Raw genomic sequence first — 56,330 nt, forward strand, 5'->3', positions numbered from 1 at the left:
TGGACCTCCAGCGCGCGGTCCGTGTGGTCGCACGCGACGGTCAGCAGCAGGTCCTGCTCCGCTGCGAAGTCGTCCGGCACGACCAGCGCCCACTCGGCCTCGCCGGAGGTCCGGCCGTGCTGCGCGGGAACCGTCGACGTCTGCTGCGCGAGGTACGGCGAGACCGGGTAGAGGCTCGGCGTCACCGATGGCGCCGGCACGCCCAGCTCGGCGAGTTCGCGCACGTGGGCGGCCACGTCGTCCTGGCTGCGACCGGCGTAACCGCCGTTGAGCACCGTGGTCGGGGTGACGGTCGAGACAGTGCCGTCCGGGAGGGCGAACTGCAGCGTGCAGTCGGTAGACATGCGGTACTCCTTGCGCATACGAGTTGTATACAGGCAGTATTACCGCATGCCCCCAGATGCATCAAGGACAGGCTCGGCGCCCACGCCGCCGGCCGTGCCCCGTTCGGCGCTCGTCAGGGCGTTCGTGGCCTCGCTCTCCGGTACCGCTCTCGAGTGGTACGACTTCGCGATCTACAACGTCGCCGCGGCCGTCGTGCTCGGCCCGCTGTTCTTCCCGAGCTCCGAACCGCTCACCGCGACGCTGCTGGCGTTCTCGACCTACGCCGTCGGCTACCTGTCGCGGCCGCTCGGCGGGTTCCTGTTCGGCCGGCTCGGCGACAAGATCGGCCGCAAACGCGTGCTCGTCACGACGCTGCTGATCACGGGCATCGCAACGCTGCTCATCGGTCTGCTGCCGACGTACGCCGCGATCGGCCCCGCGGCCGGTGTGCTGCTCGTGGTGCTGCGGTTCGCGCAGGGCGTCGGTCTCGGCGGCGAGTGGGGCGGCGCGGTGCTGCTGTCCAGCGAGTACGGCGACCCGAGGCAGCGCGGTTTCTGGGCCTCGGCCGCCCAGATCGGCCCGCCCGCCGGCAACCTGATGGCGAACGGCGTGCTCGCGCTCCTCGGCGTGGCGCTGTCCGACGCCGCCTTCATGTCGTGGGGCTGGCGCGTCGCGTTCCTGCTGTCCGCGGTGCTCGTGATCTTCGGCCTCTGGATCCGGGTGAAGCTCGAGGAAACCCCGGTCTTCAAGGCGATCGAGGCGCGCGGCGACCGCCCGTCCGCGCCGATCAGCGAGGTGTTCCGCACGCAGACCCGGCCGCTGGTCGCCGCCGTGCTGTCCCGCGTCGGCCCGGACGTGCTCTACGCGCTGCACACCGTCTTCGTGCTGACCTACCTCACGACCCAGTTGAAGCTGCCGCGCAACGTCGGCCTCGTCGCCGTGCTCATCGCCTCGGGGTTCCAGCTGTTCCTGATGCCGCTCGCCGGCTGGCTCTCCGACCGCGTGAACCGGCGCGGCCTCTACGCGGTGGCCGCGGTGGGCGGCGCGGTGTGGCCGTTCGTGCTCTTCCCGCTGATCGACACCAAGTCGTGGCCGCTCATCGTGCTGGGTGTCGTCGTGGGGCTGGGCTTCCACGCGTTCATGTACGGGCCGCAGGCCGCGTTCATCGCGGAGCAGTTCACCGAACGCCTGCGCTACACCGGGAGCTCGCTCGCCTACACCCTCGCCGGCGTGATCGGCGGCGCCGTGGCACCGTTGCTGTTCACCGCCCTGCTCGCCGGCTTCGGCACGTGGGTGGTCGTCGGCCTCTACGTCAGCGTGGCGTGCGTGGTGACGCTGGTGGGCCTCAGGCTGGGGCGCGACCCACGGCCTGAAGAAGAGATTCAGCCGTTGAGCAGCACCTTCAGCGTGGTGTCCAAGTGAGCGGTGATCGCCGCGGTGGCCGCGCCGACGTCCCCGGACTCAAGCGCGGCCACGATCGCGTTGTGCTCGTCGATCACGGCCTGCTGCCTGCCGTGCGCCCGGTACAACGCGACCACACCTGCGCGCACCTGCCGTGCGCGCAGCCCTTCGTAGGTCTTCGTCAGCAGCTCGTTGCCCGTAGCGGCGACCAGCAACGCGTGGAACTGCCTGTCGACGTCGATGAACTGCCGCGGGTCCTCCACGAGCCACCGCTGCTGCTCGATGAGCTCCTGCATCTTCCGCAGCGGAACCGTGCCCTCGCCCATCGTGCGCTCGGCCGCATACCGCTCGACGACACCACGCAGCTCCATCAACTCCGTGATCTGCCGCGAGGACAACGGCGCGACGTACGCACCCTTCTTCGGCACGAGCTGCACGAGGTCTTCGGCCGCGAGCAGGAGCAACGCCTCGCGGATCGGCGTGCGGGAGACGCCGATCTGGTTGGCGATGTCCTGCTCGCTGATGAACCGCCCCTGCATCTCGGGATCGGCGAGGATCGTGTCCTTGAGGAACTCGTAGGCCTTCTCCCGGCCGGACAAGCCGTCGTTCGCTCTGGCGACACCCTGCATACAACATGTATACCAGAGGAGGATCATGCGCATCGCGTTGTGCCAGATCAGTTCCACCACTGATCCGCGGGAGAACCTGGCCACCGTCCGCACCCACGTCGCCGCCGCGGCGGAGCAGGGCGCGCGCGTCGTGCACTTCCCGGAAGCCACCCAGTGCCGCTTCGGCGTGCCGCTCGCCCCGGTCGCCGAACCGCTGGACGGCCCCTGGGCCACCGAGGTCCGCTCGATCGCCGACGCCCACGACGTCGTGGTGGTCGCCGGCATGTTCACCCCCGGCAGCGAGGGCCGCGTGGCCAACACGACCCTCGTCACCGGCGCGGGCCTGCACCTCGGCTACGACAAGATCCACCTGTTCGACGCCTTCGGCTTCCGCGAGTCCGACACCGTGACCCCCGGCGAGAAGCCCGTGACCTTCGAGGTCGACGGCACCACCCTGGGCCTGGCCACCTGCTACGACGTGCGGTTCCCCGAACTGTTCCGCGCCCTCGCCGCCACCGCGCCGGTGATCCTGCTCGGCGCCTCCTGGGGAGCGGGCCCGGGCAAGGCCGACCAGTGGGACCTGCTCGTCCGCGCCCGAGCCCTGGACGCGACCTCGTGGGTCCTCGCCTGCGGCCAGGCCGACCCGGCCGCCGACCACGGATCCGCCCCCACGGGCATCGGCCGCAGCGCCGTGGCCGACCCGTTCGGCACCGTGCGCGCCCGCCTCGGGGGTGAACCGGGCGTGCTCCTGTCCGATGTGGACCTCCCGCTCGTCGAACAGGCCCGCGCCACGCTGCCGGTGCTCGCGAACCGGAGGCTGTGATGCGCGAGGAACACGAGTTCTTCCCCGTGGACGCCCTCACCTGGCGCCCGGCGGCCCCCGGCGTCACCGAGCGCGTGCTGAGCCGCGATCCGGACTCCGCGACCCTGACCAGGATCGCGCGCTGGGAGCCAGGCCTGCGGACCTCCGGCGTGATCCGCCACGACTACCACGAGGAGGTCTACCTGCTGGAGGGCGACCTGACCGACCTGACCCTCGGCGCGACGTTCCTGGCCGGCCACTTCGCGAGCCGCCGGCCCGGGATGCCGCACGGTCCGTACCGGACGGACACCGGCTGCGTCATGCTGGAGATCCGTACCGCACCCGGTAGCGGAGGTGCGTGACCCCGACCCCCTCGACGACCGACAACGGACCCTCGAGCACGTACCCCTTGCCCGGCGCGAAGAACGGCGTGCCGCCGCCGAGCAGCACGGGCACCAGGTCCAGGCAGATCTCCTCCAGCAGCCCGGCGTCGAGCGCCTGCCGGGCCATCTGCCCGCTGTTGACCGCGACGTCCCTGTCCCCGGCGTGCTCGCGGGCGATCTCCACCGCCCGCTCGATGCCCTCGGTGCAGAAGGTGAAGTGCTCGTTGTCCTCCAACGGCCGATGCGTCAGCACCACCGTGTGCGACCCGACCGGCGAGGTCCCGCCCCAACCGTTCGTGTGGTCGTACAGCGTGCGCCCCACGACCGCGGCCCCGGTGTTGGCCAGCATCGCGCCGTAGTAGTCGGCGCTGGCCTGCGACGTCTTCAGGCCGGCCACCTCGACCTCGCCCGAGGTGAACCACCTGAACAGGTGCTCGAACCCGGAGAAGTCCGGGCCGGACACGTATCCGTCGACCGAGGTGCTGGCTCCCGCGTAGACCCTGCCCATCGCGCTGCCTCCTGTGGTTCGCCGCTGGCGCTCACCTCTGCGTCGAACACGGTCGCGGCTTTTCGACAGGCGGCCTGGGTTGGCGGCGGCGCGGGTTGGCGGCGGGCGGGACTGGCGACGGCCGGACTCGCCACGGCCCGGACTCGCCACGGCCCGGACTCGCCACGGCCCGGACTCGCCAAAGCCCGGACTCGCCAAAGCCCGGAACCTGACATCCGCGGTCCGCGACATTCCCGACATCGCGCGACACCCCCGGTCCGCGACACCCCCGGTCCGCGACACCCCCGGTCCGCGACACCCCCGGTCCGCGACACCCCCGGTCCGCGACACCTCGGTCCGCGACACCTCGGTCCGCGACACCTCGGTCCGCGACATTTCCGACGCCGCGCGACACCCCCGGTCCGCGACACCCCAGTCCGCAACATCCCGGACCCAAGACATCCCAAATCCAACATCCCGCCTCGCTGCCCCCCGCGCGCTTCCTCGTATAGCGAGGGATCGGTAACAGCGTTTCAGGACACCTCGATCGGGTGAACCTTCCAGCCCACCCACCCCAACCACCCAAAACCGCAGCTCAGCCTACCCGAGCAGCCCCAAGCCAGCGGAAGTTGTCCACAGCCGCGAGCTAGACCCACCGAACGTGGGTGCCGTCGCGCACGGTGCCGACGTACTCCTCCAGCAGGTCCTCCAGAGCCACGACACCCAGCACCGCGCCATCAGCGGCCACCGCGCGGGCGAGGTGCGACTGCGCCCGGCGCAGCGCGGTCAGGGCCTCGTCCAGGTGGGCGTCGACGGGTACCTCCGGCAAGCCGCGCACCCGCGAGCGCGGCACCGAGGTGGTGGCGCCCTCCAGGTCCAGCACGTCCTTGACGTGCAGGTAGCCGACCAGGCCCGCGTCGGACAGCACCGGGAACCGGGAGAAGCCGGTGGCGGTCACCGCGGCCTCGATCTCGCCCACGGTCGGTGCGGCGGACACCGTTGTCAGCCGGTCCAGCGGCACCAGGACGTCCGCCACCGTGCGCTCGGCCGACGACAGGGTCTGCGCGAGCCGCCGGTGTTCGGAGTCCTCCAGCAGCCCCTCCGACCGGGACTGGCCGATCAGCACCGCCAGCTCGTCGGGCGTGTAGGCCGACTCCAGCTCGTCGACGGTCTCCACGCCGAAGCGGCGCAGCACCCAGCGGCCCACCGCGGTGAACAGCGCCAGCACCGGCGCGATCATCCGCGAGAAGCCGTAGTGCACCGGCACCAGCCACACCGCGGCGCGTTCCGGGCCGGCGATGGCGAGGTTCTTCGGCACCATCTCGCCGAGGATCGTGTGCAGTGCGACGACGATGATCAACGCCACCGTGAACGCCACGCCGTGCACCACGGCCGAAGGCAGCCCGATGGCGCCGAGGGGGCCCTCGAGTGCTGAAGCCAAGGCCGGCTCGGCGATCGCGCCCAGGCCCAGCGAGCACAGCGTGATGCCGAGCTGGGCGCCGGCGATCAGCAACGGGAGCTGCTGGGACGCCTTGATCGCGGTGCGGGCCCGCGAGGAGCCCCTGTCCGCCAGCGCTTCCAGCCGGTCCCGCCGTGCGGTGATCACCGCGAACTCGGCACCGACGAAGAAGGCGTTGCCCGCCAGCAGGAAGACGACGACGAGGAAGTTCACGACGACACCACCCGCAGCTCGGCCACGCGGTGCCGGTCCATCCGCATCACGGTCACCCGCCACCCGTCCACGCGGATCTCGTCGCCGACGTCGGGGATCCGCCCCAGCCTGGCCAGCACCAGCCCGGCCAGGGTCTCGTAGTCACCGGAGGGCATGTGGAACCCGGTCGCCTCCGCCACCTCGTCGTCGCGCAGCAGCCCGGACACGAGCCAGCTGCCCTTGCCCAGCGACCGCACCGGCGGCGCCTCGCCCCGGTCGTGCTCGTCGCGGACGTCGCCGACGATCTCCTCGACGACGTCCTCCAGCGTCACCATCCCCGCCGTGCCGCCGTACTCGTCCACGACCAGCGCCGTCTGCAGGCCGGAGGCCCGCAGCCGGTCCAGCAGCGCGTCGCCCTCCAGCGTCTCCGGCACCGAGTGCACCGGTCGCGTCACGGCGGACAGCGGAGTCGAACCGCGCAAGGTGGAGGGCACCGCGAACGCCTGCTTCACGTGCACCATGCCGCGCACCTCGTCCAGCGACCCGTCGTGCACGGGGAACCGCGAGAACCCGGTCTGCCTGGCCTTGAGCACCAGGTCCGCGACGGTCGCGTCGGCCCGCAACGCCTCCACCCGCACGCGCGGCGTCATCAGCTCGCCGGCCGTCCGGTCGCCGAAGCGCAGCGACCGGTCCAGCAGCACCGCGGTGCTCTGGTCCAGCGTGCCGTGCTCGGCCGACGTGCGCACCAGCGCGCCCAGCTCCTCGGGTGACCTGGCGGAGGCGAGCTCCTCGACCGGCTCCACGCCCAGGCGCCGGACCAGCCAGTTCGCCGAGCTGTTCATCCAGTGGATCAACCAGCGGAAGACCGTGGAGAACCCCGCCTGCACCCCGACGACCCCCCGCGCGGTCTCCAGGGGCTTCGCGATCGCGAGGTTCTTGGGCACGAGCTCGCCGAAGACCATCGACAGCGACGTGGCGATCGCCAGCGCCAGGGCCAGCGACAACCAGCCGGCCACCGACGCGGGCACGCCCAGCCCCTCCAGGCCCGGCTCGATGAGGTTCGCGATCGCGGGCTCCGCGATGTACCCGGTGATCAGCGTGGTCAGCGTGATGGCGAGCTGGGCGCCGGAGAGCTGGAAGGACAACGTCCGGTGCGCACGGTCGATGGTCCGCGCCTTCGCGTCGCCCACCTCGGCGACGTGGCGCTCGACGGTGCTGCGTTCCAGCGCGGTCAGCGAGAACTCCGCCGCCACCGCGATGAAGGTGCCCGCGGTCAGCGCCACGACGGCGAGCAGACCGAGCACGCTCAACAGGACTCCGGTCACCTACGCGCTCCAGGCCGGGAAGAACGGGTGACCGGGTTGGTATGCCAGCCGGGGCCAGACCCCATGGGGACGGCTCAACTCCTCATGACTAAGTACGTGAACAGCCAAACCAGGCTAAGTGGTGGCCAGAATATTGTGCCCAGTCGAGGCCCGCAGCACCACCTCACCCGCCACGCGGACGGTGCGGGCCTCGTCACCACCGGCGTCCAGCACGAGACCCGCGGCGATCTCGCCCATCTCCTCCAGCGGCAGCCGCACGGTCGACAGCGCCGGCACCGTGTCGCGCAGCGTCGGGATGTCGTCGAACCCGGCGATCGACATGTCCTCCGGCACCCGCACGCCCCGTTCGCGCAGCGCCGCCATCGCGCCCATCGCCATCACGTCGGTGACGGCGAACACGCAGGTCGCGCGCGACTTCGAGGCCAGCAGCTCCAGCGCGGCCTCGTACCCGCCGTCACGGGTGAACGCGCCGTTGACCACGACCGGCGGCGCGATCCCGGCGTCGGCGAGCCCCGCCTTGAACCCGGCGAGCCGGTCGCGGGCCACCACCAGCTCGGCCGGTCCGCCCAGCACGGCGAACCTCCTGTGGCCCAGCTCCGCCAGTGCGCGGGCCAGCGCACGCCCACCCGCGCGGTTGCCGGGAACGACCGTGTCGGTGCCGAGCTTCGCCTGCGACACGCACGCGACCCGCCCGCCCTGCTCGGTGAACGCGTCGATCTCGGCCGCGAGCCGGGCCTGCGACGCGCGGTCCGTCGTGCGCGAGCCGGCCAGCACCACCGCGCGCGCCCGGTGCGCGCGCAGCGTGGACAGCAGCTCCACCTCGCGCTCCGGCCGGCGGCCGGTCGTGCCGAGGACGACGACGAGCCCGGCTTCCTCCGCCACCCGCGTCACCCCCGCCGCGATGCAGGAGAAGTACGGGTCGGTGATGTCGTGCACGACCAGGCCGACGAGGGAGCTCGAGTTGCGGGCCAGCGCCTGCGCGGAGGCGTTCGGCACGTAGCCGAGCTGCTCGGCGGTGCGCAGGACGCGGTCGCTCAGCTCCTCGCTCACCTGCCGCGTGCTGCCGTTGAGCACGCGAGAAGCGGTCGCCAACGACACACCCGCCTGCTTCGCCACCTCGGCGAGCGTCACCTGTCGGGCGGACACGACCACCTCCGTCAACGTGCATGTGAGCGCTGAGACTAACTCGCGCGGAGGTTGACGGCCGTCAAGTGCCGCGGTTAGCGTGGCCGGAAAGCGCTTTCCAGCGCTGCTACCAGGGAGGTGTGATGGCGGCGGTTCGGACCATCGGAGTGGCGGTCAACGGCGTCACGGGGCGGATGGGGTACCGCCAGCACCTGGTCCGGTCCCTGCTGCCGTTGCGCGACGAGGGCGTGCGGCTGCGGGACGGGACCGTGCTGAAGGTGGAGCCGGTCCTCGTGGGCCGCAACGCCGACAAGCTCAAGGAGATCGCCGAGCGGCACGACCTCGCGCGCTGGACCACGGACCTCGGCACCGCGCTCGCCGACCCGTCGGTGGAGGTCTACTTCGACTCCCAGGTCACCTCGCGGCACGTCGAGTCGATCACCAGTGCGCTCGAGGCCGGCAAGCACGTCTACACCGAGAAACCGGTCTCCGGAACCGTCGAGGAGGCGCTGCTGCTCGCGCGCCTGGCCGACGGGAAGGGCCTCCGGCACGGCGTGGTCGCCGACAAGCTCTACCTGCCGGGCATCCGCAAGCTCAAGAGGCTCGTCGACGGTGGCTTCTTCGGCCGGGTCCTCAGCGTGCGCGGCGAGTTCGGCTACTGGGTCTTCGAGGGCGACTGGCAGGCCGCGCAGCGCCCGAGCTGGAACTACCGCGCCGAGGACGGCGGCGGCATCGTCTCGGACATGTTCTGCCACTGGAGCTACCTGCTGCACGACCTCTTCGGCCGGGTCGAGGCCGTCACGGCCAAGGCGGTCACGCACATCCCCACGCGCTGGGACGAGCAGGACAACGCCTACACCGCGACCGCGGACGACGCCGCCTACGGGATCTTCGAGATCGAGAACGGCGTCATCGCCCAGATCAACTCGTCGTGGTGCGTGCGCGTGCGCCGCGACGAGCTCGTCGAGTTCCAAGTGGACGGTACCGCCGGAAGCGCCGTCGCGGGGCTGCGCGAGTGCTTCGTGCAGCCGCGCGCCGTCACGCCGAAGCCCGTCTGGAACCCGGACCTCCCCGTCGCGCACCCGTTCCGCGACCAGTGGCAGCGGGTGCCGGACAACGAGGAGTTCGACAACGGCTTCAAGGTGCAGTGGGCGGAGTTCCTGCGGCACGTCTACGAGGACGCGCCGTTCCCGCACGACTTCCGCGCCGGGGCCAGGGGGGTCGCCCTGGCCGCCGCCGGGCTGCGGTCCTCTTCGGAGGGACGCAGGGTGGAGGTCGGCGATGTCTGACCGGGACCGGTTCGACCGCGTCGTGTTCGCCGCGGCGCACGTGGTCGCCGCGGACGACCGCGCGGTGGACTGGGACGCCACCCTCGCGTTCCGGCACCACCTCTGGTCGCACGGACTGGGCGTCGCGGAGGCGATGGACACCGCGCAGCGCGGCATGGGCCTGGACTGGCCGGCGGCCGCCGAGCTCATCCGCCGCAGTGCCGCCGAGAAGGCCGGGCGGATCTGCGCGGGCGTCGCGACCGACCACCTGCCCGGCGACGCCGGACTGGACGACGTGCTGCAGGCCTACCTGGAACAGCTCGACGTCGTGCAGGAGGCGGGCGCTCAGCCCGTGCTGATGTGCTCGCGCCGGCTCGCCGCCGCCGCACGAGGTCCGGAGGACTACGAGAAGGTCTACGGCACGTTGCTCGACCGGGTGAGCGAGCCGGTGGTCCTGCACTGGCTCGGCACCGCGTTCGACCCCGCGCTGGAGGGCTACTGGGGCGCCGCGGACGTCCCGGGGGCCACGCGGAACTTCCTGGAGATCGTCCACTCGCGGCCGGACAAGGTCGACGGCGTGAAGGTCTCGTTGCTGGACGCGGACCACGAGATCGGCCTGCGGCGCGCGCTGCCGGCGACCGTGCGCTGCTACACCGGCGACGACTTCCACTACCCGGACCTGATCGCGGGTGACGAGGAGGGCCACAGCGACGCGCTGCTCGGCATCTTCGACCCGATCGCGCCGGTGGCGGCCAGGGCTCTCGGCAAGCTCGCCGACGGCGACGTCGAGGAGTTCCACCGGATCATGGCGCCCACGGTCCCGTTGTCCCGTCATCTGTTCAGCGCGCCGACCTACTACTACAAGACCGGTGTGGTGTTCCTGGCGTGGCTGGCCGGGCACCAGGACCGGTTCGTGATGCTCGGCGGCTTGGAATCCGCGCGCGGCGTCGAGCACCTCGCCGAGGCGAAACGGCTGGCGGAGATCGCCGGCGTGATCGATCCCGAGTTCGCGGAGCGGCGGTGGCGGCAGTGGCTCGCCTCTCGCTGAACCAGGCGACGATCAAGCGCGCGACCGTGGCCGAGGTGGTCGAGGGGTGCGTGCGGCACGGCATCGGCTCGATCGGCCTGTGGCGCGAACCGGTCGCGGACCACGGCCTCGAGCGCACCGCGAAGCTCGTCGCGGACGCCGGGCTGCGGGTGTCCTCGCTGTGCCGCGGCGGCTTCCTGACCGCGGTCGACAACTCCGCCGCGCTGGACGACAACCGCAGGGCGATCGACGAGGCCGCCGCGTTGCGCACCGGCGTGCTGGTGATGGTCGTCGGGGGAGTGGCGGGCGACAAGGACCTGGCCGGCGCACGTCACCGCGTCGCGGACGCGATAGCGGAACTGTCCGGGTACGCGGCGCAGGCGGGCGTGGTCCTGGCGCTGGAACCGATGCACCCGGTGTTCTGCGCGGATCGCGGGGTGCTGTCGACGCTGTCCCAGGCACTCGACATCGCCGAACGGCACGACTCCGTCGGTGTCGTCGTCGACGCGTTGCACGTCTGGTGGGACCCCGACCTCGACGCGCAGATCGCGCGCGCGGGGCCGCGCATCGCGTCATACCAGGTGTGCGACTGGCTCACGCCGGTACCGGCGGACGTGCTGCTCGGCCGTGGCTATCCCGGTGACGGCGACATCGATCTCGGCCGCCTGACCAGGCAGGTCGCCGCCACGGGCTACGCGGGGGACGTCGAGGTGGAGATCTTCAACGCCGGCATCTGGGCGGCGGACTTCGACGAGGTCATCGCGGAGGTGGTGCGCAGGTACCACTCCATTGTGGAACCGGCGCTGTAGCGCGACGCGGGAAGCCGGTCGTCGACGGCGGCGACGACCGACCCCGGCGTTGGTACGTGTATATCCGAAACCGGCGCGCTCCGGCGCGGTTTCCGGCAAATCTCGTGAAATCAGCCGCCGTTGAAGAAGCGGTACACCTTCGCGCGGTGCTTCGGCCTCGTGGTCGTGATCTTGATGACCGCGTCGAACATGGACCTGCCGAGCTCCGCGCGGGCCGCGACGGCCGGGTGCGTGGCGCTGAAGTCGGCGTCGTTCACGGCCTTGTCCCCGGCGAAGTCGCCGGAGGCGAACAACGAGTAGACGAGGATCGCCCGGTTGTCCTCGCTGAACATGATCCCGGCCTCGTTGCGCCCGTCCTCGAACCAGCCGGCCTTGGTCGCGACGCGCAGGCGCTCGTTCGTCGTGAGGTTGAGCCGCACGCCGTCGGTGAAGCTCGCGGTCGCGCGCAGGATGTTCAGCAGGTACGCGGTGGACGCGGCGGACAGCAACTGGCCGTCGACCAGCTTCTGCAGCAACGTGTGGGTCTCGCGCGCCGTCGTGGTGCCGAGGAAGAACCGGTTCGGGTTCGTGACCGGCACGACCTGGGTGTGCACGAAGCCCTTGGACCGCAGGATCTCGTTGAGCTCCAGCGCGGGCGCGACCAGGCCGCACAGGCGGACCGCGGTGTTGTCCGAGACGGTGAGCAGGTTCGCGAGCGCGTGGCCCACGGTGACCTCGCTCGGGTACGCGCCGTCGAGCGCGAAGATGCCGTCGGTGTCCTGGATGACGATGTCCGCGGACACCGTGACCCTCTGGTCGAGCCGGATGAGCCCGCGGTCCACCTTGTCCAGCACGGCCACCGCGACGGCGACCTTGTTGACGCTGTAGGCCTCGACGACCTCGTCGGCCTGCTCGTCGACGGCCGCCCTGGTCGTGCCGTCCAGGTCGGCGACCGTGATCAGCGACGACCAGTTGCCCCGCGCCTTGCGGACCTGCCGCCGGTAGACCTGCGCCACGCGCTTGCGCGACCGGTCGGCGGTCGTCGGGAAGCGTTCGACCTCCACCTCCGCCTCTTCCTGTGCCTGCGCTGCACCGGTGGAGCCGAGCACGGCCGTCGCGGCCGCGACGGATCCCAGCCCGAAGACGGACCTGCGGTTCAATGTCATGCGCGGTATCAAAACAGGCGGCACTGACGTTTCCCTGACTAGGGTGGCGGATCATGGAACACGTCTTCGTGGTGACCGGCGCCTCCCGCGGGATCGGGGCGGCGACCGCCTCCCTGGCAGCCGACGCGGGATACCGCGTGGTCAGGGCCTCGCGCTCGGCCGAGGAGTCCGTCGGGGACCGCGGGTGGGACGCCCGCTGCGACGTGTCCTCCTGGGACTCGGTGCAGGACCTCATGGCGCGGGTGGAGTCCCGCTGGGGCCGCATCGACGTGGTCTTCGCGAACGCGGGGATCTCGGTGGACACGTCGTTCGTCTCCTCCGCCGGAGCGACGCCCGCGCAGTGGGGCGACATGGTCCTCACCAACGTGTGCGGGCCCGCCTACACGGCCCGCGCCGCCATGCCCGCGTTGTTGCGCTCCGGCGGCCACCTGGTGATGACCGGGTCCGCGGCCGGGCGCGGCGTCCGGCCGGGAAACCTCTACTCCGCCACGAAGTGGGCCGTCACCGGGCTGGCCCAGGCGATCAGGGCCGAGGCGGTCGGCACCGGCGTCAGGGTGACGGTCGTGCAGCCGGGCCTGGTGGACACCGAGGCGATCCCACCGTCACGTGTGGACGATCCGAAGCTGGCACCGGAGGACGTCGGCAGGGCCGTGCTCTACGCGGTGTCGCAGCCGTCCACAGTGGACGTCAACGAGATCCTGCTGCGTCCCACCGGCCAGGCGGCCCACCGCTGATCAGTCCACCGGTCAGGTGCCTGACGCGGGCCTTGACCGCGACGGCGGGGTCACCCGGCCCCGAGGAACTCGACCAGCAGCCGGTTGACCTCGTCCGGTCGCTCCAGGTACCCGACGTGCCCGCAGCCGGGGATCTCGGCGTAGCGCGCGCCGGGGATCGCGTCCGCCACCTCGCGCGACAGGCGGGGCGGCAGCACGAGGTCGTCCGCGAAGCCGATCACCAGCGACCGCACCGAGATGTCCCGGTACGCGTCCAGCCGGGTGTCGTACTCGCCCAGCGAGAGCTGGACGCGCTCGCCGGCGCTGAACGACGAGCCGGCGAACTCGTACATCTGCAACCAGTCGCGGGCGGCGAGCGGGTCCGCCAGCGTCGTCTGCGAGAGGTTCCGCACCACCGACGCCACCGCGTAGAACTCCGGCGGCACCTGCACACCCTTGTCGTGCAGTTCGCACAGTGCGCGTGACCAGGCCTGCTGCACCGGGTCGGGACGGCCGGCGGTCGCCATCATCACCGCGGAACGCACCAGCGAGGGGTGCGCCAGCGCGAGCTCCTGGGTGATCCGGGCGCCCAGCGACGTGCCGATCACGTGCGCGGGACCGCCCAGGTGGGAGATCAAGGCCGCCGTGTCGGCCACCATGTCGTCGAGCGTGAAGCCCTCGGCGCACTCGGACGACGGCTTGATGCCGCGGTTGTCGAAGTACGCGACCCGGTAGCCGGCCTTGACCAGCGCGGGCACCTGGTAGGAGCGCCAGACGCGGCCGGGACTGCCGGTGCCCATGACGAGCACGACGAGGTCACCCGACCCCTCGGTCTGGACGTTGAGCTCTATGCCGTTGAGCGGGACGAGGGCCATTCCGGAGATCTTAGAAGCGGCACAAGGGCCTGATCATGCCCGCGTGAGACGGATAACGCGCGCACAGGTCGTCGGCGTGCCCGAACGTCACGACGTCGTCGGTGTACGGCGGCACCACCACCGTGCCGACCAACGACCAGTCGCCGGCCGGTGCGCTGCCCTGCCACACGCCCGCCGGCACCACGACCTGCGGGTTCGACGCGCTCAGCACGGGCTCGGTCACCGCGCCGTCCGGGTGCAGGAGCAGCATCCGCAGCGGCGCGCCGGCGTGGAAGCTGTAGATCTCCAGGTGCTCCAGCACGTGCATGCCCGAGAAGTCCGGCGAACGCAGCAGGTACGCGATCGCGGACGCCTCCGCGGACCGGTGGGTCTGCGCGAAGTGGCCGCCCTCGACGGGCAGCTCCCGCATGCCGAGCGAGGTGATCAGATGTTCAGGGGTCATGTCATCTCCGGGAGCGGGGAACCGTGCACGACGACCTTGCCCTTGCCGAGCCGCTTCGCCGCGTACATCGCGGCGTCGGCGTCGCCCAGGACGTCGTCGGCGGTCACGGCCGAGTCGTACGAGAACCGTTGGGCCACACCGATGCTGGCGTGCACGTGGTGCACCCGGCCGCGGACCTCGTGCGGGTGGGCCAGTGCGGACAGCAGGCGCGCGCCGATCTCGTCGGCGTCGCCGCCGTCGACCAGCACGCCGAACTCGTCACCGCCGAGCCGTGCCACCGTGTCCTCCGGCCGGACGTTGTTCTTCAGCCGTGCGGCGACATTGCGCAGGACCATGTCGCCCTCGGCGTGCCCGTTGTTGTCGTTGATGGCCTTGAACCCGTCCACGTCGATGAACAGCAGGACCAACGGCCGCGTGCGGTCGCGGACCGCCAGCGCGCGTTCCAGCCGGTCCTGGAACAACGAACGGTTCGCGACGCCGGTCAACGGGTCGTGCGTCGCCTCGTGCCGTAGTTCTTCACGGGAGACGCGGAGCTGGTCCATCAGACGGATGTTGTCCATCATCGTCAGCAACTGGCGCACGATGACGAAGCACACGACCAGAATCCCGGCGTAGATCTCCACCGGGTTGAGGCGGCCGCCGGTCGCGGTGTTCCAGCCCACGAAGAGCCCGGTGATGGCGAGCGGCAGGTACGGCACGAGCAGGTGCAGCAGGTCGGCCGTGCGCATCCGTCCCGGCGTCGGTTCCACGTCCGACGTGGGCGCCAGGGCGCTGAGGAGGAAGAACGCCGGGCACAGCATGAAGCCGACGTCCGCGGCGGCCGGGATCGCCGTGATGCCCTGCGAGATGTAGAACGCGAACACCCAGCCCGACGACGACTGCGCGATGCCGGCCAGCGCCACGAACAGCATCGGCCACTGCCGCACGGCCTGATGCGTCCACGACATCACGACGATCGTCACGAGCAGCACGAGGTACGCGGCGGGATGCGCGACCACGGTGGCGAAACCGGCGCCTTCGGTGGCCCACGCGCGCGACAGCGACTCCAGCGCCGACACCCAGGTCAGCACGAACAGGGACCCGATCACGATCAGGCCGTCGAGCACGACGACCGCGCGGCTGCGGTAGTTCGGCAGCAGGTCGCCTGCGCGGCGCTGCTGCGCCTTCACGACCACCGCGGCCAGGCACAGGACCGGCACCAGGGTGAACCCGAGCGGCGCGATCGTCGAGGACGGCAGTTGCACGCCCATGACCTGCTGGCCCCAGATCCACGCGGACAGCCCGATGGTCAGGCTCGTCATCGCCGCCGTCATCCAGCGGTCCCGCAGGCGTGCGTACGCGACCAGCGCGGCGACGGCGAACGCGAGCTGCACGACCTTGTCGATCGCGACGCCCGTCTCCCGCGGCGCGGTGAGAGCGGTGGAGATGGCGACCGCCATGAAGGTGCCGACGCACCCCACGACGACCCAGAACCTCTTCACCGCGACTCCCGTGATCGAAACCCGGCCACCGTAGTGACGCCGGTGCGGACTTGTCGAACCGTGTCGGTGCAAGTCGCTCTCCGGTGCACCGGATATGGTTCGAACTGTTGTTCGTTCCGGTCGTGGGGAGCTGTTGTGCGGGTGTTCGGGGTCGACCCCGGTCTGACCAGGTGCGGCTTCGGCGTGGTCGACGGCGGGCCCGGACGGGTTGTGCGCGCCGTGGCGGTCGATGTCCTGCGCACGCCCGTTGACGCACCTTTGTCCGTGCGCTTGCACGAGCTGTACGTCGGTGTCTGCGAGTGGCTCGACCGGTACGAGCCCCAGGTCGTCGCCATCGAACGCGTCTTCGCGCAGCACAACGTCCGCACGGCGATGGGGGTCGCCCAGGCGTCGGGCGTGGTGGCGCTGGCGGCCGCGCAACGCGACCTGCCGGTCGAGTTCCACACGCCGTCCGAGGTGAAGGCCGCGGTCACGGGGTCGGGCCGCGCGGACAAGGCGCAGGTGACCGCCATGGTGACCAAGCTGCTCGGGCTGAAGGTGGCGCCGAAGCCGGCGGACGCGGCGGACGCGCTGGCGCTCGCGATCTGCCACCACTGGCGCGCACCGATGCGGTCGCGGCTGGAGGAGGCGCAGGCCCGCGCCGCGGAGCTCGCCAGGGTGCACAGGGCGAAGCTGGCCGAAGCGGCCAAGCGCGCCCACTAGTCTCGAAGCACGTCACGACCGGAGGAACCAGGTGATCTCGTCACTGCGCGGCCAGGTGCAGCACGTCGGCCTCGACCACGCCGTCGTCGAGGTGGGCGGCGTCGGGTTCGCCGTCCAGATGACCCCGGCCACGCTCGCCACCCTCCGCCGCGGCGAGGAGGCGAGCATCGCCACCACCCTCGTCGTGCGCGAGGACAGCCTCACCCTGTTCGGGTTCGCCGACGCCGAGGCCCGCGAGCTCTTCAGCCTGCTGCAGACGGTCAGCGGCATCGGTCCGCGCATCGCGCTGGCCACCCTCGCCGTCCTCGAACCGGACAAGCTCCGCCACGCGCTCGCCGAAGGCAACATCACGGTCCTCACGCAGGTGCCGGGCATCGGCAAGAAGGGCGCGGAACGGCTCATCATCGAGCTCCGCGACAAGGTCGGCACCCTCCCGACGCCCACGGCGCCCGCCCACAGCCAGACGCGCGACCACGTCGTCGAGGCGCTGCTCGGCCTCGGCTTCCCGGCCAAGTCCGCGGAGACCGTGGTCGACGGCGTGCTCGCCGACAACCCCGACCAGTCCACGCCCGCCGTGCTGCGCCGTGCGCTCGCGACCCTGGGGCGCAAGTGACCGAGGACGAGCTCAGCCCGTTCGCCGCGCCGGCCGAAGGCGACGTCGAGACCACCCTGCGCCCGCGCGACCTGGACGAGTTCGTCGGTCAGCAGCGCGTCCGCGAGCAGCTCGAACTGGTCCTGCACGGCGCCATGCGCCGCGGCAGCGCCCCGGACCACGTCCTGCTCAGCGGCCCGCCAGGGCTGGGCAAGACCAGCCTCGCGATGATCATCGCCAAGGAGCTCGGCAGCGCCATCCGCATCACCAGCGGCCCGGCGCTGGAGCGGGCGGGCGACCTGGCGGCGATGCTGTCGAACCTCGTCGAGGGCGACGTGCTGTTCATCGACGAGATCCACCGCATGGCCCGCCCCGCCGAGGAGATGCTGTACCTCGCGATGGAGGACTTCCGCGTCGACGTCGTCGTCGGCAAGGGCCCGGGGGCGACCAGCATCCCGCTCGACATCGCGCCGTTCACGCTGGTGGGGGCCACGACGAGGTCCGGGGCGCTGACCGGCCCGCTGCGCGACCGCTTCGGCTTCACCGCGCACATGGAGTTCTACAGCACCGACGAGCTCGACCTGATCGTCAAGCGCAGCGCCAAGATCCTCGGCGTCGACCTCGACGACGAGGGGGCCGTCGAGATCGCCGGCCGGTCCAGGGGCACGCCCCGCATCGCGAACCGCCTGCTGCGCCGCGTCCGCGACTTCGCCGAGGTCAGGGCCGACGGCCGGGTCACGGAGGAGATCGCGAAGCAGGCCCTCGAGGTCTACGACGTCGACCTGCTCGGCCTCGACCGGCTCGACCGCGCGGTGCTGACGGCCCTGGTCAAGAGCTTCAACGGCGGTCCGGTCGGGGTGTCCACCCTCGCGGTCGCGGTCGGTGAGGAACCGACCACCGTGGAAGAGGTGTGCGAACCGTATTTGGTGCGGGCTGGCATGCTGGCCAGGACACCGCGCGGCCGAGTGGCGACGCCCGCCGCGTGGCACCACCTGGGGCTCGAACCGCCCGCCGGTGATCAACTGTGGTGACCTGGCACAATCGGTGAAAGCACCTGGACATATCGGACGTGCGTCGAGGCATGTCCACTTGATCGGAGAATGATGGGCAACCTTTCGTCTTTGATGTTCCCGTTGCTGCTGGTGCTGCTGGCCGTGCCGCTGTTCCTCAGCGCGCGCAAGCAGAAGCGGGCGATGGCCGAGCAGCAGCAGCTGCAGAGCTCGCTCCAGCCGGGCGACAAGGTCATGACGACGTCCGGCCTGTACGGCACCGTCGCCGACGCGAGCCACGACACCACCATCGACATCGAGATCTCCGAGGGTGTCGTCACGCGGTGGCTGCGCGCCGCCATCCGGGAGAAGGTCGCCGAGACCGACGACGTCGTGATCGTGGCCGAGGAGGACGAGGCCGAGGTGACCACCCCGAAGGTCGCCGAGCCCTTGGACCACAACGCCAAGAAGTAACCGCATAGGCTCGTCATCCTGGAGTTGGCAACTGTGAAATCCGCCAACTCCAGGTAGTGACGCGCAGCTCACGCGGCGCGCGTTACGCTGCGCGCTCGGAAACCATCGCTACTAGGAGACGGACGGATCGTGGCACCTCCGGCCGGGCAAATTCGCCCCGCGAAGTATCTGGCGAGTTTTGTCCTCATCGTGGTCGCGCTTTACGCCCTGGTGTTCTTCACCGGGAACGGTTCGGCCAAACCCAAGCTCGGCATCGACCTCCAGGGCGGCACCATCGTCACGCTGACCGCGCGTCAGGAAGACGGTGCCCAGCCGAGCGAGGAGGCGCTGAACCGCGCACGTGACCTCATCGAGGTCCGCGTCAACGGTCTCGGTGTCTCCGGTGCCGAGGTCGTGCGCGACGGCAACAACCTGACGATCACCGTGCCCGGCGCCGACAGCGAAGGCGCGAAGGGCCTCGGCCAGACCGCCCGCCTCGCGTTCCGCAAGGTCATCGGCCAGCCGGTCCCGGCGGGCACGCCGACCCAGCAGCAGCCGTCGTCGAGCACCCCGCCGTCGGGCAGCGCGAGCACCCCGCCGTCCGCGCCGCCGAGCCAGAGCGCGGGCACCCCGTCGTCGAGCAGCGCTCCGCAGGGCCGCCCCGCCCCGAACCTGGCCGCGCAGCCGTCCAGCACGCCTCCGTCGAGCAGCACCGCGCCGCCGTCGTCGGCCGCGCCGTCCAGCACGCCGCCCGCGCCCTCCAACATCGACCCGAAGGTCGCGAAGGAGATCCAGGAGGCCAAGGCCACCCGGCAGAGCACGGACCCGCAGGTCCTCCAGCAGGCCGCGATCCTGCTCGACTGCTCGCAGCCCGACCCGCTGCGCGGCAACGACGACCTGGACAAGCCGCTGGTCACCTGCGACGAGAAGGGCGAGTTCAAGTACACGCTCGCCCCGGCCACGCAGCCCAAGGAAGACACCGAGACCAAGGCCGACGACTACACCAACTACACCCGCCTCACGGGTGAGGACATCAACAACGCCGCGGCCAACAACAACCCGAACGGCACCGGCTACGTCGTCAACCTCGACTTCAAGTCCGAGGGCGGCTCCAAGTGGGCCAAGTTCACGTCGGCCAACGTCCAGCAGGCCGTCGCGGTCGTGCTCGACGGCGAGGTCATGTCCGCGCCGACCATCCAGTCGGCGATCGAGGGCGGTTCGACCGAGATCAGCGGCAAGTTCACGCTGAAGGAAGCCCAGAACCTCGCGAACACCCTGAAGTACGGCGCGCTGCCGCTGTCCTTCGACGCCTCCGAGGCGCAGACGATCTCCCCGACGCTCGGCCTGCAGTCGCTCAAGGCGGGCCTGATCGCGGGCGGCATCGGCCTCGCGCTGGTCTTCGTCTACTGCATGTTCTACTACCGCCTGCTGGGCATCCTGACGATCCTGTCGCTCGGCCTGTCCGGTGTGATCGTCTACGGCGTGCTGGTGCTGCTGGGCCGCTGGATCGGGTTCACGCTCGACCTCGCCGGCATCGCCGGTTTCATCGTCGCCATCGGTATCACCGCCGACTCGTTCATCGTCTTCTTCGAACGCCTGAAGGACGAAGTGCGCGAGGGCCGCACGTTCCGCTCGGCCGTGCCGCGCGCGTGGGTCCGCTCGCGCCGCACGATCCTGTCGGCCGACGCGGTCTCCTTCATCGCCGCCGCCGTGCTGTACGTGATCGCGGTCGGCCAGGTGAAGGGCTTCGCGTTCACCCTGGGCATGTCGACGGTCCTCGACCTCGTGGTCGTGTTCCTCGTGACCCACCCGCTGGTCGCGATGGCGTCGAAGTCCAAGTTCCTGTCCAAACCCAACCTGTCCGGCCTGGGCGGGGCCACGCGCGAGGGTGCGGCTCACCGCGCCGCGACGACCGGCAAGACCGCTGCCGTGAAGGAGGCCTGACATGGGCAACGTGTTCACGCGCCTTTACGTGGGCAACGGCGCTTTCGACATCGTCGGCAAGCGCGTCCGCTGGTACATCACGTCCGCCATCATCCTGCTGGTCTGCATCGGCTCGATGGTGTTCAACGGCTTCAACCTGGGCATCGACTTCAAGGGCGGCACGAAGATCTCGCTGCCGTCGGTCTCCCAGTCGGGCCAGGCCATCTCCTCGACCGCCGTCGAGGACTCCTACGCCAAGGCCCTGCCCGGCAAGAAGCCGAACGCCGTGCAGGCCGTGGGCTCCGGCGCCAGCGCGACGATCCAGATCAAGTCGCCCGCGCTGAACGTCCAGGAGGTCGCGAGCCTCAAGGCGGCCCTCGCGCAGGACCTCACCCCGCAGGGCGGTCAGTCGGCGATCTCCGACAGCGCCGTCTCCGCGTCGTGGGGCGGTGAGATCAGCGGCAAGGCCCTGTGGGCGCTGTTCTGGTTCTTCATCGTCGTGACGGCGTTCCTGGCGTTCTACTTCGAATGGCGGATGGCCGTCGGCGCGCTCGTCGCCGTCTTCCACGACGTCATCATCACCGCGGGCGTGTACTCGCTCGTCGGCTTCGAGGTGACGCCGGCGACGGTGATCGGTCTGCTCACCATCCTCGGCTTCTCCCTGTACGACACGGTCGTCGTGTTCGACAAGGTCAAGGAGAACACCCGCGGCCTGCTGGGCCTGACCCGCCGCACCTACGCCGAGGCCGCGAACCTGGCGCTCAACCAGACCCTGATGCGCTCGATCAACACCTCGCTGATCGCGTTGCTGCCGGTCATCGGCCTGCTGGTCGTCGGCGTCGGCATCCTCGGCGTCGGCACGCTGCAGGACCTGGCGCTCGTCCAGCTCGTCGGCATGTTCATCGGCGCCCTGTCGTCGATCTTCATCGCCACCCCGGTGCTGGTCGACCTGAAGATGCGCGACCCGAAGTACATCGCGCAGGCCAAGCGCGTCGCGGCCCGCCGCGCCAAGGCCTCCTCCCCCCAGGCCGCCGGCGGCATCGAGTCGACCGACGACGAGGCGCTCGCCTCGGACCTGCGCAAGGAGGAGGCGCTCGCCGCCGCCGCGTCGGTGCCGCACCGCACCGCCAAGGCGGGCGACGTCCGCCGCCGCCCGACCGGAAAGCGCCACCGTTGAAACTGGATCGTGCTCTGGGGCTGATGCGTGAGGTCCCGGACTTCCCCCGGCAGGGGGTCGTCTTCCGGGACTTCACGCCGGTCCTCGCCGACCCGGACGCCCTGCGCGCCGTGGTCGACGCCCTCCAGGACAAGATCGACGACAGCACCCAGGTGATCGCCGCCATCGAGTCGCGCGGCTTCCTCCTGGGTGCCGCCCTGGGGTACGGCTGGCGCTACGGCGTCGTGCCGCTGCGCAAGCCGGGCAAGCTCCCGGTCGTCGCCGACTCGGAGTCCTACGACCTGGAGTACGGCTCCGCGTCGCTGGAGCTGCCGGCCGATGCCATCCAGCCCGGCCAGCGCGTCGTCGTGGTCGACGACGTCCTGGCCACCGGCGGCACGGCCGAGGCCGCGTGCACGCTGGTGGAGCGCGCCGGCGGCGTCGTGACCGGCGTGTCGGTCGTGATCGAGATCGCCGCGCTGGGCGGCCGCTCCCGCCTGGCCGGCCGGGAGGTCAGCGCGCTGCTCGCGCTCTAACGTTCACCGCACAGTTCACGCTCCACAGGACTTCGCGCCCCCGTGCCTCAGTGTCGAGGCACGGGGGCGCCTCCGTCTCACCGCGAATTCGCCTAGCGGTGCAGTCGTCGTGGTCTCCCTCGCATCCCCTCTGTACCGCAATCGCACCGTCCGGTGTGACGGTTCTGCCGCGCGCATCTCCGTCCACCGGATTCGAAGTGTGTTGTGAGGGGGAAGTCGGTCGTGACGTCCAAGGGAAGCCGGATAGGCCGGGCAGCGCTTTACGCCGCGTCGGGCGGTCTTCTGACGCTGGCGTTCGGTGCCCTGGGTGCGCAGGAGGCGGAGGCCGCGCCGAAGCCGTCGAGCGCCAAGAGCACCCGCGCCGCCGCACCGAAGGCGGCCAAGCCGAAACCGGCCAAGCCGAAACCGGCGGCGAAGAAGCCCGCCGCGAAGAAGCCCGCCGCGAAGGGCAACCCGAAGGCCGCGCCCGCGCCGAAGAAGGCCGCGCCGAAGAAGGCCGCGCCGAAGGCGGCAGGGAAGCCGAAGGCGGCAGGGAAGCCGAAGGCGGCACCGAAGAAGGCGGCACCGAAGAAGCAGGCAGCGGAGCCGAGGGCGGCTCTGAAGAAACCCGCACCGAAGCCCGCGCCCAGGCCACAGGCCGCGCCGAAGTCGGCGCCGAAGCCGAAGCCGGTGCCCAAGGCGGCGTCCAAGCCGACGCCTCCGAAGCAGGGCGTCAAGCAGCCGCCTTCGCGCACGCTGACCCCGAAACCAGGCCAGGCCAAGTCGCTGAAGCCCGCGCCGAAGCCCGTCGAAACGCGGAAGCCGACGCCCAAACCGGTGATGCGCTCCACGGCTCGGGTACCTGAGGCACCTCGCCCGAGGGTGGTGCAGAAGCCGACCGATCCTCGTGTCCGGCAGACGCCGATCAAGGCGCGTGACGCGGTGGCCACCAAGGTCCTGGCGAAGTCGGACCCGCGCAAGTCTTCAACCGGTGTCCCGCTGGCGCAGCGGTTGTCCTCGCTTGTGCCGCCTACGGCCACGAGTCGTGGTGCTGCCCCGTCTGCGCGATCGGGGCAAGCCAACAGCAGGCTGCCCGGCAACAGAACTACGCCTGCGGCGGTGGACAAGGAGCGGGAGCGTGTGCAGGCTCGTGCGCGGTTGTTGCGTGCGAATCCTGATGGTGCGCGTCGATCGGCTCCGGCGGTCGCGCCTGCTGCGCCTGCTGCGCCTGCTGCGCCTGCTGCGCCTGCTGCGCCTGCGGTGGTGGATAGGGAGCGGGAGCGTGTGCAGGCTCGTGCGCGGTTGTTGCGTGCCAACCCTGACAGCGCCCCATCAGCACGCCCACCGGCACCGGCACCGGCGACCGCGCGAGGAACCGCGCCCCCGACTTTCACCGCGGACGAACTGCGCGAAGAGCAGCAGCGCGTACAGGCTCGCGCGCGGTTGCAGCGTGCCAACCCTGATAGTGCTCCGCCTCCGCCGATGCTCCACCCGGACCCGAAGGTCCGCGAGCGCGCGCGGTTCGAACAGGGCCAGTTGGACTACATCGACAGCCAGCGGCCCAGCCAGCCGAGGGAGCGCCGCGACGCGCACATCGTGGAGTACCAGGGTGGCGGGGTCAGCAAGACGACCAACGTCAACACCGGCGCTGTCACCGTCAACGGTATCCCGGTGCACCGCGATGGGCCGCGTGAACCACAACTGATCGCCGCGCTGCAGGAGCAGCGGAAGAAATCGAATCTGCCCCCTGCCGGCGTGCCCGCTCCCGGTCTGCCGCAGCCACCCACAGCAGCGGACGTGGCTCGCAACACCACTCTCCACAGGGACCCGGACGGCGGTGGGAGGATCGTTCACAAGCTCCCCGACGGAACGACCAGGAACACCGACATCCGGACCGGAAAAGGCACTGTCGAGGACCCGAGGGACCACTTCGTCGGGAACGTGCTCGACGAGGCACGGGAAACCGTCACCGAAGGCCTGATGTCGATCCCTTCTGCCATCCAGGGGCTCGCCCAGGCGTCCCACGACGCCAGTGTGCTGGACGGGACCAGCCCTCTTTCTTCGGATGAAAAGGAGCGACGCGCGGCCGAGGAGCGCATGAAGCAACGCGGCGACGACGTCGCGCACGCGGTGCAGAATCCCGGCGAAGTGCTGAGCAATGTCGTCCGTCCTTACGTGGAGGACTTGAACAGCGACAAGCCGGAGCGTGCCCTCGGGCGGGCGGCGGTCGATGTCGGCAGCATGGTCGTCACGGGTGGTGTGAGCGCTGCCATCAAGGCGGCCAAAGCGGCTGAGGCGGTGACCGGAGGGCGGACACCCGAATCGAATCCCCCCGGTTCGAATCCCCCCGGTTCGAATCCCGATGCCGCCGCTCCACCGCAGAATCCCGACCCCGGTCCGCGGCAGCCCGGCAACGGAGGACCGGCGCCGGAAAGCTCATCTGGCAGCCCGGAGAGTCCCCCCGACGCCCACGGCCGGCAGAACCCGGCCGATCGTCCCGACAGCGCACCGCCGGCCGCTCCGGATGCGGCGAACACCCCCGGCTCCGGGAGAGACGCACCAGGGACGTCCTCCAGTTCACCGAACGAGCGAGACGGGCGACGTACCGGGGTGCTCCCGGCCCCGGTGACGCAACCAGCCGCCTCGTCCCGCGCCAACCGCAGCGACTCCACTGCGCGGCGCACAGGCGGAGACGACTCGACGTCCCGGCGGGACGTCGGCACGCCGTCCTCGCGGACGTCCCACGGCAGCGAATCCAGGCAGCGGCCGAGCGACCGCACGCCCGTAGCCGACACGAACGCCTCCCGGCGGGAGCGGGGCACGGCTGAAGCAGCGACCAGTGGACGGACATCCGGCGGACAGCTCACGGGCAGGTCCGGTTCGCGGTCCGAATCCGGCGAGTCCAGGGCGCAGCAAGCGCTGCCCCGCCGGTGGCGTGACTTCAACCGCCCGGGTGGTGGCGTCCGCGAACCCGCGATCCACCGCGCGAGCGTGGAGGCCGCGGTCGCGCGGCAGTTGCTGCGCCGTCAGTACCCTGGCGTTCCGCAGGTCAACGCCCGGAATTACTGGACCGGAAGTCCCTCCCACACGCAGAATTGCACCCGTTGTGTCGTGGCTGTCGAGCGAGCTCTGACCTACCGAGGGCTACCTGTCATCGCCGGTAAGACCTCGGGACCGCTCCCGATGAAGAAGGTCGCCGATCGGCTGGGCGGGCAGTGGAAGGCGACCGGTGGATACGATGACGTGATCAGGCAGATGCGATCCGCCGGCGAAGGAGCACGAGGGGTCGTCTACATCTCCCGGCCGGACAGAACCGCGCATGTCTTCAACGTCGTGCACGATCGGAACGGCATCGTTTTCCTGGACGGCCAGACCGGTCAGCTCGCCACGCTGGAGCCCAACGTCACCAGCGTGTACTTGCTGAGGTACAAGTGAAGGAGAGGCTTGTGGAAGTCACTCGAGCTGATGCCGTCGAGCGGGCACGCACCGCGTTGCAGGACCACTACGGGAAGGACCTGCACGATGACGAGCTGGGCACTGTCGTCGTGCAGGAGGAACTCGTCGAGGAATATCCGGCCGCGTGGTTGGTCCCTTTCGCTTCGGAACATTTCATCAGAACCGGTGACCTGAACTACGCCCTGGTGCCGAGTGTGCTTCTTGTGCCGAAGGACGGTTCGCCTGCCCATTACCCGCCCTCGGCCATTCCCGTCGTGGAATACCTGGAGAACGTCGCCTCCGGGCGCACTCAATGGTTGGGGTAACCCCTTGCGGGCGGTTGGGCGGCGCGTCCTCCGCGGGCGGCAGTCGCGCGGCACGCTGGTCCAGCGTCTCGCGGTACCCGGAGGAGGCAGCGGTTCGGCCGCCGTCGTTCAGCCCGTGACCGGCGCGATGAACCTGTGGGCGATCACCACGGTGATCGCCCACAGGAAGTAGAAGATCGGCAGCGCCAGCAGGACCAGGCGCCACGCCTTCATGCTGTCGTGCGCGACCCGCATCAGGGCGACCGACGTGCCCAGCCACGGCACGACGCCGATCATCAGCGTGTGCGCCGCGTTGTCGTTCGGCAGGTTGACGAGGACGATCGCGGCGTACCAGATGCCGGCGAAGGCCAGGCACTGCCAGTACGGCCGGTGGACGTGCGCGTGCTGCTGCATCGAGACCGATTGTCTCAGGCCGGCGCGGGCGCGACGAACGCGGCGCCGACGCTCACGAAGACCAGCGTGACCAGGGACGCCGGCGCCGTCACCACCGCGATCTCCCACAGCTTCGGCGCCCGTGCCCGGCGCAGCAGCAGCCAGCTCGCGGCCGTCGCGAAGACCCAGCCCACCGACGAGCCGATGATCGACCTCTGGTCGATGTGGCCGGGGTCGTCGAGGGCCAGGTACGCCATCGTCCCCAGCCACACGAACGTCATCGCGGCACACCAGAGAAGTGTTCTCACCTCCGTGATTCTCCCAGGCATGAGCCGGAACGTGATTCCGCGGTCTTCGTGTTTCTTTGTGGTGTGACGAGAGAGATGTGCACTAACGAACCCTATGGCAGCCGGGCCGGTCGTTCACCCGAACGTGTCTGCTCTGACGTGCGGTTATGCCGTGATCTTGCGGTAATGTCGAACGCGTGATCGAGTCTGAGTTCGCTTTCCCGAGAATGCGTTCGGCCCCGCCGATCGGTCGTCTGTTTTTCACCCTGATGAGCTGGTTCATGGAGGAGGGTCAATGTCTACGGTCGGACGAATGACAGCGATCACCTCCACCGCCTACAGCCGTGACCTCGGCGACGAACTGCGCCGGTTGCGGGAGAAGTTCACCGGGCTCACCGGGTTCGCCTTCGCCGAGCAGCTCGGGTGGGACCCGAGCAAGGTCTCCAACATCGAGAACGGCAAGGCGCGGGCGAGCGAGATCGACCTGGTGCAGTACCTCATGGCGTGTGGCCGGGACAGCGTCTTCTTCGAGGCCTTCCGGGACCGGTACCGGTACGCCTTCGACCCGTACGTGGTCGTGGTGCCGGACAACCTGCGCACCCTCGCCCTGGCGGAGGCCAAAGCCGCGAAGATCACGAGTTTCGACGGGCTGACCGTTCCGGGTCTCGTTCAGACCGAAGAGTACGCACGAGCGCTGCTGACCGAGGGTGGCAACGAGGAAGCGGAGGACATCGAGAAGTTCGTTCGGCTGCGCATGGACCGGCAGGCGGTCATGAGGCGGCCAAGCAGGCCTGAATGTACCTTCTACGTGCACGAACTCGCGCTGAGGATGCGGGTGGGCGACGCCCGGATCATGGAGGAGCAGTACCTGCGCCTGCTCTTCGACACCCACGTTCTGCGCATCGTGCCCATGTCGGCCGGTGTCGCCATCGCGACGCGATCTGCCCGGAGGCTTTTCAGCTTCGAGAAGATGATTCCGGTCGCCTACAGCGAGACCGACGTGGCTCAGGTGTTCGCGCACGACGGCAGAGCGATCGCGGGCAGCCGGGAGTTCTTCAAGTGGCTGGATGCCCGAGCGTTGGATGAGGGACAATCGCGGAGCATGTTGGCGGACTACGCCAGCGGACTTCGAGAGGACCTCCATGACGCTCGACCGGAGCTGGCGTAAGAGCACCCACAGCGGCAGCACGGACAGCGGCTCGTGTGTCGAGGTGTCGCTCGCCCAGGACGCCCTCGTGCGTGACTCGAAGGCCACTCGCGGTGACGTCGTGGTGTTCTCGCGCTCCGCCTGGCGGGCGTTCGTGGCGAGCGTCGCCTGATCGGCTCAGCGCAAGTTCAGGGGGCGTTCACCGTGTGAGCTGTGCCGCTCAGCGCGCCACCGGACGTTTCGTCAGCGTGAACGCGTTATCCTCGGTACTCGCGAGACCCGAGGAGCGTGGGGTTGAGTCAAGACACCGAACCCGCTGCGACGGCTGTTCAACCGTCGGCTACCCGGCGTGTGCGCGCCCGCCTCGCGCGGCGCATCACCGCCCAACGTGCGGCCCCGGTGAAGCAGGTCCTCGAACCTCTCGCCGCCGTGCACCGTGATCTCCATCCCAAGGCCGATCTGGCGCTTCTGCAGCACGCTTACGACGTCGCCGAGGAGAAGCACCGCCCGCAGCGCCGCAAGTCCGGCGACCCGTACATCACCCACCCGCTCGCCGTGGCGACCATCCTCGCCGAGCTGGGCATGGACACCACGACGCTGGTGGCCGCGCTGCTGCACGACACCGTGGAAGACACCGACTACTCGCTTGGCCAGCTCAAGGAGGACTTCGGCGAGGAGGTCGCCCGGCTGGTCGACGGCGTGACGAAGCTCGACAAGGTCAAGCTGGGGGCAGCGGCCGAGGCCGAGACCATCCGCAAGATGGTCATCGCGATGGCGAAGGACCCGCGGGTCCTGGTCATCAAGCTGGCCGACCGGCTGCACAACATGCGCACCATGCGGTTCCTGCCGCCGGAGAAGCAGGCCCGCAAGGCCCGCGAGACGCTCGAGGTCCTGGCGCCGCTCGCCCACCGGCTGGGCATGGCGACCGTCAAGTGGGAGCTCGAGGACCTCGCGTTCGCGATCCTGCAGCCGAAGAAGTACGACGAGATCGTCCGCCTGGTCGCGAAGCGCGCGCCGAGTCGCGACACGTACCTGCGGACCGTCGTCCAGGAGCTGAACGGCCAGCTCGAGGCCGCGCGGATCGTCGCGAAGGTCGAGGGCCGGCCGAAGCACTACTACTCGATCAACCAGAAGATGATCGTCCGCGGCCGGGAGTTCGACGACATCCACGACCTCGTGGGTGTGCGGATCCTGGTGGACGAGGTGCGCGACTGCTACGCGGCGATGGGTGTCGTGCACGCGGCCTGGCAGCCGATGCCGGGCCGGTTCAAGGACTACATCGCGCAGCCGCGGTTCGGTGTGTACCAGTCGCTGCACACGACCGTGATCGGCCCGGACGGCAAGCCCCTCGAGGTGCAGATCCGCACCCACGAGATGCACCAGCGGGCCGAGTACGGCATCGCGGCGCACTGGCGCTACAAGGAGACCAAGGGCACGCACAACGGCAAGTCCGTCGAGATCGACGAGATGGCGTGGATGCGCCAGCTCCTCGACTGGCAGCGGGAAGCCGCGGACCCCGGCGAGTTCCTCGAAGGGCTGCGCTGGGACCTCGCCGCGCGCGAGATCTTCGTGTTCACCCCCAAGGGGGACGTGCAGACGCTGCCGACGGGTTCCACGCCCGTCGACTTCGCCTACGCCGTGCACACCGAGGTCGGTCACCGCTGCATCGGCGCCCGCGTGAACGGTCGCCTGGTCGCTCTCGAGCGCAAGCTCGAGAACGGCGAGGTCGTCGAGATCTTCACCTCCAAGGCGGAGGGCGCGGGCCCGTCCCGCGACTGGCTGAGCTTCGTCGCGTCACCGCGCGCCAAGGCGAAGATCAAGCAGTGGTTCGCCAAGGAGCGCAAGGAAGAGGCGATCGAGCAGGGCAAGGACGCGATCACCAAGGAGGTCCGCCGCGTCGGGCTGCCGATCCAGCGCCTGGTCAGTGTCGACTCGATGCAGGCCCTCGCGAAGGAACTGCACTACCCGGACATGAGCGCGCTGTACGCGGCGGTCGGCGAGGGGCACACCTCAGCCCGCCACGTCGTGCAACGGCTCGTCGCGCAGCTCGGCGGCGTCGAGCACGCCGAGGAGGAGCTGGCCGACCGCGCCACCCCGTCCACGGTCACCCGGCGCCGCCCCACCGGCGACGCGGGCGTGATCGTCAAGGACGCGGGCGACGTGTGGGTGAAGCTCGCCCGCTGCTGCACCCCGGTGCCGGGCGACGACATCCTGGGCTTCGTGACGCGCGGCGGCGGCGTGTCCGTGCACCGCACCGACTGCACGAACGCGGACGAGCTGCTGAAGTCGCCGGAACGCCTCCTCGACGTCGAGTGGGCGCCGTCGGCCTCCAGCGTCTTCCTGGTCGCCATCCAGGTAGAGGCGCTCGACCGGCACCGGCTGCTCTCGGACGTCACGAAGGTGCTGGCCGACGAGCGCGTGAACATCCTGTCGGCGTCGGTCACGACGTCGCGCGACAGGGTGGCCGTCAGCCGGTTCTCGTTCGAGATGGGCGACCCGAAGCACCTCGGCCACGTCCTGAAGGCCGTGCGCAGCGTGGAGGGCGTCTACGACGTCTACCGCGTGACGTCGGCTTCCTGATCGAAGGTGAAAGGCCCCCGGATTCACTCCGGGGGCCTTTCGCGTGGGGACCTGGTCTGCCGGCCGCTCTAGTTCGCGACCGCCGCCGACTTGATGTCGACCGGGGTCTTCGGCTTGCCGTCGCCCTGGCCGGGGGTCTGCGAGATCGTGCCGGTCTTCGCGACCTCGTCGATCTTCTTCAGCGACTCCTCGTCGACCGTGCCGAAGATCGTGTACTTGGCCTGCAGGTTCGAGCCGTCGCCGTAGACGATGAAGAACTGCGAGCCGTTCGTGTCCGGGCCCGAGTTCGCCATGGCGAGCACGCCGCGGCCGTAGGTGAGCTCCGGGTAGACCTCGTCCTTGAACGAGTAGCCGGGGCCGCCCATGCCGTTGCCGCCGGGGTCGCCGCACTGCAGGACCTGGATGCCGGTCACCACGAGGCGGTGGCAGGTGGTGTTGTCGAAGTACTTCTGCTTCGCCAGGTTCACGAAGTTGTTCACGGTGCACGGCGCGAGCGAGCGGTCCAGGGTGAACTTCAGGTCGCCGATCGAGGTGCCGAGCGTGACGCCGACGGTGCCGGTGGCGGGCTGCTCGCCGTTCGCGGGCGGCGTGTTCTCCTTGGCCGCCGGCTCCTGGCCCTTGGTGTACTCACAGTTCACCTTCTCCGGCAGCGCGGTGGCGCGCTTCGGGATCTGGTGCGGCGCGCTCGGGATGTTCTCGGCCTTGTCGACCGCTTCCTGCTGCGGTGTCTCCGAGGCCGAGGCGTCACCGTTGCCGAAGACGTCCTGAGTCGCGAGGAACCACACACCACCTCCAACGAGCGCAACAACGACGACCGTCGACACGACGGCGATAAGACGACGCTTCTTGGCCCGCTGCTGGCGGTAGACCATCTGACGCTCAAGCTTGCGCTTGGCTGCCGCGCGTCGCTGCTCGTTGGTGGGCACGTGCTCCCTCCCCAGGGACTCATGCGAATAGGGCGGACGGCTCGGGAGTCTAGGGCCTGGGCATATGAGCTTTGTGTGGTGGCTAGGCTGTCGTCGAACAGGGAGGTCATTCTCGTGCTCGTGATCGGGTTCCCCACCGGTGCGCTGCAGGCGAACTGCTTCGTCCTCGCGGCCGGTGAGGGCGAGCCCTGCGTGATCGTCGATCCCGGTCAGGACGCCGTCGAACCGGTCGAGCAGGCGCTGCGCAAGCACCGGCTCGCGCCCGTCGCCGTGCTGCTCACGCACGGGCACTTCGACCACACGTTCTCCGTCACCCCTGTCTGCGACGGCAACGACATCCCCGCGTACATCCACCCGGACGACGTGGAGATGCTGGCCGACCCGTTGAAGGGCATCAGCCGCGAGTCGGCGGCGTTCTTCGGCGGCAACCTGGAGATGCGCGAGCCCTCCGAGGTCCGCTCCCTCACCGACGGCGCCGACCTGGACCTGGCCGGGCTGCGGATCACCGTCGACCACACGCCGGGCCATACCGGCGGGTCGGTGATGTTCCGCACCGGCGCGCAGGAGGGCGGTCGCCTGGTGATCTCGGGTGACACGCTCTTCGCCGGTTCCATCGGACGCACCGACCTGCCCGGCGGTGACCACTCACGCATGTTGTCGTCCCTGCGGAGCAAGGTCCTGACCTTGCCCGACGACACGGTGGTGCTGCCCGGCCACGGCCCGACGACGACCATTGGCCGCGAGCGCGGGACGAACCCGTACCTGCTCCAGTTGCAGAACGCTCCGGCCGCCCCGCACCGAGGACTTTGAGAGACGTGTTTTCCGCACCCAAAGGCGTTCCCGACTACATCCCGCCGACGTCCGCCGCTTTCCTGCACGTCCGGTCGACGCTGACCCGCGCAGCCGAGCTCGCCGGCTACGGCTACGTCGAGCTGCCGGTCTTCGAGGACACGGCGCTGTTCGCGCGCGGCGTCGGCGAGTCGACCGACGTCGTGTCGAAGGAGATGTACACCTTCCTCGACCGCGGCGACCGGTCCATCACGCTGCGCCCCGAGGGCACCGCCGGCGTGATGCGGGCCGTGATCGAGCACAGCCTCGACCGCGGTTCGCTGCCGGTGAAGCTCTACTACGCGGGCCAGTTCTTCCGCGCCGAGGCCCCGCAGGCCGGCCGCTACCGGCAGTTCCACCAGGTCGGCATCGAGGCGGTCGGCGTCGACGACCCCGCGCTCGACGCCGAGGTGATCGCCGTGGGCGACGCCGGGTTCCGCGCGCTGGGCCTCACCGGCTACCGCCTGGAGATCACCTCGCTCGGTGACGCGAACTGCCGTCCCGCCTACCGGGAGAAGCTGCAGGAGTTCCTCGCGAAGCTCCCGCTCGACGAGGCGACCCGGCAGCGCGCCGAGCTCAACCCGCTGCGGGTGCTCGACGACAAGCGCCCCGAGGTGCGCGAGATGGTCGCCGGGGCGCCGCTGATGGTGGACCACCTGTGCGACGAGTGCCGCACGCACTACGACCTCGTCAAGGGCTACCTGACCGAGCTGGGCGTGAAGTTCGCCGAGAACCCGCGCATGGTCCGCGGCCTCGACTACTACACGAAGACGACGTTCGAGTTCGTGCACGACGGCCTGGGCGCCCAGTCCGGCATCGGCGGCGGCGGCCGGTACGACGGCCTGATGGCGCAGCTCGGCGGCCAGGAGCTGTCCGGGGTGGGCTTCGGCCTCGGCGTCGACCGCGCGCTGCTCGCGGCTCAGGCCGAGGGCGTGCTGCCGGAGTTCAGCCGCGTCGACGTGATCGGCGTGCCGCTGGGCGAGGCCGCACGGGCCCGCCTGGTCGCCGTCGCCGGGGAGCTGCGGGCCGCCGGCGTGCGCACGGACCTCGTCTACGGCGGCCGGTCGATGAAGGCGGGCTTCAAGGCCGCCGACAAGTCCGGCGCGCGGCTCGCGTTGGTGCTCGGCGAGCGCGACCTGGAAGCCGGGGTGGCCGGCCTGAAGACCCTCGCCACCGGCGAGCAGGTGTCGGTGGCGCTGGCGGACGTCGTGCAGGCGGTGCGGGAGGCCCTCAAGCCGTCCGCGGAAGGCATCGCCGACGCCGTGCCGGGCGGCGTCGAGGCGCTCGCCTCGGACCTGGGTTCCGACGTGGCCGAGGCGGTGCGCGAGACCCCGTGAGCGACGACAAGCTCTCCCTCGACCTGCTGGACAAGGTGACGGTCCGCAAGCGCGCCCGCATGGTGGCGATCGGCGGCATCATGGTCGCGCTCGCCTTCGGCGCGATCGTGGGCCTGATCGGCGGCCGCTGGCCCGGCGTCATCGCCGGGCTGGTCGTGTCGGTGCCGGTGATCCTGCTGGCGCTGTCCGAGGCGCGCCGCACGGTGTGGCTGGAGGGCACGACGGTGCACGTCCGCGCGTTCGGCACCCGCAAGGTCGACCTCGCGGTGGCCGACGGCCTCGACCTGCTCGTCACCGACCTGCGCGGCGCGCGGACCGTGGGCCTGTTCGTGCGCGGCGGCAAGAAGGCCATCAACGTCGCGTTGTCGATGTACGCGGGCACCGGCGGCCGCGAGCTGGGCATCTACCAGCTCCGCCGGCTCGCCGACGCGCTCGCCGCCCGCGGCGACACGCCCGGCCTGGTGTTCTCGGAGCTGCTCGTGGCACAACTGCGGGCCGAGGCGCGGGGGCTGGCCGCGGCCGACCGGCCGTTGTACCGGCTCGGGTCGCTGGCCCCTGCCGGGCGGATGGCGCAGAAGCTGCACCCGGACGCCGTGTCGAAGTTCGTGACCTCGCTGGACTGAGCTCGGCGGACTGATCCGGCGGACGAGTCCGGAAGAAGGCGTGCCCCGTGGCAGTGGGGGCACGCCTTTTGTCATCGGCGGGGTGTCGTTTCTGGTGGGGCAGGGTGTGCGTGCGGGATGGCGTTGTCCGCTGTGCTGACGCGCGGGCGGTGAGCGATCTCGCCGGAGCGACCCCCACTGGACCAAGCCCGCTCAGGTGCCCCAGAGCCCGGACGGCGGCGCGGGTGACAGGGTCGCCGTCTCATCGGTCGTGACCGGCGTGCCGCCGATGAACTTCGTCAGGCCGGTGCCGTGCTCGACCCGTCCGGGGAACGGGTCGCCGGCCGTGGCGCGGGTCAGCTGTTGCATCGGCAGGCCGGTGTGCGACGCGAAGATCACGAAGTTGCCGAAACGGCGGCCGCGGAACACGCCCGGTTCGGCGAGCACGCACACGTGCTCGAACACCGCTCGCACGGTCGCGCACTGGGCCCGTGCGAACTGCAGGCCGTTGCCGTCGCCGATGTTCGCCGCGTAGATGCCGTCGTCCGCCAGCGCCGCCGACGCCTGCCGCACGTACTCGACCGACGTCAGGTGCGCCGGTGTCCTGGCGCCGGCGAAGCAGTCGCTCACGATCAGGTCGAACGAACCGGGGCGTGCTTTCACCAGCACGGCGCGGGCGTCCCCGGTGGTGATCTTCACACGCGGGGGTGGCGGGAGCTCGCGGCGGATGAACGCGATCAGGCCCGCGTCGATCTCCGCCACCTGCTGAGACGCCCGGGGCAGCAGTTCGGCCACGTAGCGCGCTAGCGTGAGGGCGCCACCACCGAGGTGGAGAACACGCGAGGGCGCGGTGAGATCGACGATGTGACCCAGCCTGCGGACGTACTCGAACTCCAGGTAGGAAGGGTCGTCCAGGTCCACATGCGACTGCGGGGTTCCGTTGACGCGCAACGTCCACGAGTTGCGCCCGCCGAGGTCGGGGACTAGTTCGGCGACGCCGGAGTCGATCGACTCGGTGATCGCCTCGGTGCCGGGCCGCTGTCTTCCCACTGCTCTATTGTCTCATCGCGTGTGTCAGTCCAGAGGAGGACCTTAAGTGCAGGTTGTCGCCAACGTCCTGATCGCCCTCGTGGCGATCATCCACGTCTACATCGTGGTGCTGGAGATGTTCCTCTGGACGACGCCGCGCGGCCAGAAGGCGTTCGGCATCACGGCCGAGTTCGCGCAGGAGTCCAAGGCCCTCGCGGCGAACCAGGGCCTGTACAACGGCTTCCTCGCCGCCGGTCTGGTCTACGCGCTGGTCCGCCAGGACTTCGGCGCGTCGGTGCTCTTCACCGTGTTCGTGATCGTCGCGGGCGTCTACGGCACGTTCACGGCGAGCCGGAAGATCTTCTTCGTGCAGGTGGTTCCCGGCGCGCTGGCGCTGCTCTTCGTGCTGCTGGCCGGCTAGGCCGCTCCCACGGCCCCTTGCCGGGGTCGTAGCCGGTGAAGAGGTCGCCCTCGATGCGCGCGGGCTTCGGTTTCGCGCGCTTCACGGTCTTCGGCTCCGCGGTTTCCGCGGGCTCGGCGGGCTCGGCGGGTTTCGCGCTCTCAGCCGGTGCACCCCCGGCGGCCGGGACGACCTCCTGGCGCACGGCGATGAGGGCGGCCAGCGCCGTCGTCACCGGCACCGCGGCGACCAGGCCGATGCTGCCGACCAAGGTCCGCACGATCTCCTGCGCGATCTGCTGGGCGGTCAGGACCTCGCCCATCGAGCGCCCGGCGAGTGAGATCGCCAGCAGCAACGGCAGCGCCGCGCCCGCGTAGGCCATGACGAGCGTGTTCACCACGGACGACAGGTGGTCGCGCCCGATCCGCGAGCCGGCCGCGAACAGCTCGCGCCACGTCAGCTTGTCGTTGGCGCGCCGCAGCTCCCACACCGCGCTGGTCTGCGTCACCGTCACGTCGTCGAGCACGCCCAGCGCGCCGATGAGCGCGCCGGCGAGCAGCAGGCCGCGCGTGTCGATGTCGGTGCCGAGCACGGTGACGAGGTTGATCGTGTCCTCGTCGAGCCCGGTCAGCTCCGCCGCCGCCGAGAACACCGCGCCCAGCACGCCGATCAGCGCGAGGCTGACCAACGTCCCGAGCACCGCCGTCGACGTGCGCGCGGAGACCCCGTGGGTCAGGTACAGCACCACGAACATGATCAGCCCGGCGCCGACCACCGCCACCATCAACGGGTTCTGGCCCGCCAGGATCGACGGCATGATGAACAGCACCAGCACCACGAAGCTCAGCAGCAACGCGCCGAGCGCCGCGAGCCCCTGCCACCTGCCGAGCAGCAGCACGGCGGCCGCGAACACCAGCGCCAGCACGACGAGCGACCAGCCGCGCTGGTAGTCGACGATCTGGTACGACTCGGCGGCCTGCGGCTGGCTGCCCGAATAGGACAGGACGACCTCGTCGCCCACCTGGAAGCGGGGCGCGCCGGGGCCGCTCACGCTCGGGATCGTGATGCTCTGCCCGCGCGCGTCGCCGTCGTCCATCCGCACGGTCACGGCGACGCACTTCTCGCCGCAGTTCGCCTGCACGCCGGTGACGACGGCCTCGACCGGTTTCTGGTGCAGCCCGACGTCCGCGCCGGTCTTCTGCTCGTGCCCGAACGGGTAGAGCAGCGCCGCGCCGACGATGGTGGCCAGCGCCAACGGCACCAGCAGCCACGTCAGCAACGTGCGAACGCGCTGCGACGCGGGTTCTGCTGGTTGCGCATGGCTATGCCCGTGACCGTGACCCACGCGTGACATCCTGCCGCATGAGGTGTTCAACGGCAGTGACAGCCGTCGCGAACCTGTCGTGGGTGAGCTTGAGCCAGGGCACGCCGCGCGCGGCGAGCTCGCGTTCGAACAAGCCGGTCATCCACTCCCGCAGGTGTTCGCCGTCGCGCCAGCCGTCCTGTTCGAACGGAACGCCGGCGTGGTCCGTCAGCAGGTAGAGGTCACCGGCGGTGCCGAGGGGCAGGTCCGGGCGGAAACCGAGGTAGCGCTCCCCCCAGACGGTCGCGGCGAACGCGTCGTTGTCCGCGATGACGAGTGGCGCGGTCTCCGCCCTGATGCGGCGTTCCTGTTCGCGGGCGACGTCTTCGAAGTCGCCCAGCGTCCACACGAGACCGTCCACCGTGGCGTCCGCGTCGAACGCCCGTGCGGCGGCGAGCTTGTGCTCGGTGTGCTCGCGGCCGTACTCGGGGATCCACGGCGCCCCGAAGTGGTCCGCGAGCCGCCGGGACAGGGTGGTGGTGCCGGTGCTCTCGGCGCCCAGGACCACGACCTTCCAGCCGAGTCCCCGCTGGGTCGCGGGCGCGAGGTGGTGCCAGTGCGCGAGGGGGTCGGTGCGCACGGCCGTCCCGGACACCGGGTGCGTGAAGCGGTCGAGGTCGACGAGCACGTGCCGCGCGCCGAGCCGCCTGGCCAGCTCGTCGCCGTACTTCTCGCTGGAGAACACGACGTCGACCGGGGCCCTGCCCGGTTCCCCGTCCGCGATGGCGCGCCGGGCGAGGACGGCGCGGGTCAGTGCCACGTGCAGGTCCCAGACCTCGTCGGAGTCGAAGTCCACCGGGTGGTCGTCGAGGTCGCCGACGATCCGGATGCCCGGACCGGTGTGCGTCTCGGCCAGCCAGCGCACGCGGTTCTCGAGCGGGATGGCCTCCGCCGAGGCCGCGAGCACCGTGACGGTCGTGCGCTCGCTCCGCGCCGCGGCCGTCTCGATGAGGTGGTGGTGCCCGTTGTGCGGTGGGTAGAACTTGCCGAGCACCAGGGCGTGACCGAACTCCTTCACGCGCTCACCTCGTCCTTGACGTCCTTGGTCCAGCTACGCAGGCCGATCACGCACAGCACCATGAACCCCACGTACAACACCGCTGTCAGGTACAGCTCCTTGTAGGCGTAGAGCGGCACGTAGATCACGTCCGCGGCGATCCACAGCCACCAGCACTCGACCTTCTTGCGCGCCTGGCCCCACGTCGCGAGCAGGGACAGCACCGTCGTGATGGCGTCCCAGAACGGCACGGTCGACTCGGTGAAGGTGACCAGGACCCAGTGCAGCAGCCCGGTTCCGAGCACACCGGCGACCGCGAGCCAGACCCACTGCGGTGTCGAGGTGCGGCTGACCCGCAGCGTCGAGTGCTGGTCACCGCCGCGCAACCACGCCCACCAGCCGTAGACAGCGAGTGCCATGTAGACGACCTGCAGGCCGGAGTCCGCGTACAGCCCGCTGCCCCAGAACAGCACGAGGAACGCGATGTTGTTGGCGATGCCGATGGGCCAGTTCCAGGGGTTTTGCCTGGCGACCAGCCATACGCAGAGTGCGCCGGTGATGAAGCCTGCTACCTCAACGGGTGACACGTGCGCTCCTTGACCGCTGTTCGAACATGTGTTCGAATCGAGGGTGTGCGATGGGACGGACAGAAACTCGAGGCAGAGCCGCAGCAGGCGCTACCGGGGCTACCGGGACTGGTGCGCAGCGTACGAACTCCTGAGTTCGCGGACGTGGTGTTCCACGAGGTCCGCGCCAAATCCGTGCTCAACGGGGTACCGGGTTCGTCGCTGCCCTTCTCGTGGACCGTCAACCCGTATCGGGGTTGCTCACACGCCTGCACGTACTGCATGGCCGGTGACACCCCGATCCTGATGGCCGACGGCCGCACCAAGCCGCTGGCCGAACTGCGGGCGGGTGACCGGATCTACGGCACCGAGCTCGTCGGCAACTACCGGCGCTACAAGATCACCACCGTTCTGGCGCACTGGGAGACGCGCAAGGTGGCGCATCGCCTGACGCTGGAGGACGGCACGTCGGTCGTCGCGTCCGGTGATCACCGCTTCCTGACCGACCGGGGCTGGAAGCACGTCACGGGCGAGACCTCGGGCACCGGCCGGCGTCCACACCTCACGACCGGCAACAAGCTGATGGGCACGGGGGCTTTCGTCGAGCAGCCCACCGTGACCGACGACTACCGCCGCGGGTACCTGCGCGGCATGGTCGACGACGAGAACGAGTTCCGGATCCCGTTGGCCGACATAGAGGCCATGGACCGCACACAGGAGTACCTCGACTACTTCGGTGTGCGAGAAGGGAGGGGATTTCTGCACCAAGTGCGCGAGCTCGCGCACTGGCAGATAGCCCCGAACCCCGACTGGCTCAAGGGATTTCTGGCCGGCGCGTTCGACTACCTCGGGACCTGCTCGCGCAGCATCCTGCGCCTGTCGTCGCGCAACGCCACCGTCATCGAGGCGATCAGCCTGGCGCTCAAGCACTTCCACTTCGACTTCGCGATCGAGGAGCTGCGCCGCCGGCGTGGTGTGCGGGTCGTGCGGCTGCGCGGAGGGCTGCGCGAGAACCTGCGCTTCTTCCACACCGTCGACCCGGCGATCACCCGCAAGCGCGACATCGACGGCGTGGCGATCAAGTCGCGGCAGCCGCTGGGCGTCGTCTCCGTCGAACCGGTGGGGGAGATGGCGCTGTACGACATCACCACCGGCACGGGCGACTTCATCGCGAACGGCGTGGTGTCGCACAACTGCTTCGCCCGCAAGACCCACTCCTACCTGGACCTCGACACCGGGCGCGACTTCGACGGCCAGGTGATCGTGAAGGTCAACGCGGGGGAGGTGCTGTCGCGCCAGCTCAGGTCGCCGCGGTGGAAGCAGGAGCACGTGGCGCTCGGCACCAACACCGACCCGTACCAGCGGGCGGAGGGGCGGTACGCCCTGATGCCGGGGATCATCGAGGCCCTCACCGCCTCCCGCACGCCCTTCTCGATCCTCACGAAGGGCACGCTGCTCGCCAGGGACCTGCCGCTGCTGGCGGCCGCGGCGGAGGTGGTGCCGGTCGGGATCGCGGTGTCGCTCGCGCTGATGGACCGCGATCTGCACAAGTCGCTGGAACCGGGCACACCGACCCCGGCCGCGCGCCTGGAGCTGGTGCGGAAGGTGCGGGAAGCGGGGTTGCCCTGCGGGGTGTTCGTCGCCCCGGTGCTGCCCGAGCTCACGGACTCGGTGGAGCAGCTCGACTTCCTGCTGGAGCAGATCGCGGCCGCCGGGGCCACGGGCGTGACGGTGCTGCCGTTGCACCTGCGACCGGGCGCCCGCGAGTGGTTCGCCGCATGGCTCCGCCGTGAGCACCCGGACCTCGTCGAGACCTACCGGTACCTCTACGGCAACGGGTCCTATGTGGACCGTCGGTACCGCGCCCGGCTGGCGGCGCGGGTGACGCCGTTGATCGAGAAGCACGGCCTGGCGCCGCGAGGGCGGTCCACCGACGCCGTCACCGGTGTGCCCGGTGATGACGACGGCGTGTGGCCCGAGGGCAGCCTGCCGGTGAGCGTGCCGGCGCAGCGCGTGGACCAGGAACAGCTCACCCTGCTGTGATCGACCCGAGCTCCGGCTCGGAAAAGTGGAGGACCTCGTAGGCACCCTCTTCCCCGGGGTGTTCCTCCCACAGTTCGAACCGCACGACCTCCCACGTGCGCGGATCTACGCCGACGGCCGCCGAGTGCAGGCCGGGCGCCTTGCCGAGCTCCACCTCCCCGACGACGTCGATCGGGTTCGCCTCCGGTGCGAGCCTGGTGATGCGGCGCGTCGCGTACCTCGCCCGTTCCGCGTCCCCCCTCAGGAACGCGACGCCGGGCCAGTGCTGGACCACGGGCCGGCCGAAGTCGGCGAGGATCCCCTGGAAACCGCCGCCGCGGTAGAGGAAGTTCGCCATCGCGGCCGAGGTGTTCCACACGTAGAACGGCGCGTACTGCGTGCCGCGGACCAGGTACGCCTTGAACCCCAGGCCCTCGAAGGCGTCGAGCGCGTGGCCGCGGGTGCGGACCCGCTCCCGGATGATCCCCATGTCGTAGTTCGACGGCAGGGTGATCTCGTACTGCATCGCGATCATGCTTCTGTTGTACCTGAGAGTTCCTGGCTCTCGGAGGCTTCATCAAGGCTGACCTCGTAGGGCACTCGCCATTCCCCGTGCAGGCCAAATGACCGGAGCAGGTCCGTCCACCGAGTCTCCGCCGGCGACTGTTTCGCACTACCGGCCGGTCGTCCTGTGCCAAACTGACGATCTCGTCGGCGTCGGAAGGGGTCGGCCAATGGCGTTGCTCGACCGGGATCGCACGCCGGTGCGCTTCACCGTGGTGACTTCGGTGGTAAGCGGGCTCATCGTCGCCGGAAGCATCGCGCTGGCTCGCAGTGGACTGCTGACGAGCTCAGTGCCGCTGTGGTCATTGCCCGTGGCCATTGCGCTGACAGCCACTTCCCTCGTGCTGCTGCGAAAGATGGTCAGCAGGCCAGCGCAGGCGCGGCAGGTCTTCGTGGTGGTGCCCGCTTTCGAGCAGAAGTACTGGCTGGCCGGCCTGGTCCGGCGCCTGCACGGGAGGATCGACCGCGATGGCGTCGACATGGTGCTGAAGCTGCCCGCCTGTGACTACGACGCGTCGGCGCAGGCCCATCTGCTGGGCAGGGTGCAGGACCGCCATGCGGCTTACATGGGTGGCATCGTGGTTGCCACAGCGGTGGACCAGCAGCGGGCAACCCTGACCGAGTTCTGCGCGTCGTCGGGTCTTCCAGTCGTGTTCACCGACGCCGAGCCATTCGAACATGAACATGAATATCCCGACAACGCCGTGTACGTCGGGTACCGGAGCGCTCAGCTCGGCGAGCTGGCGGGCACCTGGCTGACGCAGCATCTGCGGCAGCGCGGCATGACGCGACCTCACGTGCTGATCATCGCCAGCCGCGAGCACACCGCCAGACAGGAGCAGTGCCGCAAGGTGCTGCGGAACGCCATCCCCGATGTGTCGATCACCGAGCTGTCCGACTGCGATTTCCGGCGTTCTCGCGCATATGACGCCGTTCGTGCCCACATCCGCCGTCTTGGCTCGCGAGAAATTCGGCTGGACGCGGTGTTCTGCACCAACGACGAAATGGCACTGGGCGCGGTGGACGCCATCGGGTCGACTCCCTCAGCAGCAACCCAGGACACCGTGGTGATCGGCATTGACGGCATCGCCGAGGCCAGAGCGCTGATCGACAAAGGCAAGAGCCCGTTACGCGCCACGGTGGTTCAGGACGCCAACCGGCTGGCAGAGAGGACCGTGCTGGCGCTGGAGGCTCTGCACAAGGACAAGAAGGTCCAGAAGCGGACCTACCTCGAAGGGCAGCTGCACCCCGCAGGATGACACCGTGAGCGGCTGATCCGCTCGCTTGTCATTCGCGTGGAATCCCAGCAACGCGCCGCGCAACCGGTTGGCAATCCCGTCTTGGACGCCCGGAGTACGGGCAAGATCATTCTGTTGGGAGCTAAGCCCAGCCTCCCTGGACCATCGTCTGGAACTTCCACTCGCCACCGGCCTTCACCAGCAGGTCGCCGTAGCGCACGGTCATCCCGTTGATCGTCCCGTCGGTGATCACGAAGGCCAGGTTCTCGTTGATGAAGTGCGGTGTCCTGGTCGACTCCATCTGCACGTCACCGCCCAGCTGGGCGCCCATCTCCGCCAGGAACGTCTCGCGGTCCCACGACGTCGCCGAGCCGTCGGTGACGGTGTTGACCGGGAACAGCGCCATGTCGGCCATCGCCTCGACGTCGCCCTCCACCGCGAGCGCGTCCCACTTCGCGAACCACTGCATGATCTGGTCGTACGACATACCGTACATTGTACGGAACTTAGGCCCTGCCGACCACTGCCGTGGTGTCGTCGCTGGTCACGAGCTTGGCATCGAATCCGGCCGCGGTGAAGGCCGCCAGTGCGGCGGGTGCCTGGCGCTCGCTGGTCTCGCTCATCAGGTGGCCGCCGGGGCGCAGCCAGGCCGCGGCTTGGGTCGCCGCGCGGCGCAGGACCTCCAAGCCGTCCGCGCCGCCGTCGAGCGCCACCCGTGCCTCGTGGTCGCGTGCTTCGGCCGGCATGAACCGGATGTCGCCGGTCGGCACGTACGGCACGTTGGCGACCACGACGTCTACGTGTCCCTTGAGGTGTGCGGGGAGCGCGTCGAACAGGTCGCCCTCGAACACGGTGGCGAGGTTCTTGCGCGCACACTCGACCGCGACCGGATCGATGTCGGCCGCGTAGACCGTGGCGTCCGGGAGCCGGTGTTGCAGCACCGCTCCCACCGCACCGGAGCCGCAGCACATGTCGACGACGACGGCGGGCGCGAGTTCGGTCGCGAGGTCGACCAGCAGTTCGGTGCGGTGGCGCGGCACGAAGACGCCGCGGGTGACGACGACGCGCTGCCCGCAGAACATCGCCCATCCCACGACGTGCTCCAGCGGCAGGCCGTCGACCCGTTGCCCGACCAGTTCTTCGAGGTGCCGGCCGTCAGTGGCGGCTTCTTCCAGCAGTGCGGCCTCTTCTTCGGCGAACACGCAGCCGGCGGCCCGCAATCTCTCCACGATGCTCATCGGCGCGGACGGTACTCGCGCCATTTACAAGCAGGCTTGACTGTTTGTTTGTGCGGCGGAACACTCGGGGCGTGGAGACGAGGCAGCGCCAGGCCGACCGCACCCGCGAGACCAAGCGGAAGCTCATGGAGGCGACGGTCGAGTGCCTGGTGGAACGCGGCTGGTCGGGCACCACGACGACCGAGGTGGCCGAGCGCGCCGGGGTGTCGCGGGGTGCGCAGCTGCACCACTTCAGGACGCGGGGCGAGCTGGTCGCGGCCGCCGTGGAGCACGTGGGCGCGGAGAGCGTCGAGGCGCTCAAGCGGCGTGCGGAGATCGCGCAGAAGAGCACGCACGCCGTGGTCGAGCTGATCGCGGACTTCCACGCCAGCGACCTGTTCACGGCGGCGCTGGAGCTGTGGGTGGCCGCGCGGACGGACCCCGAGCTGCGCGAGCAGGTGCTGGAACTGCAGGCGCGTCTCGGGCGCGAGGTGTACGGGCTCGCCCTGGAGCTGCTCGACGCCGACGACACCAAGCCGGGTGTGAAGGACGCGGTGCAGGCAACACTGGATCTTGTGCGCGGGCTGGCGCTCGCCAACCAGCTCGCCGATGACACCAAGCGCCGGGCGCACGTCGTGCGCTACTGGGCGCGGATGCTGGAGGAACAGCTGTGATCACGGAACTGCTGGCCGACCTGGACGCCGAGTCGCGCGAGCTCGACGAGCTGGTGGCCGGCGCCGACTGGACGTTGCCCACGCCCGCGCAGGGTTGGACGATCGGGCACCAGATCGGCCATCTCATGTGGACGGACAAGGCGGCGATCCTCGCGATCACCGATCCCGAGGCGTTCCAGGCCCAGCCGCTCACCGGCGACATCGTGGACAGGACGGCGGCCGAGGCGGCGGCGATGCCCGGCCTGCTGGAGCTGTGGCGCGACAGCCGCGCGGCGCTGCGGGAGCACCTCGCCGCGGCGTCGGGGAAGATCGTGTGGTTCGGGCCGCCGATGAGCCCGGCGTCGATGGCGACCGCGCGGATCATGGAGACCTGGGCGCACGGGCAGGACGTCGCGGACGCCCTCGGCGTGGTGCGGGAGCCGACCGCGCGGCTGAGGCACGTGTGCCACATCGGTGTGCGGACGATCGGGTTCGCCTTCCTGCTCAACGGGCTGGCGGTGCCGGAGGTCCCCGTCCGCGTCGAGCTGACCGCTCCTGGCGGCGAGCTGTGGACCTGGGGCCCGGAGGACGCGGAGAACCGGGTCGTGGCGCCGGCGCTGGACTTCGCGTGGCTGGTGACGCAGCGGCGCAACCGCGGACAGCTCGCGATCGAGGCCACCGGTGACGTCGCGCGGGAGTGGGTGCCGATCGCGCAGGCCTTCGCCGGTCCGCCGGGAGGTGGCCGGTGATCCGGATCGGCAACGCCTCCGGGTTCTACGGCGACCGCCTGTCGGCGATGCGCGAGCAGCTCGAAGGCGGCGAGCTGGACGTCCTGACCGGCGACTACCTCGCCGAGCTGACCATGCTGATCCTGGGCCGTGACCGGATGAGGGACTCGTCGCTGGGGTACGCCAAGACGTTCCTGCGGCAGATGGAGGACTGCCTGGCGCTCGCGCTCGACAAGGGCGTCAAGATCGTCACCAACGCCGGCGGGCTCAACCCCGAGGGGCTCGCGCGCGAGCTCAAAGCCAAGACCGGCGCCAAGATCGGGTACGTCACGGGCGACGACCTCCGGTCGCGCTACCCGGAGGCGTTGACCGCCAACGCCTACCTCGGCGCGTGGGAGATCGCGCGGTGCCTGGAGCAGGGCGCCCAGGTCGTCGTCACCGGGCGGGTCACCGACGCGAGCCTCGTGGTGGGGCCCGCCGCCGCGCACTTCGGGTGGGCGCGCGACGACTGGGACCGGCTGGCCGGCGCCACGGTGGCGGGCCACGTGCTGGAGTGCGGCACGCAGGCGACGGGCGGGAACTACTCGTTCTTCACCGAGATCGACGCGACCAGGCCCGGTTTCCCGATCGCGGAGGTCGACGAGGACGGGTCGTGCCTGATCACCAAGCACGACGGGACGGGTGGCGCGGTCACGGTCGACACCGTCACGGCCCAGTTGCTGTACGAGATCGGCCCGCCGGAGTACCCGGGCCCGGACGTCACGACGCACTTCGACACGATCCGGCTGGAAGAGCACCCCGGGGGCGTGCGGATCAGCGGGACCAGGGGGAGCCCTCCGCCGGACACGCTCAAGGTGTGCCTGAACGCGGTGGGCGGCTTCCGCAACTCCACGACGTTCGTCCTCACCGGACTCGACGTCGAGGAGAAGGCCGCTCTGGTCAGGCGGCAGCTGCACGACGCCGTCGGCGCGGACGGTCTCACGTGGACGCTGGCGCGGACCGACCAGCCCGACGCCGCCACCGAGGAGCAGGCCAGCGCGCTGCTGCACGTGACGATCAAGACGCCGGATCCCCAGCGGGCCAAGGGGTTCAGCCGTGCCGCGATCGAGCTGGCGCTGGCGAGCTACCCCGGGTTCCACGTGACGGCGCCGCCGGGTGACGGCACGCCGTTCGGGGTGTACCGGGCGGCGTACGTGCACCGCGACGAGGTCGACGCCGAGGCGGTGGTGCTGTGAAGCGGCCGCTGGGAACGATCGCCGGTGCGCGCAGCGGTGACAAGGGCGGGGACGCGAACCTCGGCGTGTGGGTGCGCGACGACGACGCCTACGAGTGGCTCCGGGGGTTCCTGACCGTCGAGAGGCTCAAGGAGCTGCTGCCGGAGGCGGGCGAGGTCAGCAGGTACGAGCTGCCGAACCTCAGGGCGCTCAACTTCGTGCTGCACGGCCTGCTCGGCGACGGGGTGGCGAGCAGCACGCGGTTCGACCCGCAGGCGAAGGCGCTGGGCGAGTGGTTGCGCGGCAGGGAAGTCGAGATCCCGGAGGAGTTCCTGTGATCACGAAGGACCTGTACGGGCGGAAGGAGCTCAGGGAGCTCGTCCGCGACTTCACCCGCAGGGAGGTCGTGCCGCACCTCGACCGGTGGGAGCGGGAGGGTGAGGTTCCGCGCGAGCTGCACCGCAAGGCCGCGGAGCTCGACCTGCTCGGGATCGGGTTCGAGCACGGCGACCTGCTCGACACGGTGGTGCTGACCGAGGAGATCATCCAGAACGGCGGCTCGTCGGGGTTGATGGCGGCGTTGTTCACGCTCGGCATCGCGATCCCGCACATCTGGCAGACCGGTGACGAGGACCTCCTCGACCGGTTCGCCAGGCCAGCCGTCCGGGGCGAGAAGATCGGCAGCCTGGCCGTCACCGAACCCGGCGCCGGGTCCGACGTCGCGGCGATCAGGACCACGGCGGTCAGGGACGGCGACCACTACGTCGTCAACGGCGAGAAGACGTTCATCACCTCCGGGTGCCGGGCGGACTTCGTCACGACCGCCGTCCGGACCGGGGAGAAGGGTTACCAGGGCATCTCGCTGCTCGTCATCGAGGACGGGTTCACCCGCCGCAAGCTCGACAAGATGGGCTGGCACTGCAGCGACACCGCCGAACTGCACTTCGACGACGTGCGGGTGCCGGTGCGCAACCTGGTGGGCGAGGAGAACCAGGGCTTCGTGCTGATCATGCGGCAGTTCCAGGTCGAGCGCGTCACGATGGCGGTCCAGGCCTACGCGACGGCGCAACGGGCGCTGGACCTGACCGTCGGCTGGGTCCGCCACCGCGAGACCTTCGGCAAGCCCCTGATCAAGCGCCAGGTGGTGAGCCACCGGCTGGCGCAGCTCGCGCAGAGGATCGACCTGGCGCGGACCTACACCCGCGAGGTCGCCGCACGGGTCAACCGCGGTGAGGACTGCGTCACGGAGGTCTGCTTCGCGAAGAACGCCGCCGTCGAGACCTGTTCCGAGGTCGTTGACGCGGCGGTGCAGCTGCACGGTGGCATGGGCTACCTGCGGGAGTCCGAAGTGGAACGCCACTACCGGGACGCCCGCATCCTCGGCATCGGGGGAGGGGCGAGTGAAGTGATGACCGAGCTCGCGGCACGACGATTGGGGTTCGCCTGATGGGCAACAGGGAGGCGCTGCTCGCGAAGATCGCGGAGCTGGACGCCGAGCACGCCAAGGCGCTCGCGGGAGGCGGGCCGAAGTACGTCGAGCGGCACCACCGCCGCGGCAAGCTGCTGGCCCGCGAACGGGTCGAGCTGCTCGTCGACGAGGACAGCCCGTTCCTGGAGCTCTCGACGCTCGCCGCGTGGGGCACCGACTTCCCGGTCGGCGCCTCGGTCGTCACCGGCATCGGGCACGTCGAGGGCGTCGAGTGCGTGATCGTCGCGAACGACCCGACGGTGCGCGGTGGCTCGTCGAACCCGTACACGCTGCGGAAGTCCCTGCGGGCCAACGACATCGCGTTGCAGAACCGGCTGCCGCTAATCAGCCTCGTCGAGTCCGGCGGCGCGGACCTGCCGACGCAGAGCGAGATCTTCATCCCGGGCGGCCGGGCGTTCCGCGACCTCACCCGGCTCTCCGCGGCGGGCATCCCGACGATCACCGCGGTGTTCGGCAACGCGACGGCCGGCGGCGCTTACGTGCCGGGCATGTCCGACCACGTGATCATGGTCAAGGACCGGTCGAAGGTGTTCCTCGGCGGTCCGCCGCTGGTCAGGATGGCCACCGGTGAGGAAGCGGACGACGAGTCGCTGGGCGGCGCGATGATGCACGGCGCCACGTCCGGGCTCGCGGACTTCGTCGCCGAGGACGAGACCGACGCGATCCGGCTGGCGCGCAGGGTCGTCGCCCGGCTGAACTGGCGCAAGCTCGGCCCCGACCCGGCTCCCGTCGAGGAACCCCTGTTCGACGCCGACGGCATCCTCGACATCGTCTCCGAGGACCAGCGCGTGCCGTTCGACCCGCGCGACGTCATCGCACGGCTCGTCGACGGGTCGAAGTTCGACGAGTTCAAACCGTTGTACGGCACCAGCCTCGTCACCGGGTGGGCCCGCATCCACGGCTACCCGGTCGGCATCCTCGCCAACGCGCGCGGCGTGCTGTTCAGCGAGGAGTCGCAGAAGGCCACGCAGTTCATCCAGCTCGCGAACCGGAGCGACACGCCGCTGGTCTTCCTGCAGAACACCACCGGTTACATGGTGGGTGCCCAGTACGAGCAGGGCGGCATCATCAAGCACGGCTCGATGATGATCAACGCGGTGTCCAACAGCCGGGTGCCGCACCTGACGATCACGATGGGCGCCTCCTACGGCGCGGGCAACTACGGCATGTGCGGCAGGGCCTACGACCCGCGGTTCCTGTTCACCTGGCCCAACGCCAAGTCGGCCGTGATGGGCCCCGCGCAGCTCGCCGGGGTGCTCTCGATCGTCGGACGGCAGGCCGCCGCCGCGAAGGGGCAGGAGTACAACGAGGAGCACGACGCCGCCATGCGCACGATGGTCGAGGCACAGGTCGAGGAGCAGTCGCTCGCGCCGTTCCTGTCCGGGAAGCTCTACGACGACGGCGTGATCGACCCGCGCGACACCAGGACCGTGCTCGGCCTCTGCCTCTCCGCTGTCCACAGCGGACCGATCAAGGGCGCCGACGGCTTCGGCGTCTTCCGGATGTGATGACCACGGTGATCAGGACACTCCTCATCGCGAACCGGGGCGAGATCGCTCGCCGCGTCATCCGCACCTGCCGGGCCTCGGGCATCCGCGCGGTCGCGGTGTTCTCCGACCCGGACGCCGGCGCGCCGCACGTGCGGGAGGCCGACTTCGCGGTCCGGTTGCCCGGTGCGTCGCCCGCCGAGACCTACCTCCGCGCCGACCTGCTCGTCGAGGCGGCGACCAGGGCCGGCGCGGACGCCGTGCACCCCGGCTACGGCTTCCTCAGCGAGAACGCGGACTTCGCCCGGCGGGTCCTGGCCGCGGGCCTGACGTGGGTCGGGCCGGACCCGGAGTCGATCGAGGCGATGGGCTCCAAGGTCGCCGCGAAGAAGCGGATGGCCGCGGCGGGTGTGCCGACGTTGCCGGAGCTCGACCCGCAGGCCGTCGGCGAGTTCCCGGTGCTGGTCAAGGCGTCCGCCGGTGGGGGCGGTCGCGGCATGAGGATCGTGCGCGGGCCGGCCGGGCTCGCGGACGCGCTCGCGAGCGCGCGGCGCGAGGCGGAGTCGGCGTTCGGCGACCCGACGGTGTTCTGCGAGCCGTTGCTGGAGCACGCGCGGCACGTCGAGGTGCAGATCCTCGCGGACGCGCACGGCACGGTGTGGGCGCTGGGCGAACGCGAGTGCTCGATCCAGCGGCGGCACCAGAAGATCGTCGAGGAGTCGCCAAGCCCGGCGGTGAACGAGGACGTCCGCCGCCGCCTGTTCGCGGCGGCCACCGCGGCGGCCGAGTCCATCGGGTACGTCGGCGCGGGCACCGTGGAGTTCATGCTCAAGGGCGAGGACTTCCACTTCATGGAGGTCAACACGCGGCTGCAGGTCGAGCACCCGGTCACCGAGCTGGTGCACGGCGTCGACCTGGTGGAGTGGCAGCTGCGGATCGCCGAGGGCGCCCGGTTGCCCGCCGAGGTCCCCGGACCGCGGGGGCACGCGATCGAGGTCCGCCTCTACGCCGAGGACCCCGCGCACGACTGGCGGCCGGCCAGCGGCACGCTGCACCGGTTCCACGTGCCCGGTGACGTCCGGCTCGACAGCGGTGTCGAGGACGGCTCGGTCGTCTCCGTGCACTACGACCCCATGCTGGCCAAGGTGATCGCGCACGCGCCGACGCGCGAAGCCGCCGCCCGCAAGCTCGCGACCGCGCTGACGGACGCGCGGATCCACGGCCTGGTCACGAACCGCCGGTTGCTCGTGGAGGTCCTGCGCAACGAGGCTTTCCTCGCCGGCGACACGCACACCGGGTTCCTGGCCGAGCACGACCTCACCGGAACCGTTGACCCGCAACCGTTTGCGCTCGCCGCCGCGCTCGCGCTCGCGGCCCGTCGCAGGACCGGGCACCTGCCGCTCGGCTGGCGCAACGTGCGGTCGCAGCAGCCGAAGGCGCGGTTCCTGTTCGGCGAGGAGCTGGTCGAGGTCGCCTACGACCCGGCCCAGGCCACCGGGGACACCGCGGTCCTCGACCTGGCCGGCGTGCGCACCCCGTTCCACGTCAGCACCTACGGCGACCTGGTCGAGGTCGACTCGCCGCTCGGGTCGGTGTCGCTGACGCTCGTGCCGCGCTTCCCCGAACCGCGGTCCGCGCTCGCGCCGGGCGCGACCACGGCGCCGATGCCGGGAACCGTCGTCAGGGTGTCCGTGCGGCCGGGCGACGTCGTCGCCGCCGGCGCCGAGCTGCTGGTGCTGGAAGCCATGAAGATGGAACACCGCGTGCTCGCGACCAGCGCGGGCACGGTCACCGAGCTCCTCGTCGAGCAGGGCCGGCAGGTCGACGCCGGCGACGTCCTGGCGGTGGTAGCCGACACGAGTGGAGACCGATCGTGAGCTTCGTCGAGTCCGAAGAGCGGATCGCGCTGCGCAGGGCCGTCGCCGAGTTCGGCGCCGGGTACGGCCACGAGTACTTCGACGCCAAGGCCCGCTCGGGGCAGAAGACCACCGAGCTGTGGGAGGAGGCCGGCAAGCTCGGCTACCTCGGCGTGGCCGTACCCGAGGAGTACGGCGGTGGCGGCGGCGGGATCGGTGACCTCGCGGCCGTGTGCGAGGAGCTGGCGGCGGCCGGGTGCCCGTTGCTGCTCATGGTGGTCTCGCCCGCGATCTGCGCGACGGTGATCGCCCGGTTCGGCACGGACGAGCAGAAGGCGAAGTGGCTGCCCGGTTTCGCGGACGGCACGCTGAAGATGGCCTTCGCGATCACCGAGCCGGACGCGGGGTCCAACGCGCACAAGCTGAAGACGACCGTCCGCCGCGACGGCGACGAGTGGGTCCTCAAGGGGGCCAAGACCTACATCTCCGGCGTCGACGAGGCCGACGCCGTGCTGGTGGTGGCGATCCAGAGGACCGGGCCGGTGCTCGTGGTCGTGCCGACCGCCGCCGAGGGCCTCACCCGGCACGAGATCGACATGGACCTGATCGCGCCGGAGAAGCAGTTCACGTTGTTCTTCGACGACGTCAGGCTGCCCTCCGACGCCGTCGTCGGCTCCCCGGACCAGGGCCTGCAGCAGGTCTTCGCGGGGCTCAACCCCGAACGGATCATGGGCGCGAGCATGGCCACCGGCACGGCCCGCCTGGCGGTCGCCAAGGCCGTCGCCTACGCCCGGCAGCGCACGGTCTGGGAGAGCCCGATCGGGGCGCACCAGGGGATCTCGCACCCGTTGGCCAAGGTCCACGTCGAGGTCGAGCTCGCGCGGCTGATGACCCAGAAGGCGGCCGCTCTCTACGACTCGGGCCGGGACCGGGACGCCGGAGAGGCCGCGAACATGGCCAAGTACGCGGCGGGCGAGGCGGTCGCGGCCGCCGTCGACCAGGCGATCCAGACGCACGGCGGCAACGGCCTGACCCGTGAGTACGGCCTCGCGTCGATGCTCGCGACGTCGCGGCTGTCGCGCATCGCGCCGGTCTCGCGGGAGATGATCCTGAACTTCGTCGCGCAGAACAGCCTGAAACTGCCCCGCTCGTACTGACACACTGCGGGGCATGGGGGCCTTCACGACTTCCGACGGCGTCACGCTGGCCCACCACGGCTCGCCCGGCCCGGCACCGGGCAGCGGTCCGCTGGTCTGCCTGCCGGGTGGGCCGATGCAGGCGTCGTCCTACCTGGGCGGCCTGCCGCTCGACGGCGTCGTCCGGCTCGACCTGCGCGGCACCGGGGAGTCGGGACCGGCCGGCACCTACCGCGCCGACCGGCAGGTCGGCGACGTCGAGGCGCTGCGCCGGCACCTCGGCCTGGACCGGCTCAGGCTGTTCGGCCACAGCGCGGGCGGCACGCTCGCGATCCTCTACGCGATCCGGTTCCCGGAACGGGTCGAGGAGCTCGTGCTCGTCGCACCCAGCCCGCGGGTCGTCGGCATCGACGTCACCGACGACGACCGCAGGGAGGTCGCCGAACGACGGCACGCCGAACCGTGGTTCGAGCAGGCCTACGCGGCGTTCCGGCGGATCTGGGCCGGCGACCCCACGCCGGAGGCGTTCCAGGCCATCGCGCCGTTCATGCACGGCAGGTGGGACGACCGGGCGCGGCGGCTCGACGAGCACCCGCGCAACGACGAGGCCGCGAAGGAGTTCTACGCCGAGGGCGCGTTCGACCCGGAGCAGGTCCGGGCGCGGCTCGCGACCCTCGACGTGCCGACGCTCCTCGTGACCGGCGAGCTCGACGTGGCGCTGCCGCCCCGGTGCGCGCGGGAGTACGCGGACCTGTTCCCGCGCGCACGGCTCGTCGTGCAGCAGGCGGCCGGTCACTTCCCCTGGCTCGACGACCCCGAGTCGTTCGCGGCCACGCTCCAGCGCATCCCGTAGAGGCCGGGGCCGAAGTCGAGCGCGGCGGCGTGTGCGCGACCGGAGTCGTCCACCGCCGCCGTGCGCGCGCCGCCGGGCGTTTCCGCCCCCGCCGGAACGGACGCGAACTGCTCGCAGGAAGCGGGCGCCGACCCGTGCGGGAACTTGATCTCCAGCACGTAGTCGTGCACACGTTCGGCGAACCGGCGGAAATGCGTGTGCTCGGCCGTCGGGCGCGGATAGGTCAACTCGTACTCGATCGCGATCGACTCGCCCGCGGAGATCGGTTCGTCGAACACGAGCTCCGCGACGAGCACGCCGCTCGTGCGTTCCCGCGCGACCCTGCCGACCTGGCAGGACCGGACGGCGGTCAGCGCCGGCTGCGCCGAACCCGTCTCCTGGCACAGGACCCAGCGGTCCACCCCGGTCGAGGTGGCCTGCATGACCTGGCGTGAGCGGACGCCGCGCACACCGCCGCAGGGCGCGACGTCGACCCGGTCGTGCTGGGCGGTCAGCACCAGCCCCGAGCTGTCCCACCGCGTTCCCGCCGAGGCCTCCCGCCTGCGTGAACGCCCGCGCGGCCGCGGTGGCCCCAGCAGTCTCGACAGCGCCGTCCTGCGCAGCCCCAGCACGTCCTCGAGGTGGGCGAGGGCCATCAGCGACTCCGGCCGCTCGGGTCTGCGGCGGCCCGACTGCCAGTAGCTCAGGGCCGTCACGCTGATCGGCGCGCCCCGCACCCGCAGGCGGTGCTGCAGCCGTTCCAGGCTGAGACCCCGAACCCGGATCGCGACCCGCAACGCGTCCGCGAACGGACCCGTCACCAGGAGGCCGGCGAGCTCCTCGCGCGGTGGGCGAACTGTGAGCATCACTCCTCCGTTTCCCGGAGACAAGATCGGAAGGCTAGCGGCAGCAAGGGAAACGCGGTACAGCCGATCGGCGGTTTCGGGCCGCCGGGGAAGCGGGGAAGTTCAGATCTCGGGCCCAGTGCGCCGCCGTCAGCCCGGACCGGTTCAGGCACATTCCTGCGACGAACAGGACCAAGCCATGCGCAAAACAGCGACCCTGCTGGGTTCGGCGGTCGTGGTGGCGGCCTTCGCGGCACCCGTCACCGCGGCGGCCGGCGAGATCCGCGTCTCCCCTGGCGAGAACATCGCGGGCAGCTTCATCGTGAAGCTCGAGGACGACCGCGTCACCGCGAGCGCGCAGGCGCTCGGTTCGCGGTTCGGCGGTCAGGTCGGTCACGTCTACGACGCGGTGTTCAAGGGCTTCTCGGTCAGGATGAGCGACGCGCAGGCGCGCAGACTCGCCGCCGACCCCTCGGTCGAGTACGTCGAACGCGACCAGGTCGTCCGCGTCCAGGCGACCCAGGTCAACCCGCCGTCGTGGGGCATCGACCGGATCGACCAGCGCAACCTGCCGCTCGACCAGCGCTACAGCTACAACTCGACCGGGTCCGGTGTGAACGCCTATGTGATCGACACGGGCCTGCGGACCTCGCACCAGGCGTTCGGCGGCCGGGCGCGCAACGGCTACGACTTCGTGGACAACGACGCCGTCGCGCAGGACGGCAACGGCCACGGCACGCACGTGGCGGGCACCATCGCGGGCGCGCAGCACGGCGTGGCGAAGGCGGCGACCGTGTACGGCGTCCGGGTGCTCAACAACTCGGGCTCCGGCACCATCGCCGGTGTCGTCGCGGGCGTGAACTGGGTGGCGAACAACCACGTCAAGCCCGCCGTGGCGAACATGTCGCTCGGCGGTGGCGCCAACACCTCGCTCGACAACGCCGTGCAGGGCGCGATCACCCGCGGCGTGACGTTCGCGGTCGCGGCCGGCAACTCCAACACCAACGCGGCGAACACCTCGCCCGCCCGCGTGGCCGCGGCGCTGACCGTGGGCTCGACCGACCGCAACGACGCGCGTTCGTCGTTCTCCAACTACGGTGCGGTGGTCGACGTCTTCGCGCCCGGCAGCGGCATCACGTCCGCCTGGCACACCAGCGACACGGCCACGAACACCATCTCCGGCACCTCGATGGCGTCCCCGCACGTCGCCGGCGTGGTGGCGCGGTACCTGCAGGGCAACCTGAACGTGACGCCCACCCAGGTGGCGGCCGCGATCACCGCCAACGCCACCAACGGCAAGGTGACCAACCCCGGCGCCGGCACGACGACCAGGCTCCTGCACTGGCCGCCCACGAGCTGAGCGCCTCCGGAGATGTGCGGCCCCGGTTCCGGTGAACCGGGGCCGTTTCCCTGCGAAGGAAGGAAATCGCCCGTGAGAGCCCTGCTTGCGGCCGCCGCACTGGCGGCAGCGGTCGTGGTCGCCCCGGCGTCCGCGGTCACGTCCTCGTACATCGTCGTCCTGCGCGACGGTGCCGTCTCCACGTTCAGCGGTGCCGTCGAGCACCGGTACTCCAGCGCGCTCAACGGTTTCAGCGCCCGGCTGACCGCACAGCAGCTGCGCGCGCTCAAGGCCGACCCGAACGTGTCCCATGTGGAGCGCGACGGGGTCGTGCACGCCAACGGCGTGCAGCTCGCCCCGCCGTGGGGCCTGGACCGGATCGACCAGCGCGCGTTGCCGCTGGACCAGCGCTACGAGTACACGAGCACCGGCCGCGGCGTGAACGTCTACGTGATCGACACCGGTCTTCGCGTCACGCACGAGGACTTCGGCGGTCGCGCCCGCAACGGCTGGGACACCGTCGACGACGACGCGGTCGCGCAGGACGACAACGGGCACGGCACGCACGTCGCCGGAATCGTCGCCGGCACCCGGCACGGCGTGGCCAAGCAGGTGACCGTGTGGGGCGTGCGGGTGCTGAACGGCTCCGGCAGCGGCACGATCTCCGGCGTGATCGCGGGCGTGGACTGGGTGACGCGCAACGCCGTGAAGCCCGCGGTGGCGAACATGTCGTTGGGTGGCAGCGCTTCCACGGCACTGGACACCGCGGTCAAGAGGTCGGTCGACTCGGGCGTCTCCTACACCGTCGCCGCCGGCGGCGGCAACACCGACCCCGCGGGCTCGTCGCCGCAGCGGGTGTCGCAGGCGATCTGCGTGGGAGCGCTCACGCAGAACGACACCAAGTCGTCCTCGTCCAACTCCGGGCCGCTGGTGGACATCTGGGCACCGGGCGTCGGCATCCCGTCCGCCTGGCACACCGGTGACTCGGCGACCGCGACGCTGAGCGGCTCGTCGATGGCCGCACCGCACGCGGCCGGGGTCGCCGCGCGGTACCTGGAGCTCAACCGCGCCGCCACGCCGGAACAGGTGGAACGCGCGCTGGTTACCACGGGCACCGCGGGTACGCCACCCGTCACTCGTCTCCTCCACTGGCCGCCATCTCTGTGAAAGTGAATTGTCCGGCGATGCAACGGCGTCTTAATCCGTAGGACGCCCTTGGCAGGAACCGGATCTCTCCATAGCGTCGAAAGCGCTTCGTTCCCCTGCAAAGAACGGAATGCGCATCATGACGCGAAAGATCCGGTTCCTGGCCGGTGCCG

General features: G+C 70.4%; 56 protein-coding genes and 2 pseudogenes (2 of these 58 cut by a window edge). 36 read left to right on the forward strand and 22 right to left on the reverse strand.

Annotation, left to right across the window (positions count from 1 at the left end):
- Positions 1-344, reverse strand: the 5' portion of a protein-coding gene (locus BMW88_RS23325; RefSeq protein ID WP_089954131.1) for a DUF2848 domain-containing protein. The gene continues 352 nt to the left of window position 1, outside the view; 344 of the gene's 696 nt are visible here — the first part of the coding sequence; it begins with the start codon at positions 342-344; the stop codon falls past the left edge of the window.
- Positions 345-390: 46 nt separating this feature from the next.
- Between BMW88_RS23325 and BMW88_RS23330 the strand changes: the two genes are divergently transcribed.
- Positions 391-1,746 carry an MFS transporter gene (locus BMW88_RS23330; protein ID WP_089953832.1) on the forward strand — a complete coding sequence of 452 codons (1,356 nt, stop codon included), beginning with the start codon at positions 391-393 and terminating at the stop codon, positions 1,744-1,746.
- Here the strand turns inward: BMW88_RS23330 and BMW88_RS23335 are convergent.
- Positions 1,707-2,354: a GntR family transcriptional regulator gene (locus BMW88_RS23335; RefSeq protein ID WP_089953834.1), complete on the reverse strand. Its 648-nt coding sequence runs from the start codon at positions 2,352-2,354 to the stop codon at positions 1,707-1,709. The two genes, BMW88_RS23330 and BMW88_RS23335, sit on opposite strands and share 40 nt — an antisense overlap.
- 22 nt (positions 2,355-2,376) lie before the next feature.
- On the opposite strand from BMW88_RS23335, the gene BMW88_RS23340 reads away from it, so the two are divergent.
- Both BMW88_RS23340 and BMW88_RS23345 read left to right on the forward strand, forming a co-directional pair.
- Positions 2,377-3,156: a carbon-nitrogen hydrolase family protein gene (locus BMW88_RS23340; RefSeq protein ID WP_218148188.1), complete on the forward strand. Its 780-nt coding sequence runs from the start codon at positions 2,377-2,379 to the stop codon at positions 3,154-3,156.
- Positions 3,156-3,497 carry a cupin domain-containing protein gene (locus BMW88_RS23345; RefSeq protein ID WP_089953837.1) on the forward strand — a complete coding sequence of 114 codons (342 nt, stop codon included), beginning with the start codon at positions 3,156-3,158 and terminating at the stop codon, positions 3,495-3,497. The genes BMW88_RS23340 and BMW88_RS23345 overlap by 1 nt, the downstream gene beginning before the upstream one ends.
- On the opposite strand, the gene BMW88_RS23350 is transcribed toward BMW88_RS23345, so the two are convergent.
- The 4 genes from BMW88_RS23350 to BMW88_RS23365 all read right to left on the reverse strand — a co-directional run bounded on the left by BMW88_RS23350 (position 3,454) and on the right by BMW88_RS23365 (position 8,127).
- Positions 3,454-4,026, reverse strand: a complete 573-nt coding sequence (locus BMW88_RS23350; RefSeq protein ID WP_089953838.1) for a dihydrofolate reductase family protein — start codon at positions 4,024-4,026, stop codon at positions 3,454-3,456. The genes BMW88_RS23345 and BMW88_RS23350 overlap by 44 nt on opposite strands.
- A 625-nt stretch (positions 4,027-4,651) precedes the next feature.
- The gene (locus BMW88_RS23355; protein ID WP_089953839.1) at positions 4,652-5,677 is read right to left on the reverse strand and encodes a hemolysin family protein; all 1,026 of its coding nucleotides are present in this window, start codon (positions 5,675-5,677) and stop codon (positions 4,652-4,654) included.
- Positions 5,674-6,981 carry a hemolysin family protein gene (locus tag BMW88_RS23360; protein WP_089953840.1) on the reverse strand — a complete coding sequence of 436 codons (1,308 nt, stop codon included), beginning with the start codon at positions 6,979-6,981 and terminating at the stop codon, positions 5,674-5,676. The genes BMW88_RS23355 and BMW88_RS23360 overlap by 4 nt, the downstream gene beginning before the upstream one ends.
- 114 nt (positions 6,982-7,095) lie before the next feature.
- On the reverse strand, positions 7,096-8,127 hold the full coding sequence (locus BMW88_RS23365; RefSeq protein ID WP_089954134.1) for a LacI family DNA-binding transcriptional regulator: 1,032 nt from the start codon (positions 8,125-8,127) through the stop codon (positions 7,096-7,098).
- A 122-nt stretch (positions 8,128-8,249) separates the two neighbouring features.
- Between BMW88_RS23365 and BMW88_RS23370 the strand changes: the two genes are divergently transcribed.
- Genes BMW88_RS23370 through BMW88_RS23380 form a run of 3 tightly spaced genes read left to right on the forward strand, consistent with a single transcriptional unit; the run spans position 8,250 to position 11,210 of the window.
- On the forward strand, positions 8,250-9,395 hold the full coding sequence (locus tag BMW88_RS23370) for a Gfo/Idh/MocA family protein (RefSeq protein ID WP_089953842.1): 1,146 nt from the start codon (positions 8,250-8,252) through the stop codon (positions 9,393-9,395).
- Entirely contained in the window at positions 9,388-10,422 is a 1,035-nt protein-coding gene (locus BMW88_RS23375; protein ID WP_143116206.1) for a dihydrodipicolinate synthase family protein, read from the forward strand. The genes BMW88_RS23370 and BMW88_RS23375 overlap by 8 nt, the downstream gene beginning before the upstream one ends.
- Complete coding sequence (locus BMW88_RS23380) at positions 10,404-11,210, forward strand: sugar phosphate isomerase/epimerase family protein (RefSeq protein ID WP_218148189.1); 807 nt, start codon at positions 10,404-10,406, stop codon at positions 11,208-11,210. Before BMW88_RS23375 ends, BMW88_RS23380 begins: the two co-directional genes overlap by 19 nt.
- 110 nt (positions 11,211-11,320) lie before the next feature.
- On the opposite strand, the gene BMW88_RS23385 is transcribed toward BMW88_RS23380, so the two are convergent.
- Complete coding sequence (locus BMW88_RS23385) at positions 11,321-12,355, reverse strand: serine hydrolase (protein ID WP_089953843.1); 1,035 nt, start codon at positions 12,353-12,355, stop codon at positions 11,321-11,323.
- Positions 12,356-12,405: 50 nt separating this feature from the next.
- On the opposite strand from BMW88_RS23385, the gene BMW88_RS23390 reads away from it, so the two are divergent.
- The gene (locus BMW88_RS23390; protein ID WP_089953844.1) at positions 12,406-13,089 is read left to right on the forward strand and encodes an SDR family oxidoreductase; all 684 of its coding nucleotides are present in this window, start codon (positions 12,406-12,408) and stop codon (positions 13,087-13,089) included.
- Positions 13,090-13,139: 50 nt separating this feature from the next.
- On the opposite strand, the gene BMW88_RS23395 is transcribed toward BMW88_RS23390, so the two are convergent.
- Genes BMW88_RS23395 through BMW88_RS23405 form a run of 3 tightly spaced genes read right to left on the reverse strand, consistent with a single transcriptional unit; the run spans position 13,140 to position 15,866 of the window.
- A complete protein-coding gene (locus tag BMW88_RS23395; protein WP_089953846.1) occupies positions 13,140-13,943 on the reverse strand; it encodes an alpha/beta fold hydrolase in 804 nt (267 codons plus the stop codon).
- 10 nt (positions 13,944-13,953) lie between these two features.
- Complete coding sequence (locus BMW88_RS23400) at positions 13,954-14,385, reverse strand: cupin domain-containing protein (protein WP_089953847.1); 432 nt, start codon at positions 14,383-14,385, stop codon at positions 13,954-13,956.
- Entirely contained in the window at positions 14,382-15,866 is a 1,485-nt protein-coding gene (locus BMW88_RS23405) for a GGDEF domain-containing protein (RefSeq protein WP_245778000.1), read from the reverse strand. Before BMW88_RS23405 ends, BMW88_RS23400 begins: the two co-directional genes overlap by 4 nt.
- A 135-nt stretch (positions 15,867-16,001) precedes the next feature.
- Here BMW88_RS23405 and ruvC point away from each other — a divergent pair, with 135 nt between their 5' ends.
- From ruvC to BMW88_RS23440, 7 genes are all read left to right on the forward strand, one after another.
- Positions 16,002-16,568, forward strand: coding sequence for a crossover junction endodeoxyribonuclease RuvC (gene ruvC / locus BMW88_RS23410; RefSeq protein ID WP_089953849.1), 567 nt, complete (start codon positions 16,002-16,004; stop codon positions 16,566-16,568).
- A 31-nt stretch (positions 16,569-16,599) separates the two neighbouring features.
- A complete protein-coding gene (gene ruvA, locus BMW88_RS23415) occupies positions 16,600-17,181 on the forward strand; it encodes a Holliday junction branch migration protein RuvA (RefSeq protein WP_089953850.1) in 582 nt (193 codons plus the stop codon).
- Complete coding sequence (ruvB, locus tag BMW88_RS23420) at positions 17,178-18,191, forward strand: Holliday junction branch migration DNA helicase RuvB (protein ID WP_089953852.1); 1,014 nt, start codon at positions 17,178-17,180, stop codon at positions 18,189-18,191. The genes ruvA and ruvB overlap by 4 nt, the downstream gene beginning before the upstream one ends.
- Before the next feature lie 93 nt (positions 18,192-18,284).
- Entirely contained in the window at positions 18,285-18,623 is a 339-nt protein-coding gene (gene yajC / locus BMW88_RS23425) for a preprotein translocase subunit YajC (RefSeq protein ID WP_089953854.1), read from the forward strand.
- 129 nt (positions 18,624-18,752) lie between these two features.
- Positions 18,753-20,546: a protein translocase subunit SecD gene (gene secD / locus BMW88_RS23430; RefSeq protein ID WP_089953856.1), complete on the forward strand. Its 1,794-nt coding sequence runs from the start codon at positions 18,753-18,755 to the stop codon at positions 20,544-20,546.
- Between the two features lies 1 nt (position 20,547).
- Positions 20,548-21,702, forward strand: a complete 1,155-nt coding sequence (gene secF / locus BMW88_RS23435) for a protein translocase subunit SecF (protein ID WP_089953857.1) — start codon at positions 20,548-20,550, stop codon at positions 21,700-21,702.
- Positions 21,703-21,725: 23 nt separating this feature from the next.
- On the forward strand, positions 21,726-22,217 hold the full coding sequence (locus BMW88_RS23440) for an adenine phosphoribosyltransferase (RefSeq protein WP_089953859.1): 492 nt from the start codon (positions 21,726-21,728) through the stop codon (positions 22,215-22,217).
- 260 nt (positions 22,218-22,477) lie between these two features.
- Here BMW88_RS23440 and BMW88_RS23445 read toward each other — a convergent pair whose 3' ends face one another.
- Entirely contained in the window at positions 22,478-23,047 is a 570-nt protein-coding gene (locus BMW88_RS23445) for a hypothetical protein (RefSeq protein ID WP_143116207.1), read from the reverse strand.
- A 631-nt stretch (positions 23,048-23,678) separates the two neighbouring features.
- On the opposite strand from BMW88_RS23445, the gene BMW88_RS43445 reads away from it, so the two are divergent.
- Positions 23,679-25,631 carry a toxin glutamine deamidase domain-containing protein gene (locus BMW88_RS43445; protein WP_143116209.1) on the forward strand — a complete coding sequence of 651 codons (1,953 nt, stop codon included), beginning with the start codon at positions 23,679-23,681 and terminating at the stop codon, positions 25,629-25,631.
- An 11-nt stretch (positions 25,632-25,642) separates the two neighbouring features.
- Positions 25,643-25,957, forward strand: coding sequence for a YrhB domain-containing protein (locus BMW88_RS23455; RefSeq protein WP_177221259.1), 315 nt, complete (start codon positions 25,643-25,645; stop codon positions 25,955-25,957).
- Between the two features lie 108 nt (positions 25,958-26,065).
- On the opposite strand, the gene BMW88_RS23460 is transcribed toward BMW88_RS23455, so the two are convergent.
- Both BMW88_RS23460 and BMW88_RS23465 read right to left on the reverse strand, forming a co-directional pair.
- On the reverse strand, positions 26,066-26,350 hold the full coding sequence (locus tag BMW88_RS23460; protein WP_089953863.1) for a hypothetical protein: 285 nt from the start codon (positions 26,348-26,350) through the stop codon (positions 26,066-26,068).
- 14 nt (positions 26,351-26,364) lie between these two features.
- Positions 26,365-26,637, reverse strand: coding sequence for a hypothetical protein (locus BMW88_RS23465; protein WP_143116210.1), 273 nt, complete (start codon positions 26,635-26,637; stop codon positions 26,365-26,367).
- 292 nt (positions 26,638-26,929) lie between these two features.
- On the opposite strand from BMW88_RS23465, the gene BMW88_RS23470 reads away from it, so the two are divergent.
- The 3 genes from BMW88_RS23470 to BMW88_RS23480 all read left to right on the forward strand — a co-directional run bounded on the left by BMW88_RS23470 (position 26,930) and on the right by BMW88_RS23480 (position 30,343).
- Positions 26,930-27,784: a helix-turn-helix domain-containing protein gene (locus BMW88_RS23470; protein WP_177221260.1), complete on the forward strand. Its 855-nt coding sequence runs from the start codon at positions 26,930-26,932 to the stop codon at positions 27,782-27,784.
- Positions 27,759-27,935: a DUF397 domain-containing protein gene (locus BMW88_RS23475; protein ID WP_089953868.1), complete on the forward strand. Its 177-nt coding sequence runs from the start codon at positions 27,759-27,761 to the stop codon at positions 27,933-27,935. Before BMW88_RS23470 ends, BMW88_RS23475 begins: the two co-directional genes overlap by 26 nt.
- A gap of 122 nt (positions 27,936-28,057) precedes the next feature.
- A complete protein-coding gene (locus BMW88_RS23480; protein WP_089953870.1) occupies positions 28,058-30,343 on the forward strand; it encodes a RelA/SpoT family protein in 2,286 nt (761 codons plus the stop codon).
- A gap of 68 nt (positions 30,344-30,411) precedes the next feature.
- Here BMW88_RS23480 and BMW88_RS23485 read toward each other — a convergent pair whose 3' ends face one another.
- Positions 30,412-31,269 carry a peptidylprolyl isomerase gene (locus BMW88_RS23485; protein WP_089953871.1) on the reverse strand — a complete coding sequence of 286 codons (858 nt, stop codon included), beginning with the start codon at positions 31,267-31,269 and terminating at the stop codon, positions 30,412-30,414.
- A gap of 114 nt (positions 31,270-31,383) precedes the next feature.
- On the opposite strand from BMW88_RS23485, the gene BMW88_RS23490 reads away from it, so the two are divergent.
- From BMW88_RS23490 to BMW88_RS23500, 3 genes and pseudogenes are all read left to right on the forward strand, one after another.
- Positions 31,384-32,079 carry an MBL fold metallo-hydrolase gene (locus tag BMW88_RS23490; RefSeq protein ID WP_089953873.1) on the forward strand — a complete coding sequence of 232 codons (696 nt, stop codon included), beginning with the start codon at positions 31,384-31,386 and terminating at the stop codon, positions 32,077-32,079.
- Positions 32,080-32,084: 5 nt separating this feature from the next.
- Positions 32,085-33,335 (forward strand): annotated as a pseudogene (hisS, locus tag BMW88_RS23495) (histidine--tRNA ligase); the annotation flags it as partial.
- Positions 33,336-33,430: 95 nt separating this feature from the next.
- Positions 33,431-34,057: a hypothetical protein gene (locus tag BMW88_RS23500; protein WP_089953876.1), complete on the forward strand. Its 627-nt coding sequence runs from the start codon at positions 33,431-33,433 to the stop codon at positions 34,055-34,057.
- 192 nt (positions 34,058-34,249) lie between these two features.
- On the opposite strand, the gene BMW88_RS23505 is transcribed toward BMW88_RS23500, so the two are convergent.
- Entirely contained in the window at positions 34,250-35,086 is an 837-nt protein-coding gene (locus BMW88_RS23505; RefSeq protein ID WP_089953878.1) for a spermidine synthase, read from the reverse strand.
- 46 nt (positions 35,087-35,132) lie between these two features.
- Between BMW88_RS23505 and BMW88_RS23510 the strand changes: the two genes are divergently transcribed.
- Complete coding sequence (locus BMW88_RS23510; RefSeq protein ID WP_089953879.1) at positions 35,133-35,486, forward strand: DUF1304 domain-containing protein; 354 nt, start codon at positions 35,133-35,135, stop codon at positions 35,484-35,486.
- On the opposite strand, the gene BMW88_RS23515 is transcribed toward BMW88_RS23510, so the two are convergent.
- From BMW88_RS23515 to pnuC, 3 genes are read right to left on the reverse strand one after another with little or no spacing between them, the layout of a single operon-like run.
- Entirely contained in the window at positions 35,407-36,744 is a 1,338-nt protein-coding gene (locus BMW88_RS23515) for a YibE/F family protein (protein ID WP_245778001.1), read from the reverse strand. The two genes, BMW88_RS23510 and BMW88_RS23515, sit on opposite strands and share 80 nt — an antisense overlap.
- Positions 36,745-36,787: 43 nt before the next feature.
- Entirely contained in the window at positions 36,788-37,846 is a 1,059-nt protein-coding gene (locus BMW88_RS23520; protein ID WP_089953882.1) for an AAA family ATPase, read from the reverse strand.
- Complete coding sequence (gene pnuC, locus BMW88_RS23525; RefSeq protein WP_245778002.1) at positions 37,843-38,412, reverse strand: nicotinamide riboside transporter PnuC; 570 nt, start codon at positions 38,410-38,412, stop codon at positions 37,843-37,845. Before pnuC ends, BMW88_RS23520 begins: the two co-directional genes overlap by 4 nt.
- Before the next feature lie 45 nt (positions 38,413-38,457).
- Between pnuC and BMW88_RS23530 the strand changes: the two genes are divergently transcribed.
- Positions 38,458-40,434: an intein-containing Rv2578c family radical SAM protein gene (locus BMW88_RS23530; protein ID WP_089953886.1), complete on the forward strand. Its 1,977-nt coding sequence runs from the start codon at positions 38,458-38,460 to the stop codon at positions 40,432-40,434.
- On the opposite strand, the gene BMW88_RS23535 is transcribed toward BMW88_RS23530, so the two are convergent.
- Positions 40,421-40,948 carry a DUF4865 family protein gene (locus tag BMW88_RS23535; RefSeq protein WP_089953887.1) on the reverse strand — a complete coding sequence of 176 codons (528 nt, stop codon included), beginning with the start codon at positions 40,946-40,948 and terminating at the stop codon, positions 40,421-40,423. The genes BMW88_RS23530 and BMW88_RS23535 overlap by 14 nt on opposite strands.
- Positions 40,949-41,147: 199 nt before the next feature.
- Here BMW88_RS23535 and BMW88_RS23540 point away from each other — a divergent pair, with 199 nt between their 5' ends.
- Positions 41,148-42,236 (forward strand): sugar ABC transporter substrate-binding protein, encoded by a 1,089-nt coding sequence (locus BMW88_RS23540; RefSeq protein WP_089953889.1) that lies wholly within the window; start codon positions 41,148-41,150, stop codon positions 42,234-42,236.
- A gap of 121 nt (positions 42,237-42,357) precedes the next feature.
- On the opposite strand, the gene BMW88_RS23545 is transcribed toward BMW88_RS23540, so the two are convergent.
- Both BMW88_RS23545 and BMW88_RS23550 read right to left on the reverse strand, forming a co-directional pair.
- Complete coding sequence (locus BMW88_RS23545; RefSeq protein ID WP_245778003.1) at positions 42,358-42,702, reverse strand: nuclear transport factor 2 family protein; 345 nt, start codon at positions 42,700-42,702, stop codon at positions 42,358-42,360.
- 19 nt (positions 42,703-42,721) lie between these two features.
- A complete protein-coding gene (locus BMW88_RS23550; protein ID WP_089953892.1) occupies positions 42,722-43,453 on the reverse strand; it encodes a putative protein N(5)-glutamine methyltransferase in 732 nt (243 codons plus the stop codon).
- A 125-nt stretch (positions 43,454-43,578) separates the two neighbouring features.
- Here BMW88_RS23550 and BMW88_RS23555 point away from each other — a divergent pair, with 125 nt between their 5' ends.
- The 8 genes and pseudogenes from BMW88_RS23555 (at position 43,579) to BMW88_RS23590 (ending at position 52,848) form a co-directional block, all read left to right on the forward strand.
- The gene (locus tag BMW88_RS23555) at positions 43,579-44,106 is read left to right on the forward strand and encodes a TetR/AcrR family transcriptional regulator (protein ID WP_089954142.1); all 528 of its coding nucleotides are present in this window, start codon (positions 43,579-43,581) and stop codon (positions 44,104-44,106) included.
- Positions 44,103-44,834: a TIGR03084 family metal-binding protein gene (locus BMW88_RS23560; RefSeq protein ID WP_089953894.1), complete on the forward strand. Its 732-nt coding sequence runs from the start codon at positions 44,103-44,105 to the stop codon at positions 44,832-44,834. Before BMW88_RS23555 ends, BMW88_RS23560 begins: the two co-directional genes overlap by 4 nt.
- 47 nt (positions 44,835-44,881) lie before the next feature.
- Positions 44,882-46,365 (forward strand): annotated as a pseudogene (locus tag BMW88_RS23565) (acyclic terpene utilization AtuA family protein).
- Positions 46,362-47,474 carry an acyl-CoA dehydrogenase family protein gene (locus BMW88_RS23570; RefSeq protein WP_089953895.1) on the forward strand — a complete coding sequence of 371 codons (1,113 nt, stop codon included), beginning with the start codon at positions 46,362-46,364 and terminating at the stop codon, positions 47,472-47,474. The pseudogene BMW88_RS23565 and the gene BMW88_RS23570 overlap by 4 nt, the downstream one beginning before the upstream one ends.
- The gene (locus tag BMW88_RS23575; protein ID WP_089953897.1) at positions 47,474-49,024 is read left to right on the forward strand and encodes an acyl-CoA carboxylase subunit beta; all 1,551 of its coding nucleotides are present in this window, start codon (positions 47,474-47,476) and stop codon (positions 49,022-49,024) included. The genes BMW88_RS23570 and BMW88_RS23575 overlap by 1 nt, the downstream gene beginning before the upstream one ends.
- Positions 49,025-49,032: 8 nt before the next feature.
- Complete coding sequence (locus tag BMW88_RS23580) at positions 49,033-50,880, forward strand: acetyl/propionyl/methylcrotonyl-CoA carboxylase subunit alpha (protein WP_089954145.1); 1,848 nt, start codon at positions 49,033-49,035, stop codon at positions 50,878-50,880.
- On the forward strand, positions 50,877-52,016 hold the full coding sequence (locus BMW88_RS23585; RefSeq protein ID WP_089953898.1) for an acyl-CoA dehydrogenase family protein: 1,140 nt from the start codon (positions 50,877-50,879) through the stop codon (positions 52,014-52,016). Before BMW88_RS23580 ends, BMW88_RS23585 begins: the two co-directional genes overlap by 4 nt.
- 13 nt (positions 52,017-52,029) lie before the next feature.
- The gene (locus BMW88_RS23590) at positions 52,030-52,848 is read left to right on the forward strand and encodes an alpha/beta fold hydrolase (protein WP_089953900.1); all 819 of its coding nucleotides are present in this window, start codon (positions 52,030-52,032) and stop codon (positions 52,846-52,848) included.
- Here BMW88_RS23590 and BMW88_RS23595 read toward each other — a convergent pair.
- The gene (locus BMW88_RS23595; RefSeq protein WP_089953902.1) at positions 52,788-53,693 is read right to left on the reverse strand and encodes a hypothetical protein; all 906 of its coding nucleotides are present in this window, start codon (positions 53,691-53,693) and stop codon (positions 52,788-52,790) included. The two genes, BMW88_RS23590 and BMW88_RS23595, sit on opposite strands and share 61 nt — an antisense overlap.
- A gap of 178 nt (positions 53,694-53,871) precedes the next feature.
- On the opposite strand from BMW88_RS23595, the gene BMW88_RS23600 reads away from it, so the two are divergent.
- The 3 genes from BMW88_RS23600 to BMW88_RS23610 all read left to right on the forward strand — a co-directional run.
- Positions 53,872-55,032, forward strand: coding sequence for a S8 family peptidase (locus BMW88_RS23600; RefSeq protein WP_143116211.1), 1,161 nt, complete (start codon positions 53,872-53,874; stop codon positions 55,030-55,032).
- A 72-nt stretch (positions 55,033-55,104) separates the two neighbouring features.
- Positions 55,105-56,178 (forward strand): S8 family peptidase, encoded by a 1,074-nt coding sequence (locus BMW88_RS23605; RefSeq protein ID WP_342715178.1) that lies wholly within the window; start codon positions 55,105-55,107, stop codon positions 56,176-56,178.
- A 118-nt stretch (positions 56,179-56,296) separates the two neighbouring features.
- On the forward strand, positions 56,297-56,330 hold the 5' portion of the coding sequence (locus tag BMW88_RS23610) for a S8 family peptidase (RefSeq protein WP_425434680.1). 1,136 nt of this gene lie beyond the right edge of the window; 34 of the gene's 1,170 nt are visible here — the first part of the coding sequence; its start codon is at positions 56,297-56,299; the stop codon falls past the right edge of the window.

The sequence above is a fragment of the Lentzea xinjiangensis genome (assembly GCF_900110955.1).
In the GTDB taxonomy this organism is placed as follows: domain Bacteria; phylum Actinomycetota; class Actinomycetes; order Mycobacteriales; family Pseudonocardiaceae; genus Lentzea; species Lentzea xinjiangensis.

What these genes read in the sequence shown, in the direction of transcription:
- BMW88_RS23330 (WP_089953832.1), top strand. Translation starts at nt 391, where the DNA reads ATGCCCCCAGATGCATCAAGGACAGGCTCGGCGCCCACGCCGCCGGCC.
- BMW88_RS23335 (WP_089953834.1), bottom strand. Translation starts at nt 2,354, where the DNA reads ATGCAGGGTGTCGCCAGAGCGAACGACGGCTTGTCCGGCCGGGAGAAG.
- BMW88_RS23345 (WP_089953837.1), top strand. Translation starts at nt 3,156, where the DNA reads ATGCGCGAGGAACACGAGTTCTTCCCCGTGGACGCCCTCACCTGGCGC.
- BMW88_RS23350 (WP_089953838.1), bottom strand. Translation starts at nt 4,026, where the DNA reads ATGGGCAGGGTCTACGCGGGAGCCAGCACCTCGGTCGACGGATACGTG.
- BMW88_RS23370 (WP_089953842.1), top strand. Translation starts at nt 8,250, where the DNA reads ATGGCGGCGGTTCGGACCATCGGAGTGGCGGTCAACGGCGTCACGGGG.
- BMW88_RS23375 (WP_143116206.1), top strand. Translation starts at nt 9,388, where the DNA reads ATGTCTGACCGGGACCGGTTCGACCGCGTCGTGTTCGCCGCGGCGCAC.
- BMW88_RS23385 (WP_089953843.1), bottom strand. Translation starts at nt 12,355, where the DNA reads ATGACATTGAACCGCAGGTCCGTCTTCGGGCTGGGATCCGTCGCGGCC.
- BMW88_RS23395 (WP_089953846.1), bottom strand. Translation starts at nt 13,943, where the DNA reads ATGGCCCTCGTCCCGCTCAACGGCATAGAGCTCAACGTCCAGACCGAG.
- BMW88_RS23400 (WP_089953847.1), bottom strand. Translation starts at nt 14,385, where the DNA reads ATGACCCCTGAACATCTGATCACCTCGCTCGGCATGCGGGAGCTGCCC.
- yajC (WP_089953854.1), top strand. Translation starts at nt 18,285, where the DNA reads ATGTTCCCGTTGCTGCTGGTGCTGCTGGCCGTGCCGCTGTTCCTCAGC.
- secF (WP_089953857.1), top strand. Translation starts at nt 20,548, where the DNA reads ATGGGCAACGTGTTCACGCGCCTTTACGTGGGCAACGGCGCTTTCGAC.
- BMW88_RS23440 (WP_089953859.1), top strand. Translation starts at nt 21,726, where the DNA reads ATGCGTGAGGTCCCGGACTTCCCCCGGCAGGGGGTCGTCTTCCGGGAC.
- BMW88_RS43445 (WP_143116209.1), top strand. Translation starts at nt 23,679, where the DNA reads ATGCTCCACCCGGACCCGAAGGTCCGCGAGCGCGCGCGGTTCGAACAG.
- BMW88_RS23460 (WP_089953863.1), bottom strand. Translation starts at nt 26,350, where the DNA reads ATGCAGCAGCACGCGCACGTCCACCGGCCGTACTGGCAGTGCCTGGCC.
- BMW88_RS23470 (WP_177221260.1), top strand. Translation starts at nt 26,930, where the DNA reads ATGACAGCGATCACCTCCACCGCCTACAGCCGTGACCTCGGCGACGAA.
- BMW88_RS23475 (WP_089953868.1), top strand. Translation starts at nt 27,759, where the DNA reads ATGACGCTCGACCGGAGCTGGCGTAAGAGCACCCACAGCGGCAGCACG.
- BMW88_RS23535 (WP_089953887.1), bottom strand. Translation starts at nt 40,948, where the DNA reads ATGATCGCGATGCAGTACGAGATCACCCTGCCGTCGAACTACGACATG.
- BMW88_RS23540 (WP_089953889.1), top strand. Translation starts at nt 41,148, where the DNA reads ATGGCGTTGCTCGACCGGGATCGCACGCCGGTGCGCTTCACCGTGGTG.
- BMW88_RS23545 (WP_245778003.1), bottom strand. Translation starts at nt 42,702, where the DNA reads ATGTCGTACGACCAGATCATGCAGTGGTTCGCGAAGTGGGACGCGCTC.
- BMW88_RS23550 (WP_089953892.1), bottom strand. Translation starts at nt 43,453, where the DNA reads ATGAGCATCGTGGAGAGATTGCGGGCCGCCGGCTGCGTGTTCGCCGAA.
- BMW88_RS23555 (WP_089954142.1), top strand. Translation starts at nt 43,579, where the DNA reads ATGGAGGCGACGGTCGAGTGCCTGGTGGAACGCGGCTGGTCGGGCACC.
- BMW88_RS23575 (WP_089953897.1), top strand. Translation starts at nt 47,474, where the DNA reads ATGGGCAACAGGGAGGCGCTGCTCGCGAAGATCGCGGAGCTGGACGCC.
- BMW88_RS23590 (WP_089953900.1), top strand. Translation starts at nt 52,030, where the DNA reads ATGGGGGCCTTCACGACTTCCGACGGCGTCACGCTGGCCCACCACGGC.
- BMW88_RS23595 (WP_089953902.1), bottom strand. Translation starts at nt 53,693, where the DNA reads ATGCTCACAGTTCGCCCACCGCGCGAGGAGCTCGCCGGCCTCCTGGTG.
- BMW88_RS23600 (WP_143116211.1), top strand. Translation starts at nt 53,872, where the DNA reads ATGCGCAAAACAGCGACCCTGCTGGGTTCGGCGGTCGTGGTGGCGGCC.